This window comes from Bradyrhizobium sp. CB3481 (assembly GCF_029714305.1).
Taxonomy (GTDB): Bacteria; Pseudomonadota; Alphaproteobacteria; order Rhizobiales; family Xanthobacteraceae; genus Bradyrhizobium.
Map to the genome: position 1 here is coordinate 904,841 of NZ_CP121647.1, position 54,509 is coordinate 959,349.

The following is a 54,509-nucleotide window of genomic DNA, read 5'->3' on the forward strand; positions in this document are numbered from 1 at the left end:
TGGTGGAGAACGTCTCCATCCGCACCCTGCGCCTGCGCGCCGGCGACGGCGCGATACATATCGTGCCGTTCAGCGCGGTGACGACGATCACCAATTCCAGCCGCGGCGCCGGCAACGCCGCCGTCAGCGTCAACGTCTCCTACAAGGAAGACACCGACCGCGCCGGCCAGATCCTCAAGGACATCGTCGCCGAGATGCGCCGCGAGGCGGAGTACCAACACCTGATCCGCGGCGATCTCGAATTGTGGGGCGTCGACAAGGTTGACGGCTCGATGGCCTCGATCGTTGGCCAGATCCGCTGCACCGATGCCGGCCGTTGGCCGGTGCAGCGGGAGTTCAACCGCCGCATGAAGCGGCGATTCCAGGAGTGCGGCGTGGAGATCGCGCCCGGCAGTCAAACCATTCTGATGCAAGTGCCGGCGCCTGCCGAGATCGCTCCGGATGCAATGCCGAGGCGGGCGGCCGGCTAGGCGATGTACCATAAAGCCGTGGATGTCCGCTTCTGGCGGCCAAACGGAAATCTTACGATCAGTTAGAGCATTACCGCTTGTGGACCCAAACCGGAAACGCGCTTGTCAGTGGGCGCATATTTGCAACGGGAAACTAAGAAGATGCGCAATCGGAACGCGGCCCGTCGCCGCGCGAACGCTGCTTGCGCTACCAGACATCTAGCGGGGCGGCTCGTTGCAAAGCGCGCAATCTTTGCTATGCGAAACTTTTTGTTTAGTGACCGTTGTGCAATGCAGTGATGAGTATAGACGCACTGAGAATGACAGAAACTTAATGTTTTGACTCTGGCGCTTTTGAGGCTGGACCATATTTCGTTATCACCGACCGGATATATCGGCAGAACCGTTCGGTACTTGCCTTTCACCAATGATAAGACCGCCGGTCGCACTCAGCGAACCTCGATAGTTAGAGGTAGCGCATGACGAAGCGTCGCCGTTTCAAACAAACAACCTGTCTTAAAGACCGCCTTGCAAACGAGGCGAAGATGTTGCGCAAGCAGGCTCAGAATACTCCGCCGGGATTTGACCGCGATCTCCTGATCCGTAAAGCCCGACGGCCCGAGGCGGCTTCACAAATGGTCGAATGGCTAACGTCGGCTCCCAAGCATAGGACTAAATAGAAATGGCTATTTATCGCTTGTTAGAGAACTCTGCCCTAGGGCTAGGGCCGAAACAGGTTAACCGCATCATTGAGGCGTATGAGCAAACGCTGCATACCCTCTGCGTCAAGGACCGAGACGATCCTCTAACGGAGATGATTGCGACGAAGATTATCAAGATTGCGCAAACTGGTGTCGATGATGCGGCGCAGCTTTCGGCTCAAGCGATCAAAGAACTGGAGATGCGCTAAACAGCGCAGTCAGCGACTGCGTTTTTTGGAGGAGCGTTACAATGGCGGAATATCGTGTCAACCTCATGGGCTCAGACGGCCGTTTCGAGAGCTCCCGCACCTTCGTCTGCGACACGGATGAAAACGCGATTGTGTGGGCAAAGGAGATGGCGGGCGAACGGCCTGCGGAACTTTGGATCGGGTCGCGATTGGTGCAGCACCTCGGCCCAACTGTCCAAGAAGAAGCCGTCAGCCATGAAGTTCATGAAGGTCGCTTGACGCCAAAGGATAAGACATAATGCTGTCAGTCATTTCGACACTAGTCCGCTAATGGCCCAAGCAGAACGGCGCCTAAGCCGTTGTCCTGTCCGCTGATAGAGGCAGACCGGACGCCGGTCCATGCTCGTCTCGACCGCCGCTCGTGGACCCGAAGCGGACATGCGTTCGCCGATACTCTCGCTGCGATCTCCGTAATTCCGGGCGCTTAGAATTCACTTTGGAATTACAAAGTACCGAACGGCAAACAGAATGTTACCGTCGGTGAGCGGTCACCAACTATGAACAGCTGAGAGCCCGTCATTCTGGTACGATTGCTGGATAATTTCGTGAGCCTTGCGTACGAGAAGCATCAAACGGCAGCGTAATAGTTGCTCGTGGCGGTCTCGCATAGTTTGTTTACCAAACGCCACAAATCACCAGAAACCACGTCGCCTAACTCGGGCTCAAGAAGTTTCACGCATGCTCTTCGAAGGGCAGGCGGGGAAGTGGCCTGTTCTTGCGACTGATCGTGATCTTCGTCTGCGGTCATGTCGAAAATGCATTTGAAGGGATGGGAGTTCTCGCAGTTTAGTGGGGGGTGAAATGAAAGTGACGCAGCTCTACTGTGTTCGCCACTTGCCTGCCGTTACTTGCAGTCTTGTCGGCGTGGCATTGCTGGCGATCGGCGCGAACGCAGTGTTGGACCTAAACACCTCGGAAGCTGCAAAGGTGGTGTCTGCCCCGGAAAGAGCACGCGCTCTCCAGCTCGCGCTCATCATCGGCAATGGCAATTATCCTGATGCCGCCGAGCCGCTAAGCCAACCCATCAACGACGCAAGCGGTCTGGCGTATGCAATGCGCCGCCACGGATTCGATGTCGATGTGGTGGAGGACGCCACCAAGGCAGATATGGCTCGCGCGGTCGAGCGGTTAAAATCCAGGATCATTCCCGGATCTGTCGTGATGCTGTTTTTCGGCGGCTATGGGGTGCAGTCCCGCCACGAAACCTACATGATCCCGACCGATGCAGTGATCTGGACGGAAGGTGATGTACGCCACGAGGGTATGTCTGTCGAAACCCTTCTCCACGCAGTTAAGGAGCGGGGCGCTCGCGCCACGTTGGCCGTCATCGACGCCTCGCGACGCAATCCCTATGAACGCCGTTTCCGCTCCTACTCCCACGGGCTTGCGCCAGTCAACGCGCCCGACAATGCGCTCATCATCTCGTCCAATACGCCCGGCAAGGTCGCCGATGACACGAAGGGCGAGCACAGTGTGCTCGTTACTGAGTTGCTCAACGAGCTCAATGCCCCCGTTAGCGCTGAAGGCGTCTTCAACAAGACCCGTGTCGCCGTCTTTCGCGCCTCCAATGGCGCGCAGATGCCGTCGGTATCCTCCTCGCTCTTGGAGGACGTGCACTTCAGTCGCGGCAATGATCCCGATTTGACGACGGCGTCCATCACGCCGACGGAGTAATGACCCGCAGGGGTCAGTCATGGCCACTATTGGCCCGAAGGGGACCGCCGATGACGTCCGCTATTGCGCCGCTATCAGGGCAAAGCGGACTTCATATGCGCTCTGACTGCGGCGCGGGTTTTGAGCACACGCCTCAGTTTGGGCTATCCGTATCTCAGCGCATGATCCGTCCCAGGATGCGTGCGGCCCGATCGATCTCCTGGTCATTCCACGCCGCGAAGCCGAGAAACAGGCCTCGCTCGCTGGTCTTGTGGTACAGCATTTTTGTCAGCGCCCGGCTGACGACGCCGGCCTCGAGCAGCCGCGCGGCCAGTTGCTGATCGTTGGTTTGGGGCCGGCACCTTGCCAATAGCTGCATGCCGCCGGCCGGCGCTTCGACGGCGAGGCGGTCGCCGGCCTCGGCGGCGAGCGCCTGCAGCATGCGATCGCGGCGTCCCTTGTAGAGGCGCGTCATCCTTCTGATGTGACCGAGATAGGCGCCCGCGCTGATGAAGTCGGCCAGCGCATCCTGCATCGTGACCGGCGTCAATATTCCCATGTGGCGCTGCGCGAGCTCGAAGACATCAATCAGCGCTTCGGGCACGACGACATAGCCGATGCGAATGTCCGCATAGGTCGCCTTCGAGAAGGTGCCGAGATGGAACACGCGCTGTGACGGTGCGAGCCCCTGCAGCGCCGCCACCGGGCGGGCCTCATAATGGAACTCGCCGTCATAGTCGTCCTCGATGATGCAGGCGCCCGCTGTCTCTGCAAAGCGAAGCAGTTCGAGGCGGCGGCCGACCGGCATCAGCCGCCCGGTCGGGTACTGGTGCGACGGGGTGACGAAGATCAGCCGGGGCGTTTGCTTGTGCGGGGAAATGACCATGCCTTGCGAGTCGAGCGGGATGGCCGAGAGGATGGCGCCGGCGGCCTCAAATGCCACGTTGGCGCCGGCGTAACCGGGGCTCTCGACCCAGGCATGATCACCCGATTCGAGTAGCGCGTTAGCGACCAGCATCAGGCCGGCTTGCGCCGTGGGCACGAACAGGATCTGGCTGGCTTTGGCCTTGATTCCGCGATGAACCACGAGATGCCTGAGCAGGGCTTGCTGCAGCGGCGGATGGTTGATGGGGCGATCGCGGCGCAGCGGCGCGTTCCGCGCCGCGCGACGCAGGCAGCGGCTCCACTCGTCGTGCGGAAATTCGCGTTCGTCCGCCAGTCCGGGCTGAAACGGCCGGGGCCGCTCCTTGTGAATCGGCGGCCAGACCGACCGCTGAAGGCTGCTTGCCCAGGCCGACAGGTTTATCCGTTCGCTCCCCGCACGATTGTTTCTGTTTCGCGGCGGGCTCTTGCGCCGGTCGAGCGACAGGCCTTCCGCTACGACCGGCCGGCGTCCGGCGGAAAGGGTGAGATAGCCTTCCGCCGCCAATTGCTCGATCGCGAATGAGACGGTGTTCCGCGACAGGCCGAGCGATTGCGCCAGCTGACGGCTCGACGGCATGCGCTGGCCGGGCGCGAGGCGGCCCGTGGCGATCAGGCGCCGCAACTGGTCGGTGAGCTGGCGCGTCAGCGTCTCATCGCCGTCGCGCGCCAGATGCAGCATGCCGGGCAGCAGGTCGTCCATAACTGGCTCTAATAAATCGTAGAAACTGGTTCTTTCATTAGGGCCAGTTCAGGGGCTAGGCAATGTGGAAACGCATCAGGACAGGACGCATCTGGCATGGCCGGTGGACTTTCAACCCGCGGCGCGGCTGTACTGCTCTCCGGCGTCGTGCTGGCGTGGGGGACGAGCTGGCCGGCGACCAAGATGGTCGTGCAGGACGTGCCCCCGCTATGGGCGACCGCGCTGCGCTGCATGATCGCCGCCGCGACGCTGGCGCCGATGCTGTGGGTGCAGGGGCAGTTCATCATTCCGAGACGCGGCGACCTGCCGGTCGTGCTCTGCACCTCGCTGCTGCACCTGGTGGCATTTTCGGCGCTGGTCGCGACGGGTCTCCAATTCGTGCCGGCGGGCAGGGCGATCGTGCTCGGTTACACGACGCCGCTATGGGTCGCGATCGGCGCCGCCGTGTTCCTGTCGGAGCCCCTGACGCGCCGGCGCGCGACCGGGATCGGCTTCGGTCTGGCCGGGCTCGCCGTCATTTTCAATCCGCAAACGCTGAACTGGAGCGACCGCAACGCGCTGTTCGGCAGCGGCCTGATCCTGCTCGCGGCTTTCTGCTGGGCGGGCAATATCGTTTACGTCCGGGCCCACAAATGGATCTCGACACCCTTCCAGCTCGTGTTCTGGCAGGTCCTGATGGCGGCCGCGTTGCTCTCGGCCATGGCGTGGATCACGGAAGGCCCGCCGCGCATCGCGTGGAGCGGCCGCCTTGTCGCCCTGCTGCTCTATGGTGGGATCGTCTGCACGGCATTCGCCAATTGGGCGATGACGATGGCGAACCGCAGCCTGCCCGCCGTCACCACGTCGTTATGCCTTCTTGCGACACCGATGTTCGGCATTGTCAGTGCAGTTGTGATGTTGAACGAGCCGCTCGAGCCGTCGCTGTTTCTGGCAATGTCGCTGATCATCGGCGGCATCGCACTCGGCACCGTCGCAGGCGGATGGCCGCAAGGGATGCGCGCGAAGGCCGGTTAGTTCGCCACGAAATACCAGTCCTTGTCGTAACGGACGAGCTGGCTCGGCGGCTTGTCGTCGAACTCGAAAAACTTGTTGGGATCGCCGCCGGGCGGCACGCGCAGGAAGCCGGTGAAATAGTGCTTCAGCCCGCGCGTGGTCAGGAACAGCACGTAGGTGCCTTCGTCCGCCTCGTCGACGACGATATCATTTCCCACCGAAACGTTCGGCTCGCGGTCGCCGAGCGCGATCAGGTTCTTGTTGTAACTGACATTGGGCTTGAGTTCGCCGGCCTCGACGCGGGCCACGATCTGCTCGCGGTTTTGCCGGTGCCAGTAGAAATTCTGCTGCAGGGCGATCCGGTGCAGCGGCGCGTAGGCGAGGATGGCGAGCGTCAGCGCGCAGATGAGAAAGGGCAGGGCGAACTTCCTGCCACAGGTCGGGATCTTCACCAGCAACGTCGCCGACCACACGATGCAGCCGAAGAACAGTAGCGCCACCAGCGGCACGATGACGAGCAGGACAAAGCCGGACGGCCAGTCTGCCATCGCCAGTTCGAAGGTTGCGATCGACAGCGTGAAGACCGAAATCGCTGATGTCGCCGTTAGCGCGGCGCGCACCGAGGGCGCGGCTGACGTCGTCCGGGAGATCGCTTCAGCCATGCCGGGGCCGTTCCGCTTCCATCGTTCGGCGCGGTCCGGGATCGCCCCGGTCCGATGCTTAACGCGCCGTTAACCATATCTGCCCCAACAATAGCCCCAGAGGACGGTCCGCCGCCACCGCCGGACGGACGGCACCGAGGGGGCTGAAAATGGATTTCGACCGGTATCTTGCTGCCAAGACCCAGGCAACGCTCGCGGAGATCACCCACCGGGTGGCCCGTGCGCTCGATCGCCATCCGCTGTGCCGCGGCATCGAATTCGAGATCGTCAAGACGCCCCGCAGCCGCAAGAGCAACTGGACCGTCACCCTGCAGCAGGTCGCCCCGACCGCCCTGTGGGAGGCTTCCGAGATCGTTGCCGATATCCAGGAAGCCTACGAACTGGCCGTGGCTGCCTGATTCGGGCGGGTTCGGCGCAATTTCCCCATCTTTCGATGGCATCAGGGCCTGCATCGGCATCGTAAAGCCTCAATTGTCATGCAGTTTTTTCGGCAAAAGGGCCAGACATCGGCGGGAATGGAGACCTTTTTGACCAAAACCATGACGATCGTTGCGCTGATCTGTTTTCTCGTAGTCGGCGCTGCCGTCACGGCGATTATCGGCCGCGACAGTGTACCCATGGCGCAGCCCGAACTGGCGGCGGCTTCTGCCATTGCCGTTCAGGCGCCGGTGTCCAACAAGGAAGGCAAGAAGGACCGGCTTGCCGTCGTGAGTTACGCGGCCGCCGCCTACGAGCCGCCGCAGACCACCGCGACGTTGAGCGAGCCGTTGCGCCAGGCCTATGCGTCGACCGCCCCTGCCGATCTCGGACTGCCGAAGGAAGTTGCGCCGAGCGTCACGCCGGTCGCACCGCCGCCGAAGCCCAAGACCGTCGCCAAGCCGCAACCCCAGCCGCAGAAGAACTACGCGCTGCTCAGCGATGCCCAGATCGCCGGCATCAAGGATCGCCTGAAGCTGTCCTCGTCGCAGGAATATTACTGGCCGCCGGTCGAGACTGCGCTGCGCGCCGTCGCCCGCAAGATTCACGCCGGCCGTCAGGCCAACCCGAATGCGCAGGGCGTGCCGATCGACCCCGAGTCGGCCGAAGTGCAGCAGCTGAAATCGGCGGCGATGCCGCTACTGTTCCAGTTGCGTGAAGACCAGAAGAGCGAAGTCCGTTCGCTCGCCCGCATCATCGGCCTGGAAAAAGTCGCCGCGATGATCTGAGCGCGCGCTGCGCTTCACAGCGCCGCTGGTTCCAGCCTCCACACATTGATGTGCCGGAACATCGACCTCATCCACGCGTTTGCCCGCGAGGATGAGGGAGCCGAGCTATGCGGACATCAACGGCTTATTTTGCAGGCGTAGGAACCGTGATCTTCGCGGTCGGCGCCGGCCTTGGCGGGGGTTATCTGGCCGCGAACATCGCGCACCCGCCGGTGCAGACGGTTTCCAAGCTGGAACGAAGGATGTCCGCGGAACCTATCCCGGTCGCGACAGCGCCAGCGGAGCCGGTGCCTTATGCCGCAGCGCCACCAACGACGAATTCAAGTCCCGCACTCGCGCCGGAGCAGCAGGCTCAGCCACAACCGACGCAGTCCACACAGGCGGCAGCTCCTGCGGCCGAAGCGTCGCCCGCCGAAGAAAAGAAGACCGTCAACGTAACCGCCAACGACAACGTCGCGGCTGCGCCGCCCGCGCCGGCGCAGCCCTCGAAGGCCGTTGAACAGGCCGACGACAGGAGCGCCACGCCTCGGGAATCCAATGCGAGAGCCAGCGACGCCGACGTCAAGCGTGCGGCAGCCGACAAGCGCCGCGCCGAACGGCGGCAGCAATGGACGGACAAGCGCCGCTGGAAGCAGCCGCGTGAACAGCAACTGCGTGAACAGTCGCCGCGCGAGCAGGAGCTCGATGTGGTCGAGGACCGGGTCCGCGAAGCAACCGAGCCGCGGCGGATCAGGATCCGCGAAGAGGGTGAGCCAAGGGGCTTCTTTGGCGAGGTCGGGCGAAGGGACATGTTTGCCGAGCCGGCGAGGAGTGAGGCGCCGCGGATCAGGCTGTTCGATCAGGACGATTGATGGGCTTGCGGTGATCGCAAACGTCAGGAGCGTGGTGACGTAGGACCATCATCGCGCTCCTTCTGTTTGGGGGTGATCTCCTGATGAGCGCTTCGCGCCGTTCAGAGAGAATCGGCAGCGACATCTGAAGATCAGCGCTTACCCGCCGTGTGACTCCACCACCTTGCGGCAGCCGTCCGACAGCTTCGCCTTGTTGGCGCGCAGGCAGGCATTCATCTGCGGCGGCTTGCCGATGTGCTCGGCGCAGAATTTTCCGGCGTCGGAACGGCAGGCCATCTGTTCCTGCGGCGAGGGTCCGGACTGCGCCTGCGCCAGCGAGCCGGCGGCGAGCGTGAGGACCAGTACGGCGGCGGGGAGCGATTTCATCATGATTAGCCTTTCGACGAGAATGTGAGGGTTGAGAGCGCGCGAAAGCTCGTCGAGGTTGCGCGCCCGGTCCATGCCATGTTCATGGGCGTCGGAAAGCAGGCGGCCGAGGCCTCCCGCGCATTCACACCATTTTCATGGGATGTTGCCGCGCCCCGCGTTGGCCCATGTACATCTCGCGTCGGCTGCGGTGACCGATCGGTACATCGCAAAGAGCTGCACGCCCAATTCGGGAGAGATGACACATGTTGAGGAAGACAGGTTGGCTGAATGCTGGTCTGACGGTGGCGGCGGTTTCGGTCCTTGCGTCGTTCGCGCTGGGCGGTGTGGGCTCGGCCCAGGCGGCGGTGGTGTACTGCAAGACGGTCGGCGTGCCGAAGGGCTGCGTGGCGCGGCCGACGCCGGTGGCGCGGGCTGTGGTCGCGACGCCCGTCGTTGGCGTCGGCGCGGTCGGCGTCGGTGCTCCCGGCGTCGGCGTTCGTCCCGGCACCCCGATGAACCGCGGCGGTCCGGTCAACCGCGTCGGCCGTCGCTGAGACAAGAGGGTGATGATCTCAGGTTAGATGAATTTAAGGCGCAGATGTTTCACCGCTCCCGCTTGCGGGGGAGGTCGGCGCGAGGCGCCGGGTGGGGGCTCTCTCCACATAGGCAGTGTCGCCCGCGGAGACACCCCCACCCTAACCCTCCCCCGCAAGCGGGAGAGGGAGCACACCTCCTTCGTGGTCGCGATTAGATCTCATTTCATCATGTGTTAGCTGACCGAGCCGTCCGCGTCCGGGAAGCGGGGAGGCAAGGTCAGCCTCACATGCGTACCTCGATCGGGCCCATGGGCGCAGGAGCTTAAATCCAGCTCCGCGCCACAGTGCGCGGCGCGGCTTCGCATGTTGCGCAGGCCGCGCGCTGCCTTCGCCGCGCCGGCAGCCCCGCCGTCGGGCGCGATCTCAAATCCCTTGCCGTCGTCCTCGACGGTGATGCAGCCCCGCTCGAGGCCGTCCTCGCTGGTCAGCGTCTCTATTCTCACCGTCACACGTTTTGCTTCGGCGTGCTTCACCGCATTGGTCACGGCCTCGTCCAATAGCCGCACGATCTGGATGACATGCCATGGCCGCAACTCGGGATGAACCGGCAGGCCCTGCGGGGTCACCGCGCGCCAGTCGAGCGCGATGTCGTGCGGGCGCAGTTGCGCCATGGCGCGTTCGCGCCACGAGCCCAGCGCCAGCATCAGGTCGCCGCCGATGTCGTCCATGGAATCGATGACGAGGCGCAGATCCTTCAGCGCGGCGCGCGCCGCATCGCCGATTCCTTCGCTGCCGTTGCCGCGTTCGCTGAGCGCCACGATGCTGACGAGCTGGCCGCCGAGCCCGTCATGCAGGTCGCGCATCAACCGCGTGCGTTCCCGCGCCAGCGCCGCCGCCCGGGCGCGCTCCTCCTCGCGGGCGAAGCTGGCCTTCAGCTTCTCCTCGGCTTCGCGCACCTGGGTGACGAGCCGGCCGGCAAAGCCGTCGACCTGGTTCAGCGCGCGGGCGAAGCGCCAAGTCAGCCCGGCGCCGATCGCCACCAGCATCACCGAATAGGACAGCCGCGAGACGAAGATGCGGTTCGGCACCAACTGGAATACCGCGAGCAGGTCGGAGATCCAGCAGGTCAGCATGATCGTGACCGCGCAGCCGAGCAGGAAGCTCGCCATGTTCGGCCGTTTCAGCGCCGAACGGGCGATGACGATGGCCATGATGACCAGCGATAGGCCGACCATCGGAACGGCGAGAATCAAGAACAGCGCGCGCACCAGCGCCTGATTTCCGAACACGCCTGCCAGCGCCAGCAGGATGCCGGGAAGGAACATGAGCCAGCCATAGCGCTGCCATTTCCAGCCCGATAGCAACAGCGCGAATGTCAGCACCAGCGCGCTTTCGATCGGTGCGGATGAAATCACGATCACGTTGAGCTTGGAGAGCGGCGTCTCGCCGCCCATCGGCGTCTGCAGGAAGGCCTGTCCGACGCCGACCGCCATCGCCGCCGCGAGCACGCCATAGGCCGGCTCATGCCGCCGCATCACCCACATGATGCCGAGAATGACCGCCAGGATCGCCTGCCAGGACGAGAACACCACCGGCAACGTGACGAAGATCAGCGTCCTAAGGTCATAGCTCGGGCGCAGCAACTGATCCGGGCCGACATAGATGCGGTCGAGGAAGCCCGTGATCGGTCCCCAGATGAACAGCCGGATCGCGATCGTGTTCTCGCCGTCGCGCAGCACCGATGCCGGAATCACCGCGATGGCCGGCGTATTGCGATCGGGGCGGTTGGCGGCGGGATCGCGCCGGCTGTCGAGGATCGCGACGCCGTTGACGGTGACCTCGACACCGTTGGTGAAGCGCGGCAGATACACCGACCAGGCCTCTGCGGCCTCGCCGGCCGGACGGACGAAGTGTCCGCTGAAGCGCGGCGGATCGTTCATTGCATTCCGCAGCGGCGAGAAGTACGGCAGCGTCACCGCGCGCTCGGTGCCGGCTTCGGAGAGATTGAACGCCGTGACCTGATACTGGGCGGGAGGCGAGGGGAGCGACTGCAACAACGCGAGCACGCAGGCGGCGGAAATCACCGCCTGCAACAGCAGGTACTGGATCAGGCGCGACGTCTGCAGCCGCCGGCGCTCGCGGGCCGGCAGGTCCGGTTGCGCGTCGTCGCCGTGATTGTTCACAGCTTGATCAAGCCCTGCTGGACCGCCTCGAACACCGCCTCGCCCCGGGTGTGGACCTCGAGCTTGCGATAGATGTTCTTGATATGCCCGGGCACGGTCTGGCGCGACAGGCCGAGATGGCTGGCGATCTCGGCGTAGCTGAAACCCTTGGCGATGCCCCAAAGGATGTCGATCTCTCGCGGCGTCAATTTGGTGGTGTTGAGCGCGGGGCCGGGCGGCGGTTCTGGCGTGCTCTGGGTCCGCCGCACGATGAAGCGCGCGATCGAGGCCGAGATCGGCGAGTGGCCGGCGACGAGGTCGCGCACGGTGGCGGCGATGTCGGTCGGGAAGGCATCCTTGAGCAGATAGCCGGTGGCGCCGACGGTGATCGCCGAGATCACGCTCTCCTCGTCGCCGAGGATCGAGATCACCATGATCTCGGTATCGGGATAGCGCTGGCGGGTTTCGCGGATCAGGTCGACGCCGTGGCCGTCGGGCAGCTGCAGGTCGGTCAGGAGCACCCGCGGCGCGCCCTCCGCGAGGCAGGCGCGGGCTTCGGAAAGCGTGCCGGCGGCCCTGACCTGATAGCCGGCCTTGACGAGCGCATCCTGCAACCGCCACAGGGTCGGCGCGTCGTCCTCGACCAGCACGACCGCGATGGCCTCCACCTGCGGCGCCTCGCCCAATGAATTCATCTGAAAGCTCCGGCTGCCTGTCCCTGCAGCCCCGCCGACTGTACCCCCGCGGCGGGTTTTGGCGACACCCATGTTCATGGGACGGGATTTGTGCGGAGACATCAGCCAGCCACCGGGCGCGCGGTCATGCCGTCGATCAGGAGGTCGAACTCGCGCAAGGTATCCTTCATGTCCCGGGCCCTTTAGTGGTGACGCAAGCAAGCGTTTCTTGCCTGCGGTCACGAGTTTCTGAACAAGAATGCTTGAAAGGGCAAGATCACGATTTGAGGCAGGCATAGCGGATGGAAAAGGCCTATACGATGGCCTTCCAAACGAGGCCGCCATTAATGCCGAAAGCTCCGAAGAATGCCCCGCCGAGCCAGCCCGCTGCGCAAGCCGGTCTTGCCGTGACATCGGACGATGTCAGGGCCGCGGCTGCGGCCATTGCCGGCTCGGTGATGGTCACCGAATGCGACCAGAGCCGGACGCTGAGCGAGATCTGCGGCTGCCAGCTCTGGCTCAAATTCGAGAACCTGCAGTTCACCTCGACCTTCAAGGAGCGTGGCGCGCTCAACCGTCTGCTCGCGCTGTCGCCGGAGCAGCGGCAGCGCGGCGTGATCGCGATGTCGGCCGGCAACCACGCGCAGGGCGTCGCTTACCACGCCAATCGTCTCGGCATTCCCGCCACCATCGTGATGCCGGTCGGCACGCCGATGGTGAAGATCGAGAACACGCGGCGTCACGGCGCAGAAATCATCATTTCCGGCGCGACGCTTGAAGAGGCCGCCGATTTCGCGCGCGAGCACGGCAAGGCCAAAAATCTGACCATGATCCATCCCTATGACGATCCGCATGTCATCGCGGGGCAGGGCACCATCGCGCTCGAAATGCTCAAAGCCGCGCCGCAACTCGACACGCTGGTGATCCCGATCGGTGGCGGCGGCCTGATTTCGGGTATGGCAATCGCGGCCAAATCGATCAAGCCGGAGCTGCAGGTGGTCGGCGTGCAGGCGCAGCTCTATCCCTCCATGTACAATGCCATCAAGGATGCGCAACTGCCGATGCGCGGCGACACGCTGGCCGAAGGCATCGCGGTGAAGTCGCCGGGCCGCATCACCACGGACATCATCCGCCATCTCGTCGACGATATCGTGCTGGTCACTGAGGACCAAATCGAGCGGGCGGTGGCGATGCTAATCGCGATCGAAAAGACCGTGGTCGAGGGCGCCGGTGCGGCCGGCCTCGCCGCGGTGCTGGCCGCGCCGGAACGCTTCGCCGGCCGCAAGGTCGGCCTCGTGCTGACCGGCGGCAACATCGATACGCGGCTGATCGCCTCCGTGCTGACGCGCGAACTCGCGCGCGAGGGCCGCCTGACGCAGATCGCCATCGACATCGTCGACCGCCCCGGTCAGCTCGCCGCCGTCTCGGCGCTGCTCGCGGACGCCGGTGCCAACATCATCGAGGTCTCGCACCAGCGCACGTTCTCGGACCTGCCCGCCAAAGGCACCTTGCTCGAGGTCGTGATCGAAACGCGTGACCGCGCGCACCTGGAAGACGTGATGAAGCGGCTCGGCGAGGCCGGTTATGTCGCGTGGCTCCCGGGGCGGCGGTGATTTTGGCAACGGGCAGCTTGCTCCTGCAGCCCTCAAGCCTCTATGGATGTGCGCCAGCAATGCAATTCGCTCAGAAAAAGCACGCCATTTGGCTGCTCCAGCGCATACCGGCCGCTTCCCAGCCATGGTAGAATTGCAGCAAGTTGTGCGGTTGGGAGTTCCCAAATGCCAATCAAGCCGCCCATTGTTACGGAGATGGACCTCCGACGGGCTCGTCAGATCGTCCTTTCTTTGGCGCCCCTCAAGGGCCTCACCAGCGATGACGCCGAAATTGTTGCCAGGATAATCGCCTTGAGCTTCGCCGAAGGTCGCCAACGGGGCTTGGATATCGCAATGGATTGGAGCACTGACGAATGGCAGCACGCCCGGGCAAAGGCTTGTGCGGCGCATGCGGCCCGCGTTGCCGGCGATTAGCAGGAGGGCTTTCCGCCAATTTGCTGCGGGAGTCCGCCAAGGGTCATAATCGACATTTTGGACCCTCAACGGCGATGTCGGGTGTACCGCTCAAGGCGGACGACCTCGATGCCGCTCATCACGCGCTCAACTTTGCCGAGGTCTAGTTTACCAGCCGCACCGATCCCGCTTCGTTCACCGTATCCGCCAATCGCGGAAAGTCGCGTCGCGCATAAGATCGAACAGCGCCTGCGGCTGTGCTACCCGCGAATGCGTTGCTCAAGGTTGGCCGCCGGTCCCCCGGCGCGTACGTTGCGAGTCCCTGACGAATGCACCTGCGAGCCGGCGAAGTTTTTCCACGGACCAATCGTATCGACAATGATATTGATTCCGGCGACCGCACTTTCGATCTGGCGCTGCACGCTCTCGACCTCTGTTTTGAGGAATTCCTGCATCTTCTGCAGTTCGGAAGCCAGCTTGTGAAGGTCGTCGATCGAGTTTGAGGTCAACCGGGCGACGGATGAATTGAAGCGCTCGGTATTGATCTCGAGCGCGCTCGAAGCGTCAGATTTTTCTTTGCCGGATTGCGCGGCCAAGGCCTCTTCCGCCGCAGACGTTTTCTCATCGGCAGTCTTTGGGGTGTCCATCAGCTTCTCCCTGGGTGCTGCAGCCCGCAGCGATAGGCGTCGGTGAGTCGTTAGGCGATTTGGTGGCGTGGCGGTGACGAACCTGCGCCGGTGCGACGGGCCCTGCTGGCCGCGCCGGTTCCCGCCGACGGGAACGCCGTTTTGCATGACGAGTTATTCTTAGGCAGCACGGAGGAACCGATGAAGAAACTGATCGCAGTCACAGCGCTCGCGCTCATGAGCGGGGCGGCCTTCGCACAGAACACCGGCCCCGCTCCGCAGGCCGGAATGGAGAAACCCGGAAAGACTGATGGTGCCAAGCCAGATGGTTCGATGGACACGACCGGCATGAGCACTACCAAGGGCAATATCAAAAGGGAGAAGGACGGCGCGCCCGCGCCCGTGAAGCAGAAGGACACGAAAAAGTAGGGCGCATCACACTGGATGCTTGGCTGGCTCGGTGAGCAGATTGCGGCCTTGGGTCAGCAGCGTCGGTTTTCCCGTCGGCTATTTCCGGTCAGCCCGCAATCCCGGACACGCGGCAGCACCGCACCAGCTGACGCGATTTGCCCTCAATCAAAAGGCTGCCGCCGGAATCGAGCGGGGCCTCATACCCGAAGTTAGGTCAAAAACGCCATTTGAAGCCGTCAGCGATCAGCGATATGTCCGCTGCACTTCCCAGGGCGGACATCGTTATCCTAATTCACCAGCCGTACCGCGCCCGCTTCGCTGACGTCGTAACCGCCGAGCTCGTCCGCACGATCGCGAAAGCCCGGCTGCCGCATGAAATCGAATAACGCCTGCGGGCCCTTCATGAAGTAGTCGCGCTGGCGCATCACCAGATCAAAGCGCTCCCAGGTGAGCGGCAGGAAATCGAGCCCCGCCGCCTTGGCCACGCTGCGCGTTGCGATCCCGCAATCGATGCGGCCAGCGCGGATGGCTTGCGCGATGTCTGGGCCGGTCGGGAAGGCGGGCTTTGCGAGTTTCAAATCATCGAGTGCAATGCCGGCGCGCGCGAGCAGCGCCAGCAGCAGCAATTGTGCGCCGGCTCCGGTGGGACGCTGCGCCATCCTTACGCGCGAGGTGGCGATCGAGGCCATGTCGCTCAGATCAAGCGGATTGCCCGGCGCAACCAGAATGCCCTGTTCGCGCCTCGCAAAGCCGAGCACGACCGCATCGTGCAATCCCGGTGCGTCGGCGACCGCATCAAGGTTGGCGGTTTCGTCATCGCCCTTCAGGCGGTGCAGGTGGATCGCCGCGGCCATCACCTCGCCACGGACGAGCCGGCGCACGCCTTCCTCGCTGCCCTCGGGCAGGTTCGCGAGGCCACAATGGCTTTCACGCAGGGCCCATTCCAAGAGCGGATCGTGGCTGCCGCCGACGATCGGCGGCGCCGCCACCTGCGTCAGGGCGGCGGGCGCGATCAGCCCAGCAGCGACCCAGCGGTCGAGCGCGGTGCGTGGAAACAGCCAGCGCCCCGTCACCTTGCTGCAGGGCACTTCGCGGTTCGCCACCAGCTCATAGAGCTTGCGTTCCGAGAGCCGCAGATACTCGGCCGCTTCGTCCGTGGTCAGGAGTTCAGGCATAGGAACCGGTATGCATATGAGTGCATCTGGTACGAAAATTGACCATATTAGTGGCATCTGCGCAAGATAGCCGCCAAATGGAATTTCCATGTCCCAGGACGTAACAGCCCTTCAACTCGTGCTCAGCGGGGACCCCGCGCTGTTCGCCATCGTGCGGCTGTCGCTCTATGTCAGCCTGTCCGCGGTGGTTCTGGCAGCACTGATAGGCATTCCGCTCGGCGCCTGGATTGCGCTGACGAAATTTCCGGGACGTCAGGGCGTCATCGTCCTGCTCAATGCACTGATGGGCCTGCCGCCGGTCGTGGTCGGACTCGCGGTGTATCTGATGCTGTCGCGCTCTGGGCCGCTCGGCTCGTTCGGCCTGCTGTTCACCCCTGGCGCCATGATCGTCGCGCAGACGGTGCTGGTCACGCCGATCATCGCCGCGCTGACGCGCCAGACCATCGAGGATCTCTGGATCGAATATCGCGACGAGCTCACGGCGATGAACCTCGGACCGCTCGGCCGCGTATCGGCGCTGATCTGGGACGCGCGCTTTAGCCTCGTCACCGCGCTGCTCGCCGGCTTCGGCCGCGCCGCCGCCGAGGTCGGCGCCATCATCATCGTCGGCGGCAATATCGAGGGCTTTACCCGCACGATGACGACGGCGATTGCGCTTGAGACCTCCAAGGGCGACCTGCCGCTCGCGGTTGGTCTTGGGCTGGTGCTGATCGTGATCGTGATCGCCGTCAACGCGCTGGCCTGGACCGCCCGCCGCGCCGGCGAGCGATTGGCGGGATGACCATGCGCGCGCCTTCAAGCGAACTGCCGATTGAATTCGATGGCGTCACGCTGGCAGCTGGCGGCGTGACCATCCTTGACAATATCTCGCTCACCCTTCGCGCGGGTCCGCCGACGGTGCTGATCGGGCCCAACGGCTCCGGCAAATCCACGCTGCTGCGTTTGGCAATGGGACTGCTTGCACCTTCACACGGGCGCGTCACCTGGGGCGGCGTCGAAGATGTCCCGCCGCTCAGGCGCGCCATCGTGTTTCAGCGTCCGGCGATGCTTCGCCGCAGCGCCAGCGCCAATCTGCGCTTCGCACTGCGCGCCGCCGGCATCCCGCGTGCCGAACATGCGCGCCGCACGGGCGAGTTGCTCGACCTGGTCGGCCTGGCTCATGTCGCCGATCGCGCCGCGCGCCGGCTCTCCGGCGGCGAGCAGCAGCGGCTGGCGCTGGCCCGCGCGCTCGCGCGCGATCCCGCCGTGCTGTTCCTGGATGAGCCGACCGCGAGCCTCGATCCCGTCGCCAGCAAAGCGGTGGAAGACATCATCCGCGCGGTGAGCGAGCGCAACATCAAGGTCGTGATGGCAACCCACGATCTCGGCGAGGCGCGGCGGCTCGCCGGCGAAATCGTCATGCTTCACCGCGGCCGCATCGTGGAGCGCGGTACAGCCCCCGCGTTCTTCGACGCGCCACAGACCTTGGAGGCGAGGGCGTTCCTCGCCGGAGAATTATTGCTTTGAGGAGATGCAAATGAACATGCTCGCACGCCGTTTGATCGTCGCCGCGGTCGCCAGCTTCGCCTTCGCCGGCCATGCTATCGCACAAGACAAATCGATCGTGGTGGCCTCGACCACCTCGACGCAGGACTCCGGCCTGTTCGGCCACATCCTGCCGATGTTCAAGGCCAAGACCGGTATCGACGTGAAGGTGGTGGCGCAGGGCACGGGGCAGGCGCTGGATACCGCGCGCCGCGGCGATGCCGATGTGGTGTTCGTTCACGCCAGGCCGGCGGAGGAAAAATTCGTCGCCGAAGGTTTTGGCGTCAAGCGCTATCCCGTGATGTACAATGACTTCATCTTGATCGGCCCGAAAGCCGATCCGGCAGGCGTCAAGGGTTCGAAGGACATCGTCGCCGCGCTCGGCGCGATCAAGGCCAAGGGCGCCGACTTCATCTCGCGCGGCGACAAGTCCGGCACCCATCAGGCCGAGCTCAATCTTTGGAAGGTCGCCGGCATCGACATCGCCAAGGACAAGGGCCCCTGGTACAAGGAGATCGGACAGGGCATGGGCGCGGCACTCAACACCGCATCGGCCTCCAACGCCTATGTGCTCGCCGATCGCGGCACCTGGCTGTCGTTCAAGAATCGCGGCGACCTCGTCATTGCAGTGGAAGGCGACAAGCGGCTGTTCAACCAGTATGGCGTCATGCTGGTTAGCCCGGAGAAGCATCCCAGCGTCAAGAAGGGTCTCGGCCAACAATTGATCGACTGGCTGGTCTCGGCGGAAGGCCAGAAGGCGATCGCCGATTACAAGATCAACGGTGAGCAGTTGTTCTATCCGAACGCGGGCGATTCCGGCGCGTGATAGCCGTGCGGATTTCTGCACTGCTGACAGCCCTTTCGGTCATGACGGTCATCACCCTGTCGGATGACGCCTGGATCGATGTGATCCAGAACGGCCGCTACGCCCGCTCGGTCGGCAGCACCGGCCGCAGCGATTGTCCCGGCGTGCGCAAGAGCGTGCGGCTTGATCTCAATGCAAGCCCGGTCGTGCTGCAGCTCAGCGGCGTCGCGCCTGATACTATCGCCGTTACGATTGGGGCGGTTGAGTAGGTTTGCAAGCCGCGTTCGGTGTGCATGAATTCTCAGCGTCGGGCTGAGCATCCGGCGCACGGATCAGCCGATAGGTCGGCACCCAGGCAGTGGCCCACGTTTCGAGGGTCGTGCCGCAAACAACGCATTCAAAACTGTCGATCTCGCGCGAGGACGCCATCGCCTCGGTGCGACGGTAGATTGCGCCACATCTGCATTGTCGCTGCTTTTCGGTCACCGCGAATCATTACGCCCCGGCGTTTGATCGAACAACGCTACTCTCGTCGCAGGAACTGCTGTTCATCTGCCTGAATATTCGTTCACGGTCGGCGATCGCGGGCTTTATGTCGCACGCCGGAACGTCGCTCGCGCCGATCGGTTAGTCCGGACACGTTCACTGGAGTTCGATGATGAAGAAGTTAGCTATCGTGTTCGCCGTCGGTGCCGCAGCGTTGATCGGCGGTTCCGCAGCCAACGCCGCAGACGGTGGGTTGAGGTCGAAGGGTTCGACGAACGCCACGCAGACCGCGACCGATTTCAGCGCCCACCGCCGCCACTGGCGTCATCACTGGCACCACCACCACCGGCCCTATTACAGGAGCTATAACTACTATGCGCCGCGCTCTTACGGCTACTACGGGCCGCGCTACTATGGGCACCGCCATTACGGCTATGGGCACCGTTATTACGGCGGCGGCCCCGGCGTAACCTTCAGCTTCGGCAGCGGCTGGTAAAGTAGGCCGACGAAACAAAAAGCCCGCGAGCTTCGCGGGCTTTTTTTCGCAAGATGACGCAACTACAATTCGCGTGCGGCCTTCGACCGTGCCCGCCCGGATTCCGATGCGAGGCGCACGAGGGATTGTTTCCCGCTCTTGCGCGCGGCCTTCGCTGCGAGCTGGATGCGGCCGTTTGCCTTGCGCGCCGCCGTGCTGGCGCGCTTCGCCACCGTACTTGCCGCAACGCGCAGTTTTCTAGCGATAGCATTCTTGGTGGCTTCGGCGACCTCGGTTTCGCCCTTGCGCATCAGCGCGCTCGCGGAGGGCGTCAGGTCGACATTGACCGCTGCGATCTGCTCATTCCGCGATAGGCCGCCAACGCCTTCACAGGGCGCCTTCTGCGGCAGATCGGTCGGCATGTACACGGTGCTTTCCTCGTCGATCCAGGCTTCGGCCTTGTGACCGGTGATGATCTTGACGTAAGCGCGCGTTTCCTTCGGCAGCGAGCTGCGCCGCGACAGCCATTTCTCGATCCGGCCGCCGCCCGCATTGTAGGCCGCCGCCGCCAGCCCGAGATTCCCGAACTGATCGTGAAGCTTGCGTAGGAACCGCGCCGATGCCGGAATCGCCTGCAGCGGATCGAATGGATTCTTCAAACCCATCTCGACGGCCGTCTGCGGCATGAATTGCGCAATGCCTTGCGCGCCGGCCGAACTGATCTCTTCAGAACGAAACCTGCTTTCCTGCCAGAGCAGGCGCACGAGAAAGCCGATCGGAATATCGTGCTCCTCGGCGGCCGCCTTCACCGCTTCGCAGATTACGTCTGGCGATGCCTGTTCCTCATTCACCGCAGCGGCCGCGTGAGCGGCGGCATCGGCGTTCGCTATCATCGCAGCTGGCGCAGCAGCATTTGTTGCATCCAATGGCGAATACGCGAGCGATGCGCTCGCAGTTCCGGAAGTTGGATGCGGCGCAGGTTCTGATTCGGCTTCGGCGATAAGGAAGGACGGTTCCGTCCATACTGGCTTGATACTGGAACTTTCGAAATCCGCGGCGACTACAAACACAGCAATCGCAGCGGCGAAAAGATATCGCATCAATGTTCCATCCATGGTGTGTGATGTGCGGCCGGATAGAAGCGGGATGTGGACATTTCGCGGATTAACTGCGGCAGAGAGATGATTTTCGCGACCGTAGTTCTACCGATGGGAACCAAATGCGAGTGAGCGGAGCGTTTGCTTACATCGCGCTATACGCCGCGCTGTATGGTGCGTTCGGCGTGGCGTCACCTTTCTGGCCGAAATATTTCGAGACCAGAACACTCGCTCCGGAGCAGATCGGCGTGATACTGGCGGCGGCATTGTTGATGCGGCTGATCGCTGGTCCGCTTGTCGGAACGCTCGCCGATTTCCTGCAATCGCTGCGCCTTGTGCTCGCATGCTGCGCGGCACTGGCTGGCGCGGCGGCCGTCGCGCTGCTGTGGGCCGATGGCTTTTGGCTGTTGCTTATCGTGGCCCTCGTTCAAGCGGCGGCGCTGGCGCCGACGACATCGATTGCGGATGCATTGTCGGTCAACGCAGCGAAGCCGCAGATGAAAGGAAGGCCGTTTGAATATGGATGGATAAGAGGCGGCGCATCGGCTGCCTTCGTTTGCGGCACGCTCGTTATCGGACAATTGATCGGCCCTGACGATCTCACGCGCGTGGTCTGGTTGAACGCAGCCCTCTTGATCGTCGCCGCCGGCGCGACTGCGTTGGTGCCGGCCGTCGCCGCGCAATCGGCGCACCATACCGGCGCATCGCAGGCGGCGGGCGAAATTCGCAAGCTGCTCCGGCAAGCGCGGTTTCGCAGCTTGATTTTCGTTTCCGCCTTGATCTACGGCAGCCACGCCATGCATGACGCCTTTGCCGTGATCCGGTGGAGCCATGCCGGAATAGATACCTCCGTTATCAGCATCCTGTGGTCGGAAGCTGTCGCATCGGAAGTCATCGTGTTCTTTCTGGTCGGCCCGGCATTGCTCGATCGTTTCGGTCCGCGCGTTGCGGCGGCGATGGCAGCCATCGCCGGAATCCTGCGCTGGTCGATCGCGGGAATGACGAATTCTGTGATGGTGCTCGCGGTGTTGCAACCGTTGCACGGCTTGACGTTCGCGCTGCTCCATCTCGCCTGCATGCGCATGATGGGAAGCCTTGTTCCCACCCGCCTGGCTGCAACGGCACAGGCGCTGTACGCGTTCGGGTCCGGCGCCGTGACGGCCGCGCTGACGCTGTTTTCCGGCTTTTTCTATGCCCGCTATGGCGGCGCCGCCTTCGTCGCAATGGCGGTTCTCTGCGGTATCGCCCTGCCGCTGGCCTGGTTTGGCTTTGCCGACGCGCGGGATTAGGTTGCTGACATCGGCTCAGCCCATCGGTCTGGCTTGTTCGCCCGCGGAGGATCTTTCGAATTGGTCTCGGAAAGCGATCTCAGTGCCGCTCTGGAAATCGTCCGGGCCGAGGCCGCCGGGCCGGTGGAAGGCATCTTTGGTCCGGCATCGGCGACGTGGCGGATCGACCGGGAGGCCGTCATCTTCCTCGGCGCCGGCCGTGCCCTGCTGCTGCAGCTCACGCATCCCTGGGTCGCTGCCGCCATCGCCGAGCACTCGCGCACCCTTGCCGATCCGGTCGGCCGATTTCATCGGACTTTTGAGCTGATGTTCACGATGGTGTTCGGCTCGCGCGACGGCGCGCTTGCCGCCGCGCGGCGGCTACACCGGCGCCACGCCATGATATCAGGCGTGCTGCCGGAGGCGGTCGGCGCGTTCGCCGCCGGCTCCGCCTACTGCGCTAACGATCTTGCGGCGCTGCGCTGGGTTCACGCCACGCTGGTTGAAACCGCCGCAATGGCGCACGATCTCGTCCTGCCGCCGCTCTCGATCAGCGAGCGTGAGCGCTATTGGGCCGAGAGCCGGCTGTACGCCGGATTGTTCGGGCTGAAGGGGGCCGATCTCCCGGCGGATTGGGCCGCGTTCGCGGACTACACCGCCGCCATGGCTCAATCCGAGACCTTGACTGTCAGCGCCGCAGCGCGTGAAGTTGCCGGACAGATCTTCGCCGGCGCTCGCCGATGGCTGCGCCCGCCGCGATGGTATCTGGCGCTCAGCGTCGGCATGCTGCCGGAGCGCTTGCGCGCCGGCTTCGGCCTCGATGTCAGCGAGCGCGACAGAAGAGCCGCGGAGCGTGCGCTGGCATGGCTGCGCCGCGTCTATCCGCATCTGCCTGCGCGGGTTCGCTATGTCGGCCCCTATCACGAGGCGCAAGCGCGGCTGCAAGGAAAGCCACAGCCCGATCTTGCGACCCGATGCCTCAATCGCGCCTGGATCGGACGGCCGCGGCTTGCCGATGTCTGGGAGCGATGAAACCGCTCGGCACGGTGATCACCGCACGATCATCGAACGTCCTCAAACGGCCAACGCATGAATAGGCGTGAGCCGGAGAGAAAAAGAAAACTCAAGCCTCGATTTCTCAAACACCAGCGGACGCGCTAGGTTACGGCATTCCATCACGCCGCCTGCGGAGCATTCAATGGCACAATCCGATCAGCCAACTGCCGTCGACCCCGACAATGTTCCAGAGACGCTTTGCTGCGGCAGGTTCAATCTTTCCTTCCTCGCGGGTAACCTTGCCACCCTCACGTTTACGCATCCGAGGCCCAAGGCCGGCCCTCTGCTCGACTCCAACCAGATTCAGGACGAGACCGTGGTGCGCGCCCGCATCGTCATGCACCTCGACAATCTCGTGGCTCTCCGAAATTTCCTGAACGACGCCATCAAGGAAGGCACCCCCGCTACGGCCGAGCCGGCTTCCGGCGATGCCGGCAAGCTGAATTGATCGGAATTCTTTATCCTCCCAGGTTGGGTTGTCGTGCTGCGCAAGCACTGCTTCAAAGCGTCGCATCGCTGCTGCTTTCCGGCCGAGCCGTCGGTGTGGTCGCCGGTTGATAGCCCATCACTTTGCATCCGCCGCACCTGGCGCGGCGGAATGGCCCGGATCCTGCTTTGACACGGGCGCGCCGACCTGATCCATTTCCAGCGGCGAGCGCGACAAGGCACAGCAGTTCAAGGAGGCCGGGCCATGGAAGAACAGGAAATTCGAGACCTGATTGCGGACGTCAAGAACGGCCAGCTGTCGCGGCGGGCCTTTGTCCAGCGCATGATCGCGGTCGGCCTGACGGCGCCGATGGCCGGGATGATGCTGAGCCAGTCCGGCGTCGCGATGGCCGCGACCACCTATCCCTACAAGCCGACCAAGGCGGGCGGCGGCGGCGTGCTGAAGCTGATGTACTGGCAGGCCATCACCTTGCTCAATCCGCATTTCGCCGTCGGCACCAAGGACCAGGAAGGCTCGCGGATCTTTTACGAGCCGCTGGCGGGATGGGACAATGACGGCAATCTGGTGCCGGTGCTCGCGGCCGAGATTCCGAGCAAGGAGAACGATGGACTGGCCGAGGACGGCCGCTCCGTGACCTGGAAGCTGAAGCGCGGCGTCAAATGGCATGACGGCATGCCGTTTACGGCCGACGACGTCGTCTTCAACTGGGAATATGCCAAAAACCCCGATACCGCGGCGGTCTCGATCGCGAGCTACCGGGATATCAAGGTCGAGAAGATCGACGACTTCACCGTCCGCGTCGTCTTCGCCAAGCCGACGCCGTTCTGGGCCGATGCCTTCGTCGGCAATTACGGCATGATCATCCCGAAGCATCTGTTCAAGGATTATATCGGCAGCAAGTCGCGCGAGGCGCCGAACAATCTGAAGCCGGTCGGCACCGGCGCCTACCTGTTCGTCGATTTCACCCCGGGCGACATGCTGCGCGCCAAGATCAATCCCAACTACCACGTCGCCAACCGGCCGCAGTTCGACGAGCTGGAGGTCAAGGGCGGCGGCGATGCGGTGTCGGCGGCGCGCGCGGTGCTGCAGACCGGCGAATATGATTATGCCTGGAACATGCAGGTCGAAGACCAGATCCTGCTCAAGATGGAAGCCGTCGGCAAGGGCAAGATCAACATCGTGACATCGGGCAATGTCGAATTCATCCAGCTCAATTCGACCGATCCCGCCGCCGAAGTCGACGGCGAGCGCGCCAGCATCAAGACAAAACATCCGCTGTTCTCCGATCCGGCGGTGCGCCAGGCCATCAATCTCCTGATCGATCGCAGCTCGATCGAGAAGCACATCTACGGCCGCACCGCGGTCGCCACCGCGAACTTCCTCAACAACCCGGAGCGCTTCCGCTCGAAGAACACCAAATTCGAATTCAATGTCGACAAGGCCAACCACATCCTCGAGGCCGCCGGCTGGAAGAAGGGCCCGGACGGCATCCGCGCCAAGGACGGCAAGCAGCTGAAGTTCATGTACCAGACCTCGATCAACGCGCCCCGGCAGAAGACCCAGGCCATCATCAAGCAGGCGTGCCAGAAGGCCGGCATCGAGGTCGAGCTGAAGGCGGTGCTGGGCTCGGTATTCTTCTCCTCCGACGTTGCCAACCCCGACACCTACACGCATTTCTATTGCGACATGCAGATGTACAACACGACCATGCCGCAGGCCGATCCGCAGTTCTTCATGAACCAGTATGTGTCGTGGCAGGTCGCCAACAAGGACAACAAGTGGCAGGGCCGCAACGTCTCGCGCTGGCAAAGCAAGGAATATGACGAGATCTACAAGCAGGTCGAAAGCGAACTCGACGCCGTGAAGCGCGCTGCGCTGTTCATCAAGCTCAACGACCTCGTGGTGACGGACAATTACATTCAGCCGATCGTCTCGCGGACGCGCGTCGCCGCGCTGGGCGGCAAGGTGACCGCGCATCTTTCGGGGTGGGACGCGGATTTGTGGCAGCTCGCGAGCTGGTACAAGGAGGGGTGAAGCTCGATCTCACTTGGCAAGGGCCACGCTACGCGTAGCTTGCAAAGGCGCGGAAGCAATTGGTGCCCCTGGCCGGAATCGAACCAGCACTCCTTGCGGAACTCGATTTTGAGTCGAGCGCGTCTACCAGTTCCGCCACAGGGGCCTTCGGTCGCGGGGCGGATGCCCGGTGCGGCGAAGCGGGGCGGAATATAGCGGGCGGCTTGCGCGGGTCAACCCGCGCGGATGTGATTGTCGCGGCTCGATACGTCCGTGGCGGCGGGATCGGCCGGCTGCTATCTGTTCGGGCATGAACCCATGCTCCGGAGAGCGTCCGTGACATCGACTGCCGCCCATTCCCCGCCGTCGCGCCTTGCGGCCGATCCGGCCATTATGGCGGCGCTGGCGATTGCGGCCGTAGCCGCCGCGACGCTGGCCGGCGCCTGGTTCTTCCAGCTCGTGCTGGACATCCGGCCCTGTCCGCTCTGCCTTGAGCAGCGCTACGCCTATTACCTGGCCGTGCCGCTCGCCCTCGTAATCGCCTTCACAGCGGCGCGCGGGGCGCCGCGCTCTCTGCTGCTGGCCGGATTTGCCGTGCTTCTGCTCGCCGCGCTCGCCAATGCCTGGCTCGGGGGCTATCACGCCGGCGTCGAATGGAAGTTCTGGCCGGGGCCGAACGATTGCTCCGGCCCCGTCGCCGATCTCGGCAGCGCCGGCACGCTCTTGCAGCGCCTCGACACGGTCAAGGTGATCCGCTGCGACGAGGTGCAGTGGCGCTTCCTCGGCCTCTCGCTCGCCGGCTATAACGTGCTGATCTCGCTGGCGCTGGCCGTGATGGCCGTGTGGGGCATCGTGGCGGCGAAGCGGGCGGCGTAGATCGCTAGCTCGTAGGATGGGCAAAGGAGCGTAAGCGACGTGCCCACCATCCATCACCGAGTTCGCTGCTTGATGGTGGGCACGCTGCCGCTTTGCCCACCCTACGACGCCTTTGATGTGACTGCCCGACGGGCAAATCACTTCCGATATTCAGAAATTACGTCAAGCCAGAAATTTCCGATAATCAGAAATATTCCGCTTCCGTTTTCACCCAAATCAGCGGCATAACTGCGCCCGTCTCGCCGCAAGATGAGGGGCGCTCGCGAACGTCACGAACGCGCGGTGGGATGCGATGGACGCCGATGGCGCGAGAGACGTTGCGCGCCGGATGCGTACGGTGAAGTCGTGTGGTTCTGGCGCCGTGGTGCTGGCGTTAAGTCCGTAAGACGCGAAAGCTGCTTGCGGGCGACGGAGGCAAAAGAGCCGTTCTCCGGGAAGAGCGCGAAGTAAGCCGTAAAGCCATTGCGCAGGGAAGGCCGGGATGCTTCCGCCGAACCTGTATGCTCGTGTGCATCTCTTGTTATGCGCAACCGCACACGAGACCGCGGGTGCGGCGCGCACCCGATCTTCCCTGCGCCCTCATATGACGAGGGCAAAGACGATGCAAACCTCGGGCAATTCGTGTCGCGAGAACGCCGCCTCACACTCAGTCGTCGTCCTCCGCCTTGTGCGCAATTGCGCACTGGGGCGGGGGACCCAGTATTCCAGAGGCCGCAGTGATTGAACCGAGAAGCCGCGGTGTACTGGATCCCCGCCTTCGCGGGGATGACGGCTATGTGTTGGGCTCGCAGTGAGGGGTAGGACGCGGTCCGTAGGATGGGTAGAGCGCAGCGAAACCCATCAATATCAGGACTCATGAGCGATGGGTTTCGCTCTACCCATCCTACGAAGTCCGCCACCGCTAATCGTCCACATCCTCCTGCGGACGGCCGAACAGATGCACGATGCCCGGCGTCGTGATCGAGACGAACACGAAGCGTGACAGATGATGGGCGCCAACGAAGATCGGGTCGATATGCAGCGTCAGCGCCAGCGCCAGCATGGCGTCCATCGCGCCCGGCGCGAAGGCGACCACGACATCGGCGAAGCGCACATGGGTGGCCAGCACGATTACCGTGACGAAAATACCGGAGATCAGAATCGCCACCGCAAACGAGCCGAGCCCGGCATTGATATGGCTGACCAGCGTCTTCTTGCTGATCCGCGCAAAGCGCGTGCCGATCACGGCGCCGATGCCGACCAGCGCGATGTTGCGCATCCAGGGCGGCAGGCCGCCCTCGATCAGGCCGATGCCGTGCAGCACGGCGGAGGCGATCATCGCGCCGAACATCCAGCTCGCCGGAAATTTGGCCAGCCGCAGGGCCAGCGCAACGGCGACGGCGGCCGCCGCCAGCACGGCGAGTTCGAGCGGCGAGGCGACCACGACATTCATCAGGTCGATCGGCGCGCTCGGCGCGACGCCGGTCAGTGCCAGCAACAGCGGCAGCGCGGCGGTCAAAATGATCACGCGCGTGGTCTGCACGACGGCGATCGCCGCGACATCGGCGCCCTTCTCGGCGGCGAGCATGGTGATCTGCGACAGCGCGCCGGGGCTGCCGGCGAGCAGCGCCGAGGTCTGGTCCCAGCCGTGCACCCGCTGCAGGTAGAGGCTGGAGCCGAAGGTCGAGCAGAAAGTCGCCAGCGCCAACAGGCCGATGGTGAGCGGATAGGCGCTCATGTGCTGGATCAGTTGCCGCGACACCAGCGAGCCCAGCGTGATGCCGAGCAAGACCAGCACGGTCTGCGTCAGGATCGCAGGCATGGTGACGGGACGCCCCGCGAGCGCGGCAATGCCGACCGCAGCCATCGCGCCGGAAATCAGCCCGCCCGGCAGGTTGAGCCACAGGAACAGCAGGCCGCCGGCACTGCCGATGGCGAGCGTCTCCAGCGTGCCCAAAACTTTGGCGCGGTCGGAAATGGCGGCGGAAATCGGGGCGGGGATCAGGGTCACGCCGCCTTATGGCAAATCCGTCCCCGCGCTACAAATGCGTCACGCGATTGCAGCAATGCGCGGGGACAGTTCGGTGGATCACTTCGCCTTGGCGGCCGCGGTTTTCTTGCACTCGGCGCGGAATTTCCGGCGCTCCTTGCCGTGAAGCCCCTTGGCGTCGGCTTCCTTGGAGCATTCGAGCGAGGCCGCGGTCCGCGGCTTCTCGGCCTTCTTCTCCGCCGGCGCCTTGGTTTCGGTCTTGGTCGCTTCAGTCTTGGCCGGCGCGGCGGTCTGCGCCGATGCGGCGCCGATCAACAGCAAGGAAGCCACGGCAGTCGCGGTGGCAAGGCAGGACAGCTTCGTCATGAGACACCTCGGCACAAAAACTAAAGCGCGAGCGTCGTGCTCTCATGCTGAACCGCGGGTGAACAAGCGGAAGCGCGCCTCACAAAAATTTTTCCTGGACGCGCCGTCTTCGCATTGTCGCAAGTTGTAGTTGCGCTAGGATGCCGCCCGCAGATGACTATCCCCATGGAGACCAGGGATGACTATTCAAGCAAAAATACTGGGTGCAGTTGCGGTGTCAGGGTTTGCCGCGTTGCTGATGACGACGCAGGCGAATGCGCTGACAGCGCAGGAATGCAGCGCCAAATACCAGGCCGCCAAGGCCGCCGGTACGCTCGGCGACCAGAAGTGGAACGACTTCCGCAAGGCGCAGTGCGGCGCCGATGCCACGCCCGCGCCGGCCGCCGCCGCCGCGCCAGCCGCGGAGCCGAAGGAAGCCGCCAAGAAATCATCCAAGAAGGAAGCTGCGAAGGAGGCTGCGGCACCCGCTGCGCCGGCCGGTCCTGCGGTCTTTCCGAACGCGATCGATGCGAAATATGCGAAGGACAAGCCTGCGAAGCAGCGCATGCAGACCTGCCTCGATCAATACAATGCCAACAAGGCCAGCAACGGCAATGGCGGCTTGAAGTGGATCCAGAAGGGCGGCGGCTACTACAGCGAATGCAACAAGAAGCTGAAGGGCTCGGCCTGAGCAGCAATCAACAAGGGCGCGGCCGGACGTTCCGGCCGCGCCTATATTTCGCGGACCAGCGTCTCGGCCGATTTCGCCACCAGTTGCGCGCGCTTGCGCTGGCCGCGCTCGAGAAATAGCAAGCTCTGGCCGAACACGAAGCAGTAGAACAGGAACGCCTGCGCATCGGCTTCCTCGGCCGGCAAGCCCGTCGCGCGGTAGAGCTGCCCGACATTCTTCAGCCGCGCCGCATCGACGCTTGCGACCGCGCCCGCGGCAAGCTCGTCGGCGCGGGCCCATTGCCGGATCGCCAGCTCGACCGCCATGCCTTCGGTGTTCATGCGCTCGGAATAGAGCGCAATCAGTGCCTTCAGCCGTTCGCGGGCCGTGGCGCCGTCGAGGCTGGTGTGCCGCTCGATCGCGGCGATGCGGCCCGCGCTCCATTGCTGCAGCATGGCCTCCAGCAGAGCGGCGCGATCGCGGAAGCGGCGGTAGAAGCCGCCCTTGGTGACCCCGAGATGCTTGGCCAGCACCTCGACGCGTACGCCCTCGACGCCGGTCCGGGCGATTTCCTCAAGGCCGGCTTCGATCCAGCTCTCGCTGCGCACCTCGGCCTTGGTGTCCGCTTTGGCGTCGCTCATGGTCCGGTCTCACCGATTCTTGATACGGTACCGTATTGTTAACCCACGCGGCGCCTGATACGCTACCGTATCAGAATCGGAAAAGGGCGGGAGGCGAACGATGGAGACGGACGCGACCTATCGCGGCACGGTCTATCCCTGGCAGTGCGACCATGTCGGGCACATGAACATCATGTGGTATGTCGGTAAGTTCGACGAGGCGAACTGGAATCTGTTCGCGCGGCTCGGCCTGACGCCGTCCTATCTGCGCACGTCCGGCCGCGGCATGGCCGCCGTGCAGCAAAACATCACCTATAAGCGCGAGCTGCTCGCCGGCGACATCGTCGAGGTCAAAAGCCGGCTGCTCGAAGTCCGCGACAAGTCGATCCGCTTCGTGCACGAGATGCGCAACGCCGAGACCGGCGAGATCGCCGCGACTTGCGAGTTCGTCGGCGTCCATATGGACCGGCAGGCGCGCAAGTCGGTCGCCTTTGCGCCCGCGATTCGCGATGCCGCGATGCGCCACCTCGAGCCTGTACTGGCGTGAACGGCATGGCGCGCTTCCAGCCTAAAAATCCAGACTTTCGCGCGATTGCGATTCAAACGTTCGAGGCGCAGCGTGCGATGAAGACGTTCGGCATTTCGATCGCCCGCCTGGAGCCGGGCGAGGTCGATCGTGCGATGGACTATTCGGCCGCGTTCACCCAGCAGCATGGTTTCATCCATGCCGGGGTAATCACGGCGGGCCTCGACAATGCCTGCGGCATCGCCGCCTTCACGCTGATGCCCGCCGGCTCGAGCATTCTCACCGTGGAATTCAAGACCAACCTGTTGGCGCCGGCGCGCGGCGAGCGCTTCACCTTCCGCGCCGCCGTGGTCAAGCCCGGCCGCACGCTCACCGTCTGCGAGGCGCGCGCCTATGCGCTGCACGGTGGCGAGGAGACGTTGATCGCGACCATGAGCGGCACGCTGATGGCGCTGCGGGGCCGCGAAGATGCCGCCAGTGGCATGGCACTCGCGACGGCCTGACGCTATTGCGGTGCAAAATCATGCTGCCGGCATGGCAGGATGTGAAAAATCCTTCTATGGTCGCGCCGTGCAACAGAGTCTTTCAACTTGATCATCACGACAGCGCAGGGCGTCCTGGGGCTGGCCTCGGGGGCACTGGTCGGCTTCTCGCTGGGCCTGGTCGGCGGCGGTGGCTCGATCCTGGCGGTGCCGCTGATGGTCTATGTGGTCGGCGTGGCGGAGCCCCATGTCGCGATCGGCACCAGCGCGATCGCGGTGGCGGCGAACGCGGCGGTCAATCTGTCCAACCATGCGCGCGGCGGCACCGTGATCTGGTCCTGCGCCCTGATCTTTGCCGTCTCCGGCATGCTCGGGGCGTTCGGCGGCTCAATCCTCGGCAAGATGATGGACGGCCAGAAGCTGCTGGCGCTGTTCGCGCTGGTCATGATCGTGATCGCGCTATTGATGCTGAAGACGCGCGCGCGTGTCGGCCTGACCGGCGTCAAGGCCTCGATGTCGAACATGCCGGCGATCGTCGGCCTTGGGCTCGTCACTGGAACGGTGTCGGGATTCTTCGGCATCGGCGGCGGCTTCCTGATCGTGCCGGCCCTCATGCTGGCGACCGGCATGCCGATCCTGAACGCGGTATCCTCCTCGCTGGTCGCAGTCACCGCATTCGGCCTGACGACGGCTGCCAGCTACGCATGGTCCGGGCTGGTGTCGTGGGCGCTGGCGGGGCTGTTCGTCGCGGGCGGCATCGCCGGCGGACTCGCCGGCACGCGTTCGGCGCGCTATCTCGCAGAGCGTCGCGGCGCGCTCAATATCGTGTTCGCCGTGGTCATTATTGCGGTAGCGCTCTATATGCTGGCGCGTAACATATCCCCATCTCACCCGTAAGAATGGGAAATGCAGCCTTTCGCGAGACAAAGATGAAGCGTTTGAACAATCCGGCCGGAACCAGCCCGGGACATACGCGGCGCCAGGCGCTCGGCCTGTTCAGCGCGGGTGCGACCTTGCTCACGTCGCCACCGGCATTTGCGCAGCGTGTCGACGACGTGCTGACCGAAGCGCTGGTGCTGCGCGATCCCGACGTGCCCGCAACCGGCAATCTCGACGGCGACATCAACATCGTCGAATGGTTCGACTACAACTGCCCCTATTGCCGCAAGGTCGCGCCTGAGATCCGGCAGGTGGTGCAGGACGACGGCAAGGTTCGCCTGGTGCTGAAGGACTGGCCGATCCTCGGCGAGGTCTCGAAATTCGCGGCGCGGATGGCGCTGGCGGCGAAGTATCAGGACAAATACATGCCTGCGCATGAGGCGCTGATCGGCGTCAGCTCAAAGCTGACCGAACCGCGTGTCCGCGAATTGCTCGATGGTGCCGGCCTCGACATGGACCGCCTGAACCGCGACGCCGCGGCCAACGCCAGTGCGATCGATAAAATCCTCGCCCGTAACCACACTCAGGCGGTGGCTTTCGGATTCAAGGGCACGCCGTCGTTCATCGTCGGCAAGTTCCGCGTGCCGGGCATTCTGACGATGGCAGAATTCGAGACGGTGATCGCCGACGCGCGCAAGGCGAAGAAGGCTAACTGACGTCATGAGACCCTCATGGTGAGGAGCGCGCAGCGCGTCTCGAACCATGAAGGCCCGCGACAATAGTCGCCCACAACAAAACGCCGTCGCGTGGAACGACGGCGAGTTGTCATGTCGATAAAGGCAAATTACCGCGACGAGATCTTCACCCATTCCTCATGGGTGCGCGTCTTCAGTCTGTCCCAATCGGCCTTCGCTACGTCCCAATTGACGATGGTACGGTTGGCCTGCGCCACTTGGCCGCTTGCGACACTCGACGTCTGCATGGAATCATAGACATAGACGCCGCAAACCAAAAGCAGCGCACCCAAAATCATTCCGACAAACGTCTGCATGACAGTTCCTCCGTGACGGTCATCAACGCGGATGTCGTGCTTTGGTTCCGCGGCTTACGATCGCGCTTTGCCAGGCATCGGCGGGAGGCGATTGCGGATGGTGCATCGACGCCGTTGTCGCGTGGTGATGCTGAGCGCGCCGAATTAAGCTTGGCGCAGGCCAGCACTGCCGCGGGAGATCATGGTCCCCCGCCCAGCCATGTCAGGATTTCCGCATTCATCTCGCGCGGGTAGGTATGGCTGAGGTCGTCAAGCTCGCGGTAGGTGACGTTGGCGCCGGCGGCCGTGAGCGCTTGCGCCGTCTGCCGCGCCACCTGCACCGGGAACATCCAGTCGAGCCGGCCATGCACGATATGAACGGGCAGGCCGCGCAGCCTCTCGGCGTCGGCCATCTCCGCCATCAGCGGATGGAACGTCGCGGCCACCGGCGCAAGGTGGGTGAAGGGCGAGGCGCCATCGAGCCCGGCGACGTAGCAGAACGTTCCGCCGTCGCTCATGCCGGTGAGCAGCATTCGTTCGAGATCGACATTCCAGCGGGCGCGCACCGATTCCAGGATTTGGATCAGGTTCGGCGTATCGGTGTCGTCGCCCATCAATGCCCAGGTCGAACCGGTGGCGGTCGGCGCGACCAGGATCGCGCCGCGGCTGCGGGCGTCGCGCAGCCAGCTCCACAGGAAGCCGCGGCCGTTGCCGCTGCCGCCGTGCAGCGCCATCACCAGCGGCCATGCGCGCTCGCGCGTATAATATTCCGGCACGTAGAGCGAAAAGCCGCCGCGGCTGCCGGGCTCGTTGCGCTCATGGAAGATGCCGGTGTTTTCGGCTGCCGGCGCCGCCAGCCTCGCTGCGAGATCGGCGTCGGTGCGCAGCGCCGGATCGACAAAGAACTCGTTCACCGGCGGCAGTCTCGGCGCCAGCGCATACAGCGCCTCCTGCGCGCGCGGCGCGTAACGCAGCGCGCGGAACAGGCTGACGAAATCGCCATTGCCGTTCTGGACGAGGCGTAGCCCTGCGAACGCGGTCAGCGCCGCGTCGCTCGCTGCCTCTAGCGCCATCTTGATGTCGGCGAATTTTTCGGGCCACTGCGCGAGCCGCGGCCGGACCGCGCGCAACGCTTCGTCCGGCTGGCCGGCGGCCTGCATCACACGGTCGAAATCCGGCGGATTGAGGTAGCGCGCGACGAAGCCGAGCGCCTCCAGTGATTGCAGCAGCGGCGGCAACACGGCCACGATGTCGTCCACCACGGCCTCGCTCATTGGATACTCTCTACGTTCAATAACGCCTCAGGTCGATGCAGCCTTATCAATGCAGCCTTATTAATTTAATGCAGCCTCGGCGCCTTCAGCAGCTTGGCGCGGTCGATCGAGGCCAGCACGACATCGAAGGTGAGGCCCTCATGATAGACTGTGAGCGGCACGTCGACACCGGCATTCCCAAGCGACCAGAGCTTGCGATAGAAGCCGGTCTGGCTCGTCACCTTGTCGCCGTTGACGGCGAGGATGACGTCGCCGGTCTTCAATTCAGCCCGTGCGGCCGGCCCCTTGCCGGCAATGCCGACGACCACGACGCGGTTGTCGATTTCGGTGGTGTACATGCCGAGCCAGGGCCGCGCCGGCTTGTTGACGCGGCCGAATTTCCTGATGTCGTCGAGCACGGGCTTCAGGAGATCGACCGGCACGATCATGTTGACGTGCTCGGCCTTGCCTTCGCGTTCGCGTTCGAGCTGTAGCGAGCCGATGCCGATCAGTTCGCCACGGTTCGAGATCAGCCCGGTGCCGCCCCAGTTGGGATGCGCGGGATGGGTGAAGATCGCCTCGTCCAGCAGGTATTCCCAATAGCCGGCGAATTCCTGCTTGGCCGCGATCTGGCTGGCGACCGAGCGGGTGCGTCCGCCGGCGCCGCCGACCACCACGCGGTCGCCGACCGCCGCCGTGGCCGAAGAGCCGAGCGGCAGTGGATCGAGGTCTAAGTCGCCGAGCGCCTGCACCAGCCCGAAGCCGGATTCGAAATCGAAGCCGAGCGCGTGGCCTTCCACCACGCGGCCGTCGCCCCGATGCAGCCAGACCGCTTCGGCTTCGGTGATCAGATAGCCGATCGTCAGCACCAGCCCATGATCGATGACGACGCCATTGCCGGCACGTTCGGTGCCGAGCGTTTCCGCGCTGTGGGCGTCGGGCGGAATGATCGAATGCAGGCCGACCACCGACGACAGGGTTCTGTCGAGATCGAAGGCGTAGTCGCCCGGCCGAGGCTGGTTGGCGGGCGGCACTCTCCATTCGGTCAAAGATGCCATGAAGGGGTCTCCCAAACGTCTGCGCGTCCACCACCAACGCCGCGCGACCCGAATAGATCACGGTCCTGTCAGCGATTATTCTGTCGGATTATATCAGCGAAGCGGCCGCGGATCGAGATCGCAGATTGAACGCCGGGGTTACCGTTGACGCGCCGCTGGAAGCGGCATCAGTTCCGCCATTCCCGATAATCGCGCTTGACGTTGTCAGCCGCGACCTCGGCAGCAGCGTTCAACCAACCGCGCGGGCGCCTCTCAAGGTCGGCCCGCAGCGCCTTGATCGGCGCTAAGCCCGCCGCATGGACCGAGGCGATGTCAAAGCCCATCGCCGCAAGCAGATTGAGCTGCAATTTTTTCCCGGCGTCAGCGCCCAGCTCAATCTTGTGGGAATCGGCGGCAACACGTCGAAAGACGAAGCCATGGCGCACCTGGAGAAACGGATCCGGCGCGCGATAGCGGCCGTTCGCCAATTCAAGGAAATTCGAATTCCCGGATTTTTCGCCGCTGGCCCATGTCCACGCCGAGGGCACCAGCGCCTTGGCTTCGCGTATGACCTGGCCGCCGCGCCAGTGGCCGACCGCTGCATAACGCGGCCGGCCCAAGCTGCCGCCACCCTTGTAGGGCACGCTGCACAGACGAACGTTCTTTTTTTCGACGCCATCGGGCAGATTTTCAATCAGCGCTTTGGCGACCCTGGATGGCGGCTGATATTGCGGGTAGTCCGCAACTTCGTTCCAGAATTTCTGGAGTCTGTCTTCTGCAGGCTCGGCGTAGGGCCGCAGCCAGGTTTGGCCTTCGAACAACAGCGCCGGCTGCGGCTCTTCGAGGCCCTCGCGATAGCCCCTGAGCACGGCCTTGGCGGCGCGTCGGGGGTCGACGGCCGGATGCGGCGCAAGCTGAATGCTGGTCACCAGCCGGACCAGGTCGAGCACGTAGGGCATTACGGCGGCTTCATCGAAGTCGTTGACGCCCCAGACCAGACGCCCGTCGGCGTCGCGCCAGGTTCCGAAATTCTCCAGGTGCAGATCGCCGATCGAAAGCAGTTTCGGCGCATCCATCAGTTCCGGACACCAGTCGCCAATTTTTCTGGCCCAGCGGAAATAGGTCGCCCGCAAGAAGATGAAGGGACTCTTCTTCATGCGGTGGTGTTTGTAGGCGATGTCTTTCTTGACGACGTCGCACTGCTCGGCCAGCCAGGCCTCGTAGTCGCTGTTGTCCTTGCGGAATGACATTGCAGGCCCCATGCGGTCGGTCGCCAATCGGTACGCCGATCGAGGGCATCCTACCGATGGATGTGTGCTGATAAAACCTCGCTGATACCGGGAGCCGGCTCCCGCCTTCAATCCGGCATCAATCCGCCCTGGCCGGCGCCCGGGCCGGGATGATCCGGAAATCGCGGTTCTCCTTCATCCAGCCGGCGCGTTCGTCGCGGAGCAAAGTGCGGCGAACCTTGCCGGAATCGTCGCGCAGGCCGGCACGGACGGCCTCGAAACTCTCGGGGTGCTTGTAGCGGCTGAGCCGGTCGGCCAGGAACGCTCCCATGCCGTCGGCGACGGCCTGTGCATCGGTGTTCCCATCCAGTTCGATGATGGCGTGCACGCGCTGGCCGAATTCCGCATCGGGCAGGCCGACGACGACACAAGAGCGCACGTCGGGATGTTCTGTCACCGCAGCCTCGACCTCGGCCGGATAGATGTTGGCGCCGCCGCGCAGCACCATGTCGGCGAGCCGGTCGCCGAGATAGAGATAACCTTCCGCATCGAGCCGGCCGATATCGCCGAGCGATTCCCAGCCGTCGGCGCGGCGTTTCGGCTCGGCGCCGAGATAGTGATAGGTCGAGCCGGCGCCGTCATTGGGCAGGAAGTAGATCTCGCCGGTCTCGCCGGGCGCGACGTCGTTGCCGTCCTCGCCGATGATCCGAAGACGACAGGTCTCACCGATCTTGCCGACCGAGCCCTTGTGCGTCAGCCATTCGGTGCCGGAAATGATGGTGGCGCCCTGCCGCTCGGTGCCGCCATAGAGCTCGTAGATCCGCTCCGGGCCCAACCACTCGATCCATTTCTCCTTCAGCCATGGCGGCATCGGCGCGGCCATGTGAAACACGATCTGCAGGCTCGACAGGTCGTAAGCGTTGCGCACCTCGTCCGGCAGCGCCCAGATGCGGTGCATCATGGTGGGTACAAAATTGACCCATTGCACCCGGTTCTTCTCGATCAGCCGCAGCGTCTCCTCGGCATCGAATTTGACGAGGCCGGTGACGCGGCCGCCGTTGAACAGCGCGGTATGCGACACGATGAACGGCGCATTGTGATAGAGCGGCCCCGGATTGAGCAGCGAAGCGTCCTGCGGAATGCCGAGCGGGGAGGGAAATGTCGTCTCCACCACCGCAGGCATGTGATCGAGGATCACCTTCGGCCGGCCGGTCGAGCCACCGCTGGTCATGGCCTTCCAGTAGCGCGCCACCGGATTGTCGACCGGCGCGTCGGAAAAACCTTCGGGCTCGAAATCGGCCGGCAGCGAATTCGGCGCATTCCAGTCCGCCTGGCCGCCGACCACCAGCGAGGGCCTCAGAATGTCGAGCACGGCAGCGGCCTCGCCGCGCGGCAGCTGCCAGGTCAGCGAGGTCGGCGTCGCGCCGCATTTCCATACCGCAAAGGTGGTTTCGAAGAACACATTGCTGTTGGGAAGTCCGATGGCGACGAAATCGCCCGGCTTGACGCCCTTGGCGGCAAAGGCGCGGGCGCGTCGGTTGGCGTTGCGCTCGAGCTGTTCCCAGGTGATGGCATCGGAGCCGTGACTGACCGCGATGGTGTCCTTGGGTTTCCGTTCGGCATACCAACGCGGCACGTCGGCGATGGGAATCAGCATGGGACGTTTCCGTTCGGGCGTTGATGCGCTCTTGTTTTGACGAGGCGGCACCTCGAAACCATCGTGGCAGAATTGGCGGACAGAGTGAAGAGCACCTTGGGTAGCGTGTGTTCGCTCGCACGCAGATGAAGCGGAGGCGCGTCGCCCAGCGGCACCAATAAATCTGTCGTAGAGTTTGTCGGCACTTCGACGGCGCCACAAGGCGCGTAGATGCAGATGCAGAAGATGCAGGCTCAAGCAGAGTCGGCCGAGACTTACGGATCGAGCTCGGTGTCCCAGTACAAATAATCGAGCCAGCTATCGTGCAGATAGTTCGGCGGAAACAGCCGGCCGTTGCGGTGCAGCTGATGCACCGTCGGCGCATACGGCGCCTGGCGCGGAAACATCTTCGCCTGCTGCGGTGTCAGGTTGCCCTTCCTCAGATTGCATGGCGAGCAGGCGGCGACGACATTTTCCCACGTGGTCTGGCCGCCCTTGCTGCGCGGGATGATGTGATCGAAGGTGAGGTCGTCATGCGCGTGGCAATACTGGCAGACGAAGCGGTCGCGCAGGAAGACGTTGAAGCGGGTGAAGGCGGGGTGCGTGGTCGGCTTAACGAAGGATTTGAGCGACACCACGCTCGGAAGCTGCATTTCGAAACTCGGGCTGTGAACCGCCCGATCGTAATGCTCGACGATGTTGACGCGATCGAGAAACACCGCCTTGATCGCGTCCTGCCACGACCAGAGAGACAGCGGGTAGTAGCTCAGCGGCCGGAAGTCCGCGTTCAGCACCAATACCGGCCAACCGCCCTGCGAGACATGTGCGTTCAAGTAACGCTCCTGACCCCCATGTTAGCTGCGAAGCAGCATGCGCCCTGCATACTACAGGCAGCGTGACGGGATTGTGAAGAGCGTTCCGGGGCTTATCCAGCAGCGGGAACGCGTGTTCGGCCGGTATAGCCCTGAAAAACGCTCTGGTTCCGCGGCTCGCCAAGATCGCGATTCGCGGTCAATCCCTCGTGATAGGGCGCCACAGGCGGTCAGAGCCGGCATTATTGCGCGGCGGCGTCTACGGTTTGGCGGCGCTCGTTACGAGCTTCAGGCCGAGGCCGAACATGACCGCGCCGGCCGTGCGATCGACCCAGGACTTGTACGATAGATAGGCCCGTTGCGGCCCGGCCGAGGAGAACAGAAAGGCGACCAGCGCGTACCAGGCGGCTTCTACGCAAAACACCGCCGCCAGCAGCGCGGCGGCGAATCCCGTTGAAAACGAAGCCGGGAGCAGGGCAGCGAACACGCTGGCATAGACGATCGCCGCCTTCGGGTTGCTCACCTGCGTGGTGAAGCCAAGCCAGAACGCGCGGAAGGGCCGCGAGCCGGCCTCGCCGCCGGCTTCGACCATCGCAAGAGGTTGCCGCGCAGATCGGAAGATCAGAAAACCAAGGTAGCAAAGATAGAGGCCTCCAAGCACCCTGAGGGCGGCATAGAGCGCCGGCACGGCCAGAAGGACGCTCTGCAGCCCGAGCAGCGCCGCCGCGCCGAACAGGGCGCCGCCGGCGCCCATGCCCAGCGCCGTGGCAAGCCCCCGGAGCCTGCTTGATGCGACGGCCACGCGGGCCACCATCACAAAGCTGGGGCCGGGGCTGATTACCCCGATGCTGAGTGCGGCGACGATACTGGCGAGCGATGCTAGTTCCTGCATTGGCAATTCTCCGGGTCGTGCAGGCAAACTGTTATTCGGTATGCGGCGGGGTGTCGACCGCCCAACTCGGATCGGCGCCAAAGGGATGATCCATGAAAAACACCCAGGTGCCGTCGGGCAACCGGCGATGAACCTCCATGCCGTGGTGATGCACCTCGGTCGGATTGCCGCGCGCGTCGGTGCCTTTGATCAGCCACTGCGACCGCGTCATCGCGAAATCGCCAGAGACGGTCGTATGATGCGTTACGACATCCATATGTGGCTTCAGTCCGACATAGGCCGCCATCGTCTTGCGGATGCCGTCGGCGCCGCGTGCCACCGTGCTGCCGCCATGGACCTCGTCGACCTGAACGATGGAGGCCTCGGGGTGATACATCGCCGCCGCGGCGTCAACATCCTGCGCATTGAAGGCGCGGGCCAGCCAAAGATTGCAAAGTTCCGGGGATGGTGCACCCATGTTTCGAACTCCCATGTTGAAGATCAATCGTTGCGATGACGAGATGTGCTTCGGGTCGAAGCCTCATCGGTGTTTCTCACGTCATCCTGACGGGGCAGGTAGTGTCTGGCGATGCGGAAAGCACGTTGGAATTGCGCCAGCGTCACTTGCGAAACTGCAAGCGCGCCATAGTTCAGCGGCCATGGAAGACTGGAACGAGCTCCAACTCGTATTGGCGGTGCATCGGGCAAACAGCCTCACCGGCGCCGCCAAGGCGCTCGATATCGACCATTCGACGGCGTTCCGGCGTCTGAATGCCCTGGAGGCGCGGCTCGGGGTTCGCCTGTTCGAACGGCTGCCCGGCGGTGCCTATCAGGCGACGCCGGCGGGCGAGCGCATGGCGGCTGCGGCGGAGCGCATGGAGGAGGAGGCGCTCGCGATCGACCGCGACATTGCAGGGCGCGACCATCGTCTCTCCGGACGCTTGCGCGTCACTTCCTCGGAAACGCTCGCCTATCGCAAGCTGACCGGCCGTCTCGCAAAATTCCGGCAAACCCATCCCGGCATCGTTGTCGAACTCGTTATCGACAACCGCGTGCTCAGCCTGTCGCGGCGCGAGGCGGATGTCGCGCTGCGCCCGATGCGGCCGAAGGAGGGCGATCTCTGGGGCCGCAAGCTCGCGGATGTCGCATGGGCCATCTATGGCGCCGTCGGCTATCTCGGCGAGCGAGGCGAAACCGTGTCGTCGGTCGAACATCTCGGTCGCCATGGCGTGATCGGATGGGAGGATACCGCCGCCGGCATCATGGCTGCGAACTGGCTCAATCGCACCGTGCCGGATGATGCCTTCGTCTACCGGACCAACAGCCTCGTCAATCAGTTCACCGCCGCCAAGGCCGGCATCGGTCTCGCGCTGCTGCCCTGCTATCTCGGCGACGAAGAGTCCGGCCTTGTCCGTGTGCTGCCGGATCCGGTGCCGGATCTGGCCGGTGAATTGTGGATCGTGACTCACACCGATCTGAAACGGACCGCCCGGGTCCGTGCGTTCTTCGATCTCGTCGGCGACGGCCTTGCCCGCGAGCACCGCCTGTTCAGTGGGCAGGGCTGACGTTGCCGGCCTACATCTTCTCCAGCTTCTGCAGGCAGCGGCTGATCCCGACTTCCGGCGGCATCGGCGTATCCGGGAAGCTGGTCTTCCAGTCGGTGACGCCGACTTCGCCGATGTAGATGTCGCCCCTGGAATCCAGCGCGATGCCGTGGGGCGCGAGGAATTTGCCGGCTTCGAGTCCCGGGCCGTTCTCGCCACCAAGGCGGGCGATGCGTTTGCCTTTTGCGTCGACGATCGAAAGCCGCGGGCCGAGATTGGGCACCTTGCGGTTGACGGCCATGCCGGGGCCGAGCTCGCCGACGATGAAGGTCGGCGCCTTGCCGCCGCAGCAGCACAGCGCGCAGGGCCGGTGCAGGAAATTCCACTGCGTCTCATATTTTCCGTTGCCGTCGAACACCTGCACACGGTGGTTCTCGCGGTCGGCGACATAGACCCAGCCGTCGGCGTCGGTCGCGATGTTGTGCACGATGTTGAACTGGCCGGGATCGGTGCCGGGCTCGCCCCAGGTCTTCAGCAGCTTTCCATCGGGTGAATATTTGTGAACGCAGGCGTTGCCGTAGCCGTCGGAGACGTAGATCTCGCCCTGCGGCGACAGCGCGGTGTGGGTGCAGCGGTGAAACGGCTCGCCGCTCATGAACGGCGCCGGCTTGTTGGGAATGCCGATCGTCAGCAGCACCTTGCCGTCAACGGTGCATTTGCGCACGGTGTGGTCGCCGTCGTCGGTGCAATAGAGATTGTCGTCGGCGTCGATGTGCAAACCGTGCGCGCGGTTGAACAGGCCTTCGCCCCAGCTCCGGATGAAATTGCCGCCGCGGTCCAGCACCACCATCGGATGATCGCCGCGGTTGAAGACGTAGATGCGGTCCTTGCTGTCGACGGCCACGGAGGCGACGTCGGTCAGGCGCCAGCCGTCCGGCAGCTTCGCCCAGTTTTCGACGACACGGTAACGGTGCTCGCCCGAGCCCAGGATGGTTGGCATGCGCTTCTCCCCAATTCGTATTTGTTGGCCGGGAGTGTTGCAGAGACCTGCAGGAAGCACGAGGGGGATTTGCGCATGGCACGTTTCTTCCAGCCTAACCTTCCATGTCCTCTACCGCGATGATCCGCTGGCGCAGCGCCAGGCGCACCAGCTCGATGTCGGAGGCGACGCCGAGCTTGGCGCGGATCTGATAGCGGGTGTTGGCCGCGGTCTTGACGCTGATGTGCAGCGTATCGGCGATCTCCTCGACCGACTTCTCGGCCAGCAGCATGCGCAGGATCTCGAACTCCCGCGGGCTCAGCGCCTCCACGGCCGACGGCTCGTCGGCGAGCCGGCTGATGGCGAGTTCATGGTCGATGTCGGGACTGAGGGCGATGCGTCCCGCCATCACCTCGGCGATCGCGCGCAATAGCGCATCGGGTGGGCTGCTCTTGGTGACGAAGCCGCGGGCGCCGGCCTTGATCGCCTGGATTGCGTAGGCGGCGCTCTGGTGCATCGAGAAGACGAGGATGCGCGCGGCCTTGTCCCATTGCCGGATGCGCCGGATGGCTTCGACGCCGCCAATGCCCGGCATCGCGACGTCCATGATCACGAGATCGGGACCGGCCTCCTTGTAGATGCGATAGGCCTCCGCGCCGCTGTCGGCCTCGGCGACGACCCGCAAATTATCCTGCTTCTGCAACAGCGAGCGGTAACCTTCGCGCACGATGGCGTGGTCGTCCACCAGCATCACGCGGGTGTGGCTGCAGGCGCTTTTCAAGGCGCTGCTCCAGCATGGGGGATGTTGACGACAAGCCGCGTGCCTCCCGTTGGCCGCGGTTCGAAGCGCAGCGTGCCGCCGAGCGAGATCACCCGCTCCTGCATACCGAGCAGTCCCATGCCAGTTTTCGGTTCAGGGTTGCTGCCAGCCTTGCCGTCATCCTCGACCGTCAGAACGATGTCGGTTGCCTTGGCCTCGATATGCAGTTGCACGCAACTGGCCTGCGCGTGCTTGGCTGCATTGGTGATCGCCTCCTGTGCGACGCGGTAGAGATTGGCGCAGATCGCAGGCGGCAGATCGTCGATTTCACCGATGACAGTAATGTCGAAGCGGGTGCGGCCTTTGCCGTAGCCGTTCCAACTCGCGACCAGGCTTTGCAGGCTGAGGGCAAGGCCGAGCTCGTCGATATCGGGGGGGCGCAGTCGCACCAGCGCGCCGCGCAGTGTCTCCATCAGCCCCGCGGTCGTGCGCGAGATGCCGCGGCATTCTTCCAGCAGCGGCGGACATTCGCGTTCCGCCGTATGGGCGGCGGAGGCAGCCTGCGCCGCGATGGCGGTGAGCGACTGGCCGAACTCGTCATGCAGTTCGCGTGCAAGGCGCTGCCGCTCCTCGTCCTGCACCTCGACCAGCTTTCGCGTCAAGGCGCTGCGCTCGGCGAGGGTCGCCTGCAGCCGTTGCGCCAGCGTGTTGAAGACGTCTGATATCGCCGACAATTCCGCGAGGTCGAAACGGGGCAGGCGCGCGGAAAGATCGTTCGCCGCCAGCCGTTGCAGCCCTGCCTCGATCGCCTGCGTCGGCCGCAGCGCGCGCGCCAGCGCGGCATAGACGGCGATGCAAAGCCCCACCAGCGCGAAGGCCATGATGGCGAGCAGACGGCTCACCTCGCGCCAGCTCCGGCCAATCTGCGCCGCCGCGTCGAAGGTCGCGACCGCAACGCCGCGGGCCGTTCCGTCGACAAGGACGGGCATCGAGACCGGTTCGCCCGGGCGGAGGATGGCGCGATAGATCGATGCGAAACTTTCGGGCGCGGAGATGTCGTCGGCGGGAGCGCCGCTGCACACCCCCTGGAGAAAGGCGCCGGAATTGTCGCGGTAGGCGATGCACAGGCCCGGCTCCATCAACGCCGCGACGCGCTGCAGATCCGGCGTTGCGCTGGTGGAGACCGAGAGCCAGCGCGCCTGCGATTGCTGCAGCGAAAGGTCCCTGGCGACGATTTCGGCAATGCGGCTCGCCTTGGCCCTGGCGCTCCTGTCGCTGTCGAACAAGGCATAGGCCGCCACGGCGACAAAGCAAACCGCCGCCACGGCCGCAACGCGCAGCGTCAGCCGCAGCTTCAAATCGACGGCGCGCACAGGGTTCGTCATGGCGTGGGTTGCCTGTCGCAAGCGTCCTCCCGATGCCATCACTATAGGAGCAAATTTCACCGGGAAGAAAGCGGGCGAGGCAAGATCGGGTATTTCACCCGGCCGATCGCGGGATGGCTGCCGTATCAGGGCGGCGGCGGATCGGGCGACATGGTCTGGTAAAGCGACGTCTTTGGTTCCAGGAGGCTCTCATGCGCTACATCGCCTTCCTCCTTGGTCCGGCAATGCTGCTGACCGGACCGATCGGGGCCTCGAGCGCCGAAACGGCCGTGCCGGCCCGGGTCAAGATCGCCGTCTTTCCATTTGAGCTTGAGGATTTCAGCGCCGGGGCGGCCTATGTCGCGCCTGATGAGATCGACCGCGAGCAGTTGCGGCTTGCGACGGTAGAGGCGCGACGGCTGATCGCAGAATCTGCCCGCTACCAGCTCGTCGATGTCAGCGCCGCGACCGAGCCGGCAGCGAAGGCCGGCAAGTTGCGCGAGTGTGATGGGTGCGACGCCAAGATTGCCGCGGCGCTCGGCGCCGATCAGTCGATGGTCGCCATCGTCAGTCGTATCACCCGGACGGAATACGCTGTCACGTACAAGATACGCGACGCTCGGTCCGGCGCGCTGGTGGATGTCAAGCAGACCGACCTGCGCATGGGCGCCAACGTGGCCTGGAGCCGCGGCGCGCGCTGGCTGATCGAACGCCGGCTGCTCGAGCAGTGACGTGCATCGCCGAAAAGGAACCAATTGCGATGGGAAAGCCGATGAAACTACGGATGTTGGGCCTGGCCTTGACCGCTGCCGCTGTTGTCTGCGCCTGTTCTGTCCGGCAAGGCTGGGCGCAGGCGGCGACGCCCGTGCTCGCCGTTGCCGAAATCCACTATGTCGATACCTCGGGTGAGGTGATCGATCAAAGCGCCGACCATCGCCGGCGGTTGCGTGAATTCGAAGCCGCATTGCGCAGCGATCTGGCAGCGAGCGGAAAGATTGCGAATGCAGCGCTTGAATGTCCGCCAAACGCCTGCTCGGTGGGCGAGATCAATGACAGCCAACTGCTAGCGAAGGCAAGGGAGGCGGGCGCCACCCATCTATTGATTGGCCGCTTTCACAAGATGAGCACGCTGGTCCAGCAGGCAAAATTCGACGTCATCGACGTGAACGCGCGGAAAATCGTGTTCGATCGCTACATCAGCTTCCGCGGCGACAACGATGCCGCCTGGCGCCGGGCGGAAACCTTCCTTATCAGGCAAATCCTCGATCACGGCGAATGGTGAGCGTCAGCGTGGCAGCAGGCCTTCCTCGATTGCCTTGATCTGCAGCGCCAGATGTTTTGAGCCGATGCGGCACTGCGCGAGGCCGCCGGCGATCAGCCAGAGGCCGGGCTGCCCCGTGCGGGTGTACATGTTGCGCAGCTCCTGCGCCTCGCCAAAGCCCCAGATCGTGCCGACGCGTTTCTCCACCGTCTCGCCGAACAGCTTTCGCACCAGTTCCTCCTGGCGTCGATAGCCGGTCGCCAGCACCACGAGGTCGGCCTTGACGGTCTCGCCGTCCTTCATCCTGGCGCCGTCGGCGGTGAACGTATCGAGATCGGAAAATTGCTTCAGCGCGATGTCGCCCTTGACGATCAAATCGGAGCAGCCGACGTTGAAATAGTAGCCGCCGCCACGGGTGAGATATTTGAACTGCCAGCCGGTATTGTCCTCGCCGAAATCGAGCTTGAAGCCGACGCGCTCGAGGCCATCGAGCAATTCCTGGTCCAGCGTCTTGGACTTTTCCGCCGTCAGTGCATGGCTCCTGCGCGCCAGCTTCAGCGGCATCGAGACCGCGATCAGGTCGTTATCTTCCAGCGTGCCTTCATTGTAGGGCGCGTAGACCAGCTGCGCCGACGGCTCGATGCTGACGACCAGCGTTGACGAGCGCTGGAACAGCGTGACGTCGGCGCCGCTGGAATAGAGGTCCTGCGCGATGTCATGGCCGCTGTTGCCGGTGCCGATCACGATGGCGCGCTTGCCCTTCCAGTTCTCGCCGTCGTCATACCGGCTGGAATGCAGCACCTTGCCGGCGAAGTTTTTCAAGCCGGGAATTTCGGGCACGTTCGGAATGCCGCTAACGCCGGTCGCCAGCACCACATGGCGCGGATGCATGCGCTTTTCCTCGCCGGCGCGGCGCAGCGTTACTGTCCAGCGGCCTTCCTTCTCGTCGTAGCTGCCGCCCTCGAACTCGGTCTCGGTCCAGAAGTTCAGCTCCATGGCCTCGACATAGGTCTCGAACCAGTTGGCGAGCTTGTCCTTTGGAATATAGGTCGGCCAATTCGGCGGGAAGTGAAGATAGGGCAGGTGATTGACCTGCACCTGGTTGTGCAGCGTCAGCGCATGGTAACGCTTGCGCCAATTGTCGCCGATGCGCTTTTCGCGGTCGACGATTAGCGTGTCAACGTTGAGTTGCTTCAACCGCGCGGCGATCGAAAGTCCGGATTGACCGCCGCCGATGACGAGGACGGCCGGATCGCGGTCGGCATATTCGGCCGAAGCCTTGCGCAGGTCGAGCCAGTTCGGCCCACGAAAATCGCGTGAATAGGCGTTGCCGCGCGGCCGATTGACGCCGAGCTGTTCCTCAAAACCCTTGAGTTCGACGAGCTCGGTCAGCAGCGTCCAGGCCTTCAGGCGATTGCCGTCGTCTTCGTCCGGGATGAGGCGGATGATGCCGTTGCCGCGACCGACCTTGGTCTCGAAATTGAAGATGGCCTCGATCGCATTGGTACCGGCGCGCATCACCTTGCGCGGGGCGGCGCGGCCGGGGGCGATGGCAAAGCTGCTGGGCGTCATCTCGCGAGCCAGCGGCGGCAGCGTCTTCAGGATGGCCTCCCGGCCATTGAGCGTCTGGAGATTCCAGCTCAGCGCCAGCACGTCGCGCCAGTAGCTGTCGGGATGGAACAGCTGATGCAGCAGCGCGTCATCCGCCCTTGCCAGCGCCTCCTCGAACTGGGCAAGCCAAGTGTCCGCGGCAACCGAACTGTCGTCCGTCCTGTCGAGCATGGGCGCTTCCCATCACTGGCCGTCTGCGCGGCGTTTCCCGTGATCGAAGCCTATACCCATTCGGGACGGCGCAGAAAGGGCGTGAGGCGATGCCGCCTATTCCGATAACGACAGGATAAGTCCCTGATCCGGCGGAACGCGGCCGTTCAGCGTGTCGAGATAGGCGCGCTGAACCGCCGCAGGCCCGCGGTGCTCGCTCACCTTCATCCAGTGGTCCAGCTTCGGGACAAGGCCGGCCCATGCGGCGCCAAACCGCATATCGAAGCCGCCCGGTCCCCATTCCTTGGCGCGCTTGCGGATGTGGTCCGGCGCGAAGAAGAATTGTGGCTTGGCGCCCCCGCCCGGCAGCGCCTGCGCCGCCTCACCGGGCGACGACTTGCGATGGGTGAGCCCGATGATTCCGCTGTATTTCATCTGCTCGCTGAAGTGTTGGTGCAGCGTCGCGCGTAGCGGGCTGTTGCCGGCCATGTCGACATAGGCCACGGGCTGGTCTTCCGGCAGCGAGTTCACGTCATCATAGATCACGACTTCGTCGTAGCAGCCGAGCGATTTGACGAAGCTGGCGTTGCCGGCAGACGTCAGGCCGATCGTCTCGATGCCCCGCGCGTGTACGAGATGCGCGAGGCCATAGGCGGTCTTGCTGGAAGCCGAGGACAGCAGCACGCGCTTCGCGCCAAAGAATTCGTTCTCGGCGAGAAAGTCATCGGCGATGAACGAAAGCGCGAACAGCGGCCGCAGCAGCGCCTGATAGTCGCCCTGCTTATCGGCAAATGCCGGATCGCCGCTGACCCGGGTATAGGCGTTATAGACCGGTGACACCCCCTGCCGGTGCGCCGCGGCATCGCGCAAGCCGCGCTTGTTGACGTCGGCGGCCTCGATGACGAGATGCGTTGCCATCGGGAAATAGCCGAACAAGGTTTCGCCGGCGGCTATGCCGGGATGCTTCGAGGCGATCACTTCGCCAAGGCCCCATACCGGAACGTTACCGAAACCGTCGGGGGCCGGAAAGAGCTGCCAATACTTCAGATGGTCGCCGAGAACAGCGTAAGTGATATTGTTGGCGGTGAAAGCGAAACGCGTGACCTTTACCAGCAGCGCCTCGTCGGGCAGCGCGGCGGCATCGGGCAATTGCGTCTCGATCACCTTGCATTGCTGCAGGTCATTGCGGGCGACGATGAAGTCGGTGGCTTGCATGGCTTTGATCCCTGCGTTTCACACGCAGCAATCTTTGCGCCGTCCGATGACCGTTTTGCAACAGCCATGATGTTTAAAACGGTGTTTGGATTCGTGTCTCATTTACCGTCGTTCCGGGGCGACGCGTAAGCGTCGAACCCGGAACCTCGAGATTCCGGGTTCGCGTCTGCGACGCGCCCCGGAATGACGAACTTTAACCAATCGCGCGCAGTTTGCCCTCGGCAAACAGATCCCGCAGCTTGCGCTTGAAGATCTTGCCGGTGGCTTCGCGCGGCATCGCGTCCATGAACTGGATGTCCTTCGGCACCTTGAAGTTCGCCAGCTTGCCGCGCAGAAACTTCTGCACCGCGGCCGGCGCCAGCGTGACACCCGCTTCCGGCTCGATGCAGGCGAACAGCCGCTCGCCGAACTCATCGTCGGGCACGCCGAACACCGCGCAGTCGCGCACGCCGTCCATGCCGATCAGCGCGTTCTCGATCTCTGCCGGATAGATGTTGACGCCGCCCGAGATCACCATGTCGCGCTTGCGGTCGCACAGGAACAGGTAGCCGTCGCTGTCGAGATAGCCGACGTCGCCGACGCTGACGAGGCCGTCGCGGCCGGCTTCCGCGCGGGCCTCGGCCTTGCCGTGATAGTCGAAGTCCGGCACCGACATCTGCCGCATGAAGATCTCACCGGGCTCGCCGACCTCGCACAGCGAACCGTCCGGGCGGAAGATTTTCACGACGCCGCCTTCGATAGCGCGGCCGACGGTGCCGGGTTTCGCCAGCGCCTCCTCGGCCGAGTGCCAGACCGGAATGCCGGTTTCGGTCGAGCCGAAATATTCGTTGATGACGGGTCCCCACCAACAGATCATGGCGCGCTTGACCTCCGGGGGACAGGAGGCCGCGCCGTGCACGATGAAGCGCAGCGACGACAGGTCGTAGCGCTGCTTGATCTCGTCAGGCAGCCTCAGCAGACGCACGAACATCGTCGGCACCATGTGCATGTGGGTGACGCGGTGGCGTTCGATGAGCTGCAGCATGTCTTCGGGGTCGAAGCGGGGCTCCAGCACGATTGTGCAGCCGCTGCGGAACGCCACCATGCCGTAGGAATTCGGCGCCGAGTGATACATCGGCCCGTTCATCAGGATGACCTGGTCCTCGTTCGGCTTGACGCCATAGGCGATGCCGCCGACGCGGGCCGCGGCCGCCTGCTGTTCCCCTGTCATCGGCTTGCGGCGCACGCCCTTCGGCGCGCCTGTGGTGCCTGACGTATAGAACATTGGCGCGCTGCCGATCGGAGGTGCGGCCAGGGGAGCATGGGTGTCGCGCCAGCGGTCCCAATCGGTCATGCCCTCAGGCACCTGCGTCAGCGCCGCGGGCACGTTGAACGCGGCAGCGATTTCCGGCGGCGTCGTCACCACCAGAAGCCTGATATCGGCGGGCAGGCCGTCCTGAATCTGCGGCAGCAGGTCGGCATGGCAGACCAAAATCTTCGCGCCGCTGTCTGCAAGAATATAGGCGACTTCCTCGACTTTCAGGTGCCAGTTGATCGGCACTACCGGACTGCCCAGCGCCGCGGCGCCGGCCGAGACCTCGAAGAACGCAAAATCGTTGCGCAGCATCATGCCGACCGGCATTGCGCCACCGACGCCAAGCGCCGTGAAGCCGGAAGCCGCCCGCGCGATGCGGGCATGAATTTCGGGATAGCTGATCTGGCGGTCGCCGCCGATGATCGATGTCAACTCGTCCTCCTTAAGTCCGCAACTAGCGGTCGTCCAGAATCTCGCCGAAGCCGACCCAACTCCGGCCGTCGAAGCGGCGCAGCCGCAATTGCTGGAACGGCAGGTAATCCTCCGAATCGGTCGTAACCGTGATGCCCGGCAGTAGTAGCGGCAGCGGCACCTCACGTAGCGATGCCGCCTGCTTCATGATGTTGGCGCGGCTGAAGTCATCCTTGCAGGCGGTCAGCACCTTCACCATCAGGTTCGCGTAGTGGTAGCCGGCAGCGTAGTTCGAATTGCTCAAATCTGCATTGGGCAGATACCGCTTCATGAAAGCGAAATATTCCTTCACCCCCTCGTCGCTGGCCCATTGCGCATCCAGCGTGTCCTTTACATTGCTGGACGAGATCAGGCCGACCGCATTGTCGAGCCCGGCCGGCTCCAGGAACGAGATCGAGGACGCCGAGGTCGGCACGAACAGCATGTCCGGCTTCCAGTTGATCTCGGCGACGCCCTTGATCATCTGCGCGGTGAACTTGCCGAGCACGACGCCGAACAGCACGTTGGCGCCGGAAGCCTTCAGCGTCGCAAGCTGCGATGAGATGGTCGGCGCCGTCGTCTCGTAGCTCGCCTCCGACACGATCATGCTGGCCGCTTTGTCGCCGAGGGCGCGCTTGAAGCCGGCGACATAGTCGCGGCCGAAATCGTCGTTCTGCGCGAGGATCGCGATCCTGGCGTCGGGCTTGGCCTGCAGGATGTGCTTGGCATAGACCACGCCTTCGGACTGGTAGGCGGCCATGCCGGGCATGGTCCACGGAAAATTCTTCGGGTCGGCCCATTTGGTCGCGCCGCTCAGGACGAACAACTGCGGCACCTTCTTGTTGTTGAGGTAGCGGTGCACGGCGTTGTTGGTGGCGGTGCCGAGCGAGCCGAACATCAAGAGGACTTCCTCCTGCTCAACCAGCTTGCGCGTCTGCTCCACCGTCTTCGGCGGCGAATAGGCGTCATCGAGGCTGATGAACTTGATCTTGCGGCCGTTGATGCCGCCTTCCGCATTGATCTTCTCGAAATAGGCCTCTTGCGCCCGGCCGATGATGCCGAAGCCCGAGGCCGGGCCGCTATAGGGCAGCGTCTGCCCGATGCGGATTTCATCCTTCTCACCCTCGGCGAGCGCGGCGGCGCTTCCGAGCGAGGCGAGCGCAATCGTCAATATGGCCCGTGACAGCCTCATTGGTTTCGTCCCTCTGTGTTGTTTGTTGTTTGTTGTTTCGTCGTTGACGTCGGCGGTGCGCGAAAAGTTACGCGCTCGCCCGCCGGAGGAAATCGCTGCCGGCTTCCGCGAACTCGGCCTTGAGCCGTTCCACCAGTTCGGCGACGGGCGGTGCGTCGGCGATCTGGCCGATGCCTTGCCCGGAGCCCCAGATGTCGCGCCAGGCCTTGGCCTTGGTGTTGCCGCCGGAGCCGAAATTCATCTTCGACTTGTCGCTCTGCGGCAGGTTGGCGGGATCGAGGCCGGCGGCGACGATCGAGGGGCCGAGATAATTGCCGTGCACGCCGGTGAACAGGTTGGAATAGACGATGTCGTGCGCGGCGTGCTCGATCAGCGCGGCCTTGTAGGCCGGATCGGCATTGGCTTCGGCGGTCGCGATGAAGCGGGTGCCCATGTAGGCCATGTCGGCGCCGAGCGCGAGCGCGGAGGCGATGCCCCAGCCGTCGGAGATCGCGCCTGACAAGAGCACGGTGCCCTTGAACCATTGCTTGACCTCGCGCAGCAGCGCGAACGGCGACAACGTGCCGGCATGGCCGCCGGCGCCGGCGCAGACCAGGATCAGCCCGTCGACGCCGTGCTCGGCGGCTTTGCGCGCGTGCTTGACGTTGATCACGTCATGGAAAACCACGCCGCCATAGGAATGCGCGGCCTCGACGACTTCGATCGGCGGGCGCAGCGACGTGATGATAACAGGGACCTTGTGTTTGACGCAGGTCTCCATGTCCTTCATCAGGCGGTCGTTGGAGGAATGGCAGATCTGGTTGATGGCGTAGGGCGCGACCTTCTTGGTCGGATTCTTCGCCTTGTATTCGCCGAGCTCGCTCTCGATGCGCGTCAGCCATTCGTCGAGCTTTTCCACCGGGCGCGCGTTCAGCGCCGGGAACGAGCCGACGATCCCGGCCTTGCACTGGGCGATCACAAGCTCGGGCCGGGAGACGATGAACAGGGGCGATCCGACCACGGGCAGTTCGAGCTTGTCGGCGAGCGAAGCGGGCAACGGCATTCAGTTCCTCCCTTTGCGGCGCAAGGCGGTCAGGGCCGGCGCGCATCATGATGTTGGTTGAGGGCACCGGACTGCGGGCGGAGCCGCCGGCCGGGCCAGTCATATTGGCCGCCATTATAAAGCTGGACGGCAGGCGCTCCCTGTTCAATATTGAACGGGTGTTCATCCAAATATGAACAGGCTGAAATCTGTAGCGGGGTGAAGCGCCGATGGACTGGGACCTGTGCAAGAGCTTCGTCGCGGTTGCCGAAACAGGCAGCTTCGCGGCCGCGGCGCGCCGCCTGCGTTCCAGCCATCCGACGGTGGGGCGGAAGATCGCCGAGCTGGAGAGCCAGCTCGGCATTCCCCTGTTTGCGCGTTCCAATGACGGTCTGGCGCTGACCTCGCAGGGCCGCAAGTTTCACGAGCATGTCGAGGCGATGTCGGCGGCGGCGTTGCGCGCGGAGGCCGCGGTCTCCGCCACCGGCGCGCAGGCGCGGGGCGTCGTCAAGCTGTCGATCGGTTCAACCCTCGCCTCGCACTGGCTGATGCCGCGGCTCGGCCCGTTCCTGCGCGCCCATGACCATATCCAGCTCGAGGTCATCACCCATCCGTATCCGGCCAGCGTGCGCCGCCGCGAGGCCGACGTAGTGTTACGCCCGGTCGACAGCGGCGAGGAGAACCTGATCGGGCGCAAGATCGGCCGCCTCGGCACCGGCTTCTACGCCTCGCGCGACTACGCCGCGCGGCGCCGCCTGCCCGAACGGCGCGACGAATGGAGGGGCCACAGCGTCATCGGGTTTGCCGACCGGTTGTCGAACGAGCGCCTGGCGCGCTGGAGCGACTTCATCACGCGGCAGGGGCAGGTGGTGATGCGATGCTCGTCGCAGGGCGACATGCTCGCCGCGGCGCGCGCTGGGCTGGGAATATCGACGCTGTCCTGCTTTGTCGCCGCCGCCTACCCCGATCTCGTGCGCGTCGCGCCGCAAAAGCTCGTCAGCGTGGCCGACCTCTGGCTGCTCGCGCATCCCGATCTCGTCGATCTGCCCGCGGTGCGCGCGGTGATCGATTTCGTCACGACTTCCGCGCGGGAGGATCGGGTGAAGCTGCGGGGGTGATGGCAAGTTTCCGTTCCCCGGACGCAGCGCATCACGAAAGTGATGCGCTGCTGAGCTGGGGTCCAGCGGCGGTCGAACCAGAAGGTGAGATGGGTCCCGGCTCAGCGGCGCGTCACTTCGTGCCGCACCGCGTCCGGGACAAGATCAAGCCTCGCTCGCCAGCACGCCTTCGCGCTTCTTCAAGACGCGATAATAGCTCCACCACAAATGCGCGGCGGCGCCGCGATAGGGCCGCCAGGGCTCGGCCAATGGTGTCATCTGCTTCGGCGTCGGCCGCTCCTTCAGGCCGAGCCCGACCTTGACCGCTTCCTGGATGGCGATATCGCCGGCCGGCCAGGCATCGCCATGGCCGAGGCAGAACAGGAGATAGACGTCCGCGGTCCACGGGCCGATGCCGGGCAGCGCGGTCAGCGTATGATGCGCGGCATCCGCGTCCTCTTCCGCCAGCACCTCCAGGTTCAGCCGCTCGGCTGCAAGCTCGCGCGCGATATGCTTCAGCGTCTTGATCTTGGCGGCCGACAGCCCCAGCCGCCCGAGACGATCGGTCCGCGCCTTGCCGACCGCGTGGTGATCGAACGGATCGAACGCCGCCACGAGCCGCGCCCAGATCGCGCCGGCGCTGGCGGTCGACAGCTGCTGGCCGCACACGATCGCCGCCAGCCCGGCGAATCCCGGCTCGCGCTGCCGCAGTGCCGGCATGCCCGTCACTTCGAGGATCGGCTTCAGCCGCGTATCCTGCCTGACCAGCGCATGGACGGCGTCTTCGAGGTCGGACTGGCTGTTGAGGTGAACGGTCATTGCCCCTTAAAACCACCATGT

At 64.0% G+C, this 54,509-nt stretch carries 59 protein-coding genes and 1 tRNA gene (1 of these 60 cut by a window edge); 31 read left to right on the top strand and 29 right to left on the bottom strand.

Features of this window, described 5'->3' with window-relative positions:
* From QA643_RS04290 to QA643_RS04310, 4 genes are all read left to right on the top strand, one after another.
* Positions 1 to 470: the end of a mechanosensitive ion channel domain-containing protein gene (locus tag QA643_RS04290; protein ID WP_283031964.1), read on the top strand. Its footprint begins 1,858 nt before the window's first position; 470 of the gene's 2,328 nt are visible here — the last part of the coding sequence; the start codon falls outside the window, past its left edge; it ends in the stop codon at positions 468 to 470.
* A gap of 661 nt (positions 471 to 1,131) precedes the next feature.
* The gene (locus QA643_RS04300) at positions 1,132 to 1,359 is read left to right on the top strand and encodes a hypothetical protein (RefSeq protein WP_283031966.1); all 228 of its coding nucleotides are present in this window, start codon (positions 1,132 to 1,134) and stop codon (positions 1,357 to 1,359) included.
* Between the two features lie 41 nt (positions 1,360 to 1,400).
* Positions 1,401 to 1,637 carry a hypothetical protein gene (locus tag QA643_RS04305; protein WP_283031967.1) on the top strand — a complete coding sequence of 79 codons (237 nt, stop codon included), beginning with the start codon at positions 1,401 to 1,403 and terminating at the stop codon, positions 1,635 to 1,637.
* A 562-nt stretch (positions 1,638 to 2,199) separates the two neighbouring features.
* Positions 2,200 to 3,072, top strand: a complete 873-nt coding sequence (locus tag QA643_RS04310) for a caspase family protein (RefSeq protein WP_283031968.1) — start codon at positions 2,200 to 2,202, stop codon at positions 3,070 to 3,072.
* Positions 3,073 to 3,226: 154 nt separating this feature from the next.
* Here QA643_RS04310 and QA643_RS04315 read toward each other — a convergent pair whose 3' ends face one another.
* On the bottom strand, positions 3,227 to 4,675 hold the full coding sequence (locus QA643_RS04315; RefSeq protein WP_283031969.1) for a PLP-dependent aminotransferase family protein: 1,449 nt from the start codon (positions 4,673 to 4,675) through the stop codon (positions 3,227 to 3,229).
* Between the two features lie 96 nt (positions 4,676 to 4,771).
* Between QA643_RS04315 and QA643_RS04320 the strand changes: the two genes are divergently transcribed.
* Entirely contained in the window at positions 4,772 to 5,689 is a 918-nt protein-coding gene (locus QA643_RS04320; RefSeq protein ID WP_283031970.1) for a DMT family transporter, read from the top strand.
* Here the strand turns inward: QA643_RS04320 and QA643_RS04325 are convergent.
* Complete coding sequence (locus QA643_RS04325) at positions 5,686 to 6,330, bottom strand: hypothetical protein (RefSeq protein ID WP_283031971.1); 645 nt, start codon at positions 6,328 to 6,330, stop codon at positions 5,686 to 5,688. The two genes, QA643_RS04320 and QA643_RS04325, sit on opposite strands and share 4 nt — an antisense overlap.
* 149 nt (positions 6,331 to 6,479) lie before the next feature.
* Between QA643_RS04325 and QA643_RS04330 the strand changes: the two genes are divergently transcribed.
* The 3 genes from QA643_RS04330 to QA643_RS04340 all read left to right on the top strand — a co-directional run bounded on the left by QA643_RS04330 (position 6,480) and on the right by QA643_RS04340 (position 8,386).
* Entirely contained in the window at positions 6,480 to 6,728 is a 249-nt protein-coding gene (locus QA643_RS04330) for a hypothetical protein (RefSeq protein ID WP_283031972.1), read from the top strand.
* A 129-nt stretch (positions 6,729 to 6,857) separates the two neighbouring features.
* Positions 6,858 to 7,535, top strand: coding sequence for a hypothetical protein (locus QA643_RS04335; protein WP_283031973.1), 678 nt, complete (start codon positions 6,858 to 6,860; stop codon positions 7,533 to 7,535).
* Between the two features lie 107 nt (positions 7,536 to 7,642).
* Complete coding sequence (locus QA643_RS04340) at positions 7,643 to 8,386, top strand: hypothetical protein (protein ID WP_283031974.1); 744 nt, start codon at positions 7,643 to 7,645, stop codon at positions 8,384 to 8,386.
* A 138-nt stretch (positions 8,387 to 8,524) separates the two neighbouring features.
* On the opposite strand, the gene QA643_RS04345 is transcribed toward QA643_RS04340, so the two are convergent.
* Positions 8,525 to 8,752 carry a cysteine rich repeat-containing protein gene (locus QA643_RS04345; RefSeq protein ID WP_349253283.1) on the bottom strand — a complete coding sequence of 76 codons (228 nt, stop codon included), beginning with the start codon at positions 8,750 to 8,752 and terminating at the stop codon, positions 8,525 to 8,527.
* 245 nt (positions 8,753 to 8,997) lie between these two features.
* On the opposite strand from QA643_RS04345, the gene QA643_RS04350 reads away from it, so the two are divergent.
* Positions 8,998 to 9,288, top strand: a complete 291-nt coding sequence (locus QA643_RS04350; RefSeq protein ID WP_283031976.1) for a hypothetical protein — start codon at positions 8,998 to 9,000, stop codon at positions 9,286 to 9,288.
* Positions 9,289 to 9,503: 215 nt separating this feature from the next.
* On the opposite strand, the gene QA643_RS04355 is transcribed toward QA643_RS04350, so the two are convergent.
* Both QA643_RS04355 and QA643_RS04360 read right to left on the bottom strand, forming a co-directional pair.
* Complete coding sequence (locus tag QA643_RS04355) at positions 9,504 to 11,453, bottom strand: ATP-binding protein (RefSeq protein ID WP_283031977.1); 1,950 nt, start codon at positions 11,451 to 11,453, stop codon at positions 9,504 to 9,506.
* A complete protein-coding gene (locus tag QA643_RS04360; protein WP_283031978.1) occupies positions 11,450 to 12,127 on the bottom strand; it encodes a response regulator transcription factor in 678 nt (225 codons plus the stop codon). Before QA643_RS04360 ends, QA643_RS04355 begins: the two co-directional genes overlap by 4 nt.
* Positions 12,128 to 12,453: 326 nt before the next feature.
* Between QA643_RS04360 and QA643_RS04365 the strand changes: the two genes are divergently transcribed.
* Together QA643_RS04365 and QA643_RS04370 are read left to right on the top strand one after the other, a co-directional pair.
* Positions 12,454 to 13,719, top strand: coding sequence for a threonine ammonia-lyase (locus QA643_RS04365; protein ID WP_283031979.1), 1,266 nt, complete (start codon positions 12,454 to 12,456; stop codon positions 13,717 to 13,719).
* Positions 13,720 to 13,884: 165 nt separating this feature from the next.
* Positions 13,885 to 14,133: a hypothetical protein gene (locus tag QA643_RS04370; RefSeq protein ID WP_283031980.1), complete on the top strand. Its 249-nt coding sequence runs from the start codon at positions 13,885 to 13,887 to the stop codon at positions 14,131 to 14,133.
* A 239-nt stretch (positions 14,134 to 14,372) separates the two neighbouring features.
* Here QA643_RS04370 and QA643_RS04375 read toward each other — a convergent pair whose 3' ends face one another.
* Positions 14,373 to 14,759: a hypothetical protein gene (locus tag QA643_RS04375; RefSeq protein ID WP_283031981.1), complete on the bottom strand. Its 387-nt coding sequence runs from the start codon at positions 14,757 to 14,759 to the stop codon at positions 14,373 to 14,375.
* Between the two features lie 180 nt (positions 14,760 to 14,939).
* Here QA643_RS04375 and QA643_RS04380 point away from each other — a divergent pair, with 180 nt between their 5' ends.
* Entirely contained in the window at positions 14,940 to 15,167 is a 228-nt protein-coding gene (locus tag QA643_RS04380; protein ID WP_283031982.1) for a hypothetical protein, read from the top strand.
* Between the two features lie 269 nt (positions 15,168 to 15,436).
* Here QA643_RS04380 and QA643_RS04385 read toward each other — a convergent pair whose 3' ends face one another.
* Positions 15,437 to 16,324, bottom strand: coding sequence for a helix-turn-helix transcriptional regulator (locus QA643_RS04385; RefSeq protein WP_283031983.1), 888 nt, complete (start codon positions 16,322 to 16,324; stop codon positions 15,437 to 15,439).
* An 88-nt stretch (positions 16,325 to 16,412) separates the two neighbouring features.
* Between QA643_RS04385 and QA643_RS04390 the strand changes: the two genes are divergently transcribed.
* From QA643_RS04390 to QA643_RS04410, 5 genes are all read left to right on the top strand, one after another.
* On the top strand, positions 16,413 to 17,105 hold the full coding sequence (locus QA643_RS04390) for an ABC transporter permease (RefSeq protein ID WP_283031984.1): 693 nt from the start codon (positions 16,413 to 16,415) through the stop codon (positions 17,103 to 17,105).
* Positions 17,106 to 17,107: 2 nt separating this feature from the next.
* Complete coding sequence (locus QA643_RS04395; protein ID WP_283031985.1) at positions 17,108 to 17,830, top strand: ATP-binding cassette domain-containing protein; 723 nt, start codon at positions 17,108 to 17,110, stop codon at positions 17,828 to 17,830.
* Positions 17,831 to 17,846: 16 nt separating this feature from the next.
* Positions 17,847 to 18,674 (top strand): substrate-binding domain-containing protein, encoded by an 828-nt coding sequence (locus tag QA643_RS04400; RefSeq protein WP_283034710.1) that lies wholly within the window; start codon positions 17,847 to 17,849, stop codon positions 18,672 to 18,674.
* A 5-nt stretch (positions 18,675 to 18,679) separates the two neighbouring features.
* Positions 18,680 to 18,922 carry a hypothetical protein gene (locus QA643_RS04405; RefSeq protein WP_283031986.1) on the top strand — a complete coding sequence of 81 codons (243 nt, stop codon included), beginning with the start codon at positions 18,680 to 18,682 and terminating at the stop codon, positions 18,920 to 18,922.
* Positions 18,923 to 19,311: 389 nt separating this feature from the next.
* Positions 19,312 to 19,635 (top strand): hypothetical protein, encoded by a 324-nt coding sequence (locus QA643_RS04410; protein WP_283031987.1) that lies wholly within the window; start codon positions 19,312 to 19,314, stop codon positions 19,633 to 19,635.
* 62 nt (positions 19,636 to 19,697) lie between these two features.
* On the opposite strand, the gene QA643_RS04415 is transcribed toward QA643_RS04410, so the two are convergent.
* Entirely contained in the window at positions 19,698 to 20,507 is an 810-nt protein-coding gene (locus QA643_RS04415; protein ID WP_283031988.1) for a lytic transglycosylase domain-containing protein, read from the bottom strand.
* 326 nt (positions 20,508 to 20,833) lie between these two features.
* Here QA643_RS04415 and QA643_RS04420 point away from each other — a divergent pair, with 326 nt between their 5' ends.
* The 4 genes from QA643_RS04420 (at position 20,834) to QA643_RS04435 (ending at position 25,517) form a co-directional block, all read left to right on the top strand.
* Positions 20,834 to 22,000: an MFS transporter gene (locus QA643_RS04420; RefSeq protein WP_283031989.1), complete on the top strand. Its 1,167-nt coding sequence runs from the start codon at positions 20,834 to 20,836 to the stop codon at positions 21,998 to 22,000.
* A 60-nt stretch (positions 22,001 to 22,060) separates the two neighbouring features.
* Positions 22,061 to 23,011 carry an oxygenase MpaB family protein gene (locus tag QA643_RS04425; protein ID WP_283031990.1) on the top strand — a complete coding sequence of 317 codons (951 nt, stop codon included), beginning with the start codon at positions 22,061 to 22,063 and terminating at the stop codon, positions 23,009 to 23,011.
* 166 nt (positions 23,012 to 23,177) lie between these two features.
* Entirely contained in the window at positions 23,178 to 23,483 is a 306-nt protein-coding gene (locus QA643_RS04430) for a hypothetical protein (RefSeq protein ID WP_283031991.1), read from the top strand.
* A gap of 243 nt (positions 23,484 to 23,726) precedes the next feature.
* Complete coding sequence (locus QA643_RS04435; protein ID WP_283031992.1) at positions 23,727 to 25,517, top strand: peptide ABC transporter substrate-binding protein; 1,791 nt, start codon at positions 23,727 to 23,729, stop codon at positions 25,515 to 25,517.
* A 60-nt stretch (positions 25,518 to 25,577) separates the two neighbouring features.
* Here the strand turns inward: QA643_RS04435 and QA643_RS04440 are convergent.
* Positions 25,578 to 25,662 (bottom strand) — tRNA-Leu (locus QA643_RS04440).
* 170 nt (positions 25,663 to 25,832) lie between these two features.
* Between QA643_RS04440 and QA643_RS04445 the strand changes: the two genes are divergently transcribed.
* The gene (locus tag QA643_RS04445; protein ID WP_283031993.1) at positions 25,833 to 26,372 is read left to right on the top strand and encodes a disulfide bond formation protein B; all 540 of its coding nucleotides are present in this window, start codon (positions 25,833 to 25,835) and stop codon (positions 26,370 to 26,372) included.
* 901 nt (positions 26,373 to 27,273) lie between these two features.
* On the opposite strand, the gene QA643_RS04450 is transcribed toward QA643_RS04445, so the two are convergent.
* On the bottom strand, positions 27,274 to 28,362 hold the full coding sequence (locus QA643_RS04450; protein ID WP_283031994.1) for an AbrB family transcriptional regulator: 1,089 nt from the start codon (positions 28,360 to 28,362) through the stop codon (positions 27,274 to 27,276).
* A gap of 78 nt (positions 28,363 to 28,440) precedes the next feature.
* Positions 28,441 to 28,707 (bottom strand): PsiF family protein, encoded by a 267-nt coding sequence (locus tag QA643_RS04455; RefSeq protein ID WP_283031995.1) that lies wholly within the window; start codon positions 28,705 to 28,707, stop codon positions 28,441 to 28,443.
* Between the two features lie 178 nt (positions 28,708 to 28,885).
* Between QA643_RS04455 and QA643_RS04460 the strand changes: the two genes are divergently transcribed.
* Positions 28,886 to 29,377: a hypothetical protein gene (locus tag QA643_RS04460; RefSeq protein ID WP_283031996.1), complete on the top strand. Its 492-nt coding sequence runs from the start codon at positions 28,886 to 28,888 to the stop codon at positions 29,375 to 29,377.
* A 41-nt stretch (positions 29,378 to 29,418) separates the two neighbouring features.
* Here the strand turns inward: QA643_RS04460 and QA643_RS04465 are convergent, their stop codons facing one another.
* The gene (locus QA643_RS04465) at positions 29,419 to 29,997 is read right to left on the bottom strand and encodes a TetR/AcrR family transcriptional regulator (RefSeq protein WP_283031997.1); all 579 of its coding nucleotides are present in this window, start codon (positions 29,995 to 29,997) and stop codon (positions 29,419 to 29,421) included.
* Between the two features lie 100 nt (positions 29,998 to 30,097).
* On the opposite strand from QA643_RS04465, the gene QA643_RS04470 reads away from it, so the two are divergent.
* From QA643_RS04470 to QA643_RS04485, 4 genes are all read left to right on the top strand, one after another.
* A complete protein-coding gene (locus QA643_RS04470; RefSeq protein WP_283031998.1) occupies positions 30,098 to 30,523 on the top strand; it encodes an acyl-CoA thioesterase in 426 nt (141 codons plus the stop codon).
* Between the two features lie 5 nt (positions 30,524 to 30,528).
* On the top strand, positions 30,529 to 31,005 hold the full coding sequence (locus QA643_RS04475) for a PaaI family thioesterase (protein WP_283031999.1): 477 nt from the start codon (positions 30,529 to 30,531) through the stop codon (positions 31,003 to 31,005).
* A 90-nt stretch (positions 31,006 to 31,095) separates the two neighbouring features.
* A complete protein-coding gene (locus QA643_RS04480) occupies positions 31,096 to 31,881 on the top strand; it encodes a sulfite exporter TauE/SafE family protein (RefSeq protein WP_283034711.1) in 786 nt (261 codons plus the stop codon).
* Positions 31,882 to 31,913: 32 nt separating this feature from the next.
* Positions 31,914 to 32,579 (top strand): DsbA family protein, encoded by a 666-nt coding sequence (locus tag QA643_RS04485; protein WP_283032000.1) that lies wholly within the window; start codon positions 31,914 to 31,916, stop codon positions 32,577 to 32,579.
* A gap of 128 nt (positions 32,580 to 32,707) precedes the next feature.
* On the opposite strand, the gene QA643_RS04490 is transcribed toward QA643_RS04485, so the two are convergent.
* The 8 genes from QA643_RS04490 to QA643_RS04525 form a co-directional block, all read right to left on the bottom strand.
* A complete protein-coding gene (locus QA643_RS04490; protein WP_283032001.1) occupies positions 32,708 to 32,914 on the bottom strand; it encodes a hypothetical protein in 207 nt (68 codons plus the stop codon).
* A gap of 179 nt (positions 32,915 to 33,093) precedes the next feature.
* Positions 33,094 to 34,167 carry a phospholipase gene (locus QA643_RS04495; protein WP_283032002.1) on the bottom strand — a complete coding sequence of 358 codons (1,074 nt, stop codon included), beginning with the start codon at positions 34,165 to 34,167 and terminating at the stop codon, positions 33,094 to 33,096.
* Between the two features lie 65 nt (positions 34,168 to 34,232).
* On the bottom strand, positions 34,233 to 35,204 hold the full coding sequence (locus QA643_RS04500; protein WP_283032003.1) for a S1C family serine protease: 972 nt from the start codon (positions 35,202 to 35,204) through the stop codon (positions 34,233 to 34,235).
* A 167-nt stretch (positions 35,205 to 35,371) separates the two neighbouring features.
* On the bottom strand, positions 35,372 to 36,544 hold the full coding sequence (locus tag QA643_RS04505; protein WP_283032004.1) for a DUF2252 family protein: 1,173 nt from the start codon (positions 36,542 to 36,544) through the stop codon (positions 35,372 to 35,374).
* Positions 36,545 to 36,551: 7 nt separating this feature from the next.
* Positions 36,552 to 38,069 carry an AMP-binding protein gene (locus QA643_RS04510; protein WP_283032005.1) on the bottom strand — a complete coding sequence of 506 codons (1,518 nt, stop codon included), beginning with the start codon at positions 38,067 to 38,069 and terminating at the stop codon, positions 36,552 to 36,554.
* A 254-nt stretch (positions 38,070 to 38,323) separates the two neighbouring features.
* Positions 38,324 to 38,881: an HNH endonuclease gene (locus QA643_RS04515; protein ID WP_283032006.1), complete on the bottom strand. Its 558-nt coding sequence runs from the start codon at positions 38,879 to 38,881 to the stop codon at positions 38,324 to 38,326.
* A 238-nt stretch (positions 38,882 to 39,119) separates the two neighbouring features.
* Positions 39,120 to 39,752 carry a LysE family translocator gene (locus tag QA643_RS04520; protein ID WP_283032007.1) on the bottom strand — a complete coding sequence of 211 codons (633 nt, stop codon included), beginning with the start codon at positions 39,750 to 39,752 and terminating at the stop codon, positions 39,120 to 39,122.
* A gap of 31 nt (positions 39,753 to 39,783) precedes the next feature.
* Positions 39,784 to 40,209: a nuclear transport factor 2 family protein gene (locus QA643_RS04525; protein WP_283032008.1), complete on the bottom strand. Its 426-nt coding sequence runs from the start codon at positions 40,207 to 40,209 to the stop codon at positions 39,784 to 39,786.
* A 181-nt stretch (positions 40,210 to 40,390) separates the two neighbouring features.
* On the opposite strand from QA643_RS04525, the gene QA643_RS04530 reads away from it, so the two are divergent.
* Positions 40,391 to 41,296 carry a LysR family transcriptional regulator gene (locus QA643_RS04530; protein WP_283032009.1) on the top strand — a complete coding sequence of 302 codons (906 nt, stop codon included), beginning with the start codon at positions 40,391 to 40,393 and terminating at the stop codon, positions 41,294 to 41,296.
* 10 nt (positions 41,297 to 41,306) lie between these two features.
* On the opposite strand, the gene QA643_RS04535 is transcribed toward QA643_RS04530, so the two are convergent.
* The 3 genes from QA643_RS04535 to QA643_RS04545 form a co-directional block, all read right to left on the bottom strand.
* Positions 41,307 to 42,275 (bottom strand): peptidyl-alpha-hydroxyglycine alpha-amidating lyase family protein, encoded by a 969-nt coding sequence (locus QA643_RS04535; RefSeq protein ID WP_283032010.1) that lies wholly within the window; start codon positions 42,273 to 42,275, stop codon positions 41,307 to 41,309.
* Positions 42,276 to 42,369: 94 nt separating this feature from the next.
* Complete coding sequence (locus QA643_RS04540; RefSeq protein ID WP_283034712.1) at positions 42,370 to 43,005, bottom strand: response regulator transcription factor; 636 nt, start codon at positions 43,003 to 43,005, stop codon at positions 42,370 to 42,372.
* A gap of 26 nt (positions 43,006 to 43,031) precedes the next feature.
* Complete coding sequence (locus QA643_RS04545; RefSeq protein ID WP_283032011.1) at positions 43,032 to 44,399, bottom strand: sensor histidine kinase; 1,368 nt, start codon at positions 44,397 to 44,399, stop codon at positions 43,032 to 43,034.
* Between the two features lie 191 nt (positions 44,400 to 44,590).
* Between QA643_RS04545 and QA643_RS04550 the strand changes: the two genes are divergently transcribed.
* Together QA643_RS04550 and QA643_RS04555 are read left to right on the top strand one after the other, a co-directional pair.
* Positions 44,591 to 45,109, top strand: a complete 519-nt coding sequence (locus tag QA643_RS04550; RefSeq protein WP_283032012.1) for a DUF3280 domain-containing protein — start codon at positions 44,591 to 44,593, stop codon at positions 45,107 to 45,109.
* 41 nt (positions 45,110 to 45,150) lie between these two features.
* Positions 45,151 to 45,660 carry a DUF2380 domain-containing protein gene (locus QA643_RS04555; RefSeq protein WP_283032013.1) on the top strand — a complete coding sequence of 170 codons (510 nt, stop codon included), beginning with the start codon at positions 45,151 to 45,153 and terminating at the stop codon, positions 45,658 to 45,660.
* Positions 45,661 to 45,663: 3 nt separating this feature from the next.
* Here QA643_RS04555 and QA643_RS04560 read toward each other — a convergent pair whose 3' ends face one another.
* From QA643_RS04560 to QA643_RS04580, 5 genes are all read right to left on the bottom strand, one after another.
* Entirely contained in the window at positions 45,664 to 47,421 is a 1,758-nt protein-coding gene (locus tag QA643_RS04560; protein WP_283032014.1) for an NAD(P)/FAD-dependent oxidoreductase, read from the bottom strand.
* A 96-nt stretch (positions 47,422 to 47,517) separates the two neighbouring features.
* Complete coding sequence (locus QA643_RS04565) at positions 47,518 to 48,615, bottom strand: DUF2855 family protein (RefSeq protein ID WP_283032015.1); 1,098 nt, start codon at positions 48,613 to 48,615, stop codon at positions 47,518 to 47,520.
* Between the two features lie 193 nt (positions 48,616 to 48,808).
* Entirely contained in the window at positions 48,809 to 50,341 is a 1,533-nt protein-coding gene (locus tag QA643_RS04570; protein WP_283032016.1) for an acyl-CoA synthetase, read from the bottom strand.
* A 22-nt stretch (positions 50,342 to 50,363) separates the two neighbouring features.
* Positions 50,364 to 51,551: an ABC transporter substrate-binding protein gene (locus QA643_RS04575; protein ID WP_283032017.1), complete on the bottom strand. Its 1,188-nt coding sequence runs from the start codon at positions 51,549 to 51,551 to the stop codon at positions 50,364 to 50,366.
* Positions 51,552 to 51,618: 67 nt separating this feature from the next.
* Positions 51,619 to 52,593, bottom strand: coding sequence for a nitronate monooxygenase family protein (locus QA643_RS04580; protein WP_283032018.1), 975 nt, complete (start codon positions 52,591 to 52,593; stop codon positions 51,619 to 51,621).
* Between the two features lie 209 nt (positions 52,594 to 52,802).
* On the opposite strand from QA643_RS04580, the gene QA643_RS04585 reads away from it, so the two are divergent.
* On the top strand, positions 52,803 to 53,690 hold the full coding sequence (locus tag QA643_RS04585) for a LysR family transcriptional regulator (RefSeq protein ID WP_283032019.1): 888 nt from the start codon (positions 52,803 to 52,805) through the stop codon (positions 53,688 to 53,690).
* Positions 53,691 to 53,834: 144 nt separating this feature from the next.
* Here the strand turns inward: QA643_RS04585 and QA643_RS04590 are convergent, their stop codons facing one another.
* Positions 53,835 to 54,488, bottom strand: coding sequence for a DNA-3-methyladenine glycosylase 2 family protein (locus QA643_RS04590; RefSeq protein WP_283032020.1), 654 nt, complete (start codon positions 54,486 to 54,488; stop codon positions 53,835 to 53,837).
* Positions 54,489 to 54,509 lie beyond the last annotated feature (21 nt).

Bases quoted from the DNA above. Each gene is read 5' to 3' on its own strand.
- QA643_RS04495 (WP_283032002.1), bottom strand. From the start codon at position 34,167: ATGAGCGAGGCCGTGGTGGACGACATCGTGGCCGTGTTGCCGCCGCTG.
- QA643_RS04315 (WP_283031969.1), bottom strand. From the start codon at position 4,675: ATGGACGACCTGCTGCCCGGCATGCTGCATCTGGCGCGCGACGGCGAT.
- QA643_RS04370 (WP_283031980.1), top strand. From the start codon at position 13,885: ATGCCAATCAAGCCGCCCATTGTTACGGAGATGGACCTCCGACGGGCT.
- QA643_RS04540 (WP_283034712.1), bottom strand. From the start codon at position 43,005: ATGCTGGTGGACGACCACGCCATCGTGCGCGAAGGTTACCGCTCGCTG.
- QA643_RS04550 (WP_283032012.1), top strand. From the start codon at position 44,591: ATGCGCTACATCGCCTTCCTCCTTGGTCCGGCAATGCTGCTGACCGGA.
- QA643_RS04460 (WP_283031996.1), top strand. From the start codon at position 28,886: ATGACTATTCAAGCAAAAATACTGGGTGCAGTTGCGGTGTCAGGGTTT.
- QA643_RS04320 (WP_283031970.1), top strand. From the start codon at position 4,772: ATGGCCGGTGGACTTTCAACCCGCGGCGCGGCTGTACTGCTCTCCGGC.
- QA643_RS04380 (WP_283031982.1), top strand. From the start codon at position 14,940: ATGAAGAAACTGATCGCAGTCACAGCGCTCGCGCTCATGAGCGGGGCG.
- QA643_RS04385 (WP_283031983.1), bottom strand. From the start codon at position 16,324: ATGCCTGAACTCCTGACCACGGACGAAGCGGCCGAGTATCTGCGGCTC.
- QA643_RS04470 (WP_283031998.1), top strand. From the start codon at position 30,098: ATGGAGACGGACGCGACCTATCGCGGCACGGTCTATCCCTGGCAGTGC.
- QA643_RS04390 (WP_283031984.1), top strand. From the start codon at position 16,413: ATGTCCCAGGACGTAACAGCCCTTCAACTCGTGCTCAGCGGGGACCCC.
- QA643_RS04305 (WP_283031967.1), top strand. From the start codon at position 1,401: ATGGCGGAATATCGTGTCAACCTCATGGGCTCAGACGGCCGTTTCGAG.
- QA643_RS04510 (WP_283032005.1), bottom strand. From the start codon at position 38,069: ATGCTGATTCCCATCGCCGACGTGCCGCGTTGGTATGCCGAACGGAAA.
- QA643_RS04565 (WP_283032015.1), bottom strand. From the start codon at position 48,615: ATGCAAGCCACCGACTTCATCGTCGCCCGCAATGACCTGCAGCAATGC.
- QA643_RS04360 (WP_283031978.1), bottom strand. From the start codon at position 12,127: ATGAATTCATTGGGCGAGGCGCCGCAGGTGGAGGCCATCGCGGTCGTG.
- QA643_RS04310 (WP_283031968.1), top strand. From the start codon at position 2,200: ATGAAAGTGACGCAGCTCTACTGTGTTCGCCACTTGCCTGCCGTTACT.
- QA643_RS04400 (WP_283034710.1), top strand. From the start codon at position 17,847: ATGCTCGCACGCCGTTTGATCGTCGCCGCGGTCGCCAGCTTCGCCTTC.
- QA643_RS04415 (WP_283031988.1), bottom strand. From the start codon at position 20,507: ATGATAGCGAACGCCGATGCCGCCGCTCACGCGGCCGCTGCGGTGAAT.
- QA643_RS04465 (WP_283031997.1), bottom strand. From the start codon at position 29,997: ATGAGCGACGCCAAAGCGGACACCAAGGCCGAGGTGCGCAGCGAGAGC.
- QA643_RS04555 (WP_283032013.1), top strand. From the start codon at position 45,151: ATGAAACTACGGATGTTGGGCCTGGCCTTGACCGCTGCCGCTGTTGTC.
- QA643_RS04340 (WP_283031974.1), top strand. From the start codon at position 7,643: ATGCGGACATCAACGGCTTATTTTGCAGGCGTAGGAACCGTGATCTTC.
- QA643_RS04560 (WP_283032014.1), bottom strand. From the start codon at position 47,421: ATGCTCGACAGGACGGACGACAGTTCGGTTGCCGCGGACACTTGGCTT.
- QA643_RS04520 (WP_283032007.1), bottom strand. From the start codon at position 39,752: ATGCAGGAACTAGCATCGCTCGCCAGTATCGTCGCCGCACTCAGCATC.
- QA643_RS04430 (WP_283031991.1), top strand. From the start codon at position 23,178: ATGGCACAATCCGATCAGCCAACTGCCGTCGACCCCGACAATGTTCCA.
- QA643_RS04455 (WP_283031995.1), bottom strand. From the start codon at position 28,707: ATGACGAAGCTGTCCTGCCTTGCCACCGCGACTGCCGTGGCTTCCTTG.
- QA643_RS04545 (WP_283032011.1), bottom strand. From the start codon at position 44,399: ATGACGAACCCTGTGCGCGCCGTCGATTTGAAGCTGCGGCTGACGCTG.
- QA643_RS04420 (WP_283031989.1), top strand. From the start codon at position 20,834: ATGCGAGTGAGCGGAGCGTTTGCTTACATCGCGCTATACGCCGCGCTG.
- QA643_RS04530 (WP_283032009.1), top strand. From the start codon at position 40,391: ATGGAAGACTGGAACGAGCTCCAACTCGTATTGGCGGTGCATCGGGCA.
- QA643_RS04580 (WP_283032018.1), bottom strand. From the start codon at position 52,593: ATGCCGTTGCCCGCTTCGCTCGCCGACAAGCTCGAACTGCCCGTGGTC.
- QA643_RS04330 (WP_283031972.1), top strand. From the start codon at position 6,480: ATGGATTTCGACCGGTATCTTGCTGCCAAGACCCAGGCAACGCTCGCG.
- QA643_RS04485 (WP_283032000.1), top strand. From the start codon at position 31,914: ATGAAGCGTTTGAACAATCCGGCCGGAACCAGCCCGGGACATACGCGG.
- QA643_RS04410 (WP_283031987.1), top strand. From the start codon at position 19,312: ATGAAGAAGTTAGCTATCGTGTTCGCCGTCGGTGCCGCAGCGTTGATC.
- QA643_RS04395 (WP_283031985.1), top strand. From the start codon at position 17,108: ATGCGCGCGCCTTCAAGCGAACTGCCGATTGAATTCGATGGCGTCACG.
- QA643_RS04500 (WP_283032003.1), bottom strand. From the start codon at position 35,204: ATGGCATCTTTGACCGAATGGAGAGTGCCGCCCGCCAACCAGCCTCGG.
- QA643_RS04585 (WP_283032019.1), top strand. From the start codon at position 52,803: ATGGACTGGGACCTGTGCAAGAGCTTCGTCGCGGTTGCCGAAACAGGC.
- QA643_RS04490 (WP_283032001.1), bottom strand. From the start codon at position 32,914: ATGCAGACGTTTGTCGGAATGATTTTGGGTGCGCTGCTTTTGGTTTGC.
- QA643_RS04365 (WP_283031979.1), top strand. From the start codon at position 12,454: ATGCCGAAAGCTCCGAAGAATGCCCCGCCGAGCCAGCCCGCTGCGCAA.
- QA643_RS04375 (WP_283031981.1), bottom strand. From the start codon at position 14,759: ATGGACACCCCAAAGACTGCCGATGAGAAAACGTCTGCGGCGGAAGAG.
- QA643_RS04300 (WP_283031966.1), top strand. From the start codon at position 1,132: ATGGCTATTTATCGCTTGTTAGAGAACTCTGCCCTAGGGCTAGGGCCG.
- QA643_RS04535 (WP_283032010.1), bottom strand. From the start codon at position 42,275: ATGCCAACCATCCTGGGCTCGGGCGAGCACCGTTACCGTGTCGTCGAA.
- QA643_RS04350 (WP_283031976.1), top strand. From the start codon at position 8,998: ATGTTGAGGAAGACAGGTTGGCTGAATGCTGGTCTGACGGTGGCGGCG.
- QA643_RS04325 (WP_283031971.1), bottom strand. From the start codon at position 6,330: ATGGCTGAAGCGATCTCCCGGACGACGTCAGCCGCGCCCTCGGTGCGC.
- QA643_RS04590 (WP_283032020.1), bottom strand. From the start codon at position 54,488: ATGACCGTTCACCTCAACAGCCAGTCCGACCTCGAAGACGCCGTCCAT.
- QA643_RS04435 (WP_283031992.1), top strand. From the start codon at position 23,727: ATGGAAGAACAGGAAATTCGAGACCTGATTGCGGACGTCAAGAACGGC.
- QA643_RS04475 (WP_283031999.1), top strand. From the start codon at position 30,529: ATGGCGCGCTTCCAGCCTAAAAATCCAGACTTTCGCGCGATTGCGATT.
- QA643_RS04575 (WP_283032017.1), bottom strand. From the start codon at position 51,551: ATGAGGCTGTCACGGGCCATATTGACGATTGCGCTCGCCTCGCTCGGA.
- QA643_RS04525 (WP_283032008.1), bottom strand. From the start codon at position 40,209: ATGGGTGCACCATCCCCGGAACTTTGCAATCTTTGGCTGGCCCGCGCC.
- QA643_RS04345 (WP_349253283.1), bottom strand. From the start codon at position 8,752: ATGAAATCGCTCCCCGCCGCCGTACTGGTCCTCACGCTCGCCGCCGGC.